Source organism: Wenyingzhuangia gilva, assembly GCF_030519655.1.
In the GTDB taxonomy this organism is placed as follows: Bacteria; Bacteroidota; Bacteroidia; order Flavobacteriales; family Flavobacteriaceae; genus Wenyingzhuangia; species Wenyingzhuangia gilva.
The window spans coordinates 1-57,671 of sequence record NZ_JAUMIT010000008.1 but is presented as its reverse complement, the minus strand read 5'-3'; the positions used below and the strand labels follow the sequence as shown (position 1 = coordinate 57,671).

Annotated in this window: 53 protein-coding genes and 1 riboswitch (1 of these 54 running past the window's edge); of the genes, 35 read left to right on the top strand and 18 right to left on the bottom strand. The window is 31.9% G+C overall.

Annotation, left to right across the window (positions count from 1 at the left end; genetic code table 11):
- Positions 1 to 727, bottom strand: partial view of a DMT family transporter gene (locus QVZ41_RS13400; protein ID WP_302885143.1) — the 5' portion only. 185 nt of this gene lie to the left of the window's left edge; 727 of the gene's 912 nt are visible here — the first part of the coding sequence; its start codon is at positions 725 to 727; its stop codon lies off the left edge, out of view.
- Between the two features lie 51 nt (positions 728 to 778).
- On the opposite strand from QVZ41_RS13400, the gene QVZ41_RS13395 reads away from it, so the two are divergent.
- The 8 genes from QVZ41_RS13395 (at position 779) to queA (ending at position 7,161) form a co-directional block, all read left to right on the top strand.
- Positions 779 to 1,705 carry a C40 family peptidase gene (locus QVZ41_RS13395; RefSeq protein ID WP_302885142.1) on the top strand — a complete coding sequence of 309 codons (927 nt, stop codon included), beginning with the start codon at positions 779 to 781 and terminating at the stop codon, positions 1,703 to 1,705.
- A 44-nt stretch (positions 1,706 to 1,749) separates the two neighbouring features.
- Positions 1,750 to 2,778, top strand: a complete 1,029-nt coding sequence (locus tag QVZ41_RS13390; RefSeq protein ID WP_302885141.1) for a glycosyltransferase family 9 protein — start codon at positions 1,750 to 1,752, stop codon at positions 2,776 to 2,778.
- 83 nt (positions 2,779 to 2,861) lie between these two features.
- Complete coding sequence (locus QVZ41_RS13385; RefSeq protein ID WP_073118450.1) at positions 2,862 to 3,224, top strand: DUF3127 domain-containing protein; 363 nt, start codon at positions 2,862 to 2,864, stop codon at positions 3,222 to 3,224.
- 82 nt (positions 3,225 to 3,306) lie between these two features.
- Positions 3,307 to 3,954 (top strand): leucyl/phenylalanyl-tRNA--protein transferase, encoded by a 648-nt coding sequence (gene aat / locus QVZ41_RS13380; RefSeq protein WP_302885140.1) that lies wholly within the window; start codon positions 3,307 to 3,309, stop codon positions 3,952 to 3,954.
- A gap of 95 nt (positions 3,955 to 4,049) precedes the next feature.
- Positions 4,050 to 4,376 (top strand): nucleotide pyrophosphohydrolase, encoded by a 327-nt coding sequence (locus QVZ41_RS13375; protein WP_302885139.1) that lies wholly within the window; start codon positions 4,050 to 4,052, stop codon positions 4,374 to 4,376.
- A complete protein-coding gene (locus tag QVZ41_RS13370) occupies positions 4,376 to 4,636 on the top strand; it encodes a hypothetical protein (protein WP_302885138.1) in 261 nt (86 codons plus the stop codon). Before QVZ41_RS13375 ends, QVZ41_RS13370 begins: the two co-directional genes overlap by 1 nt.
- Positions 4,636 to 5,865, top strand: a complete 1,230-nt coding sequence (locus QVZ41_RS13365) for a 3-phosphoshikimate 1-carboxyvinyltransferase (RefSeq protein ID WP_302885137.1) — start codon at positions 4,636 to 4,638, stop codon at positions 5,863 to 5,865. The genes QVZ41_RS13370 and QVZ41_RS13365 overlap by 1 nt, the downstream gene beginning before the upstream one ends.
- Positions 5,866 to 6,111: 246 nt before the next feature.
- Complete coding sequence (gene queA, locus QVZ41_RS13360; RefSeq protein WP_302885136.1) at positions 6,112 to 7,161, top strand: tRNA preQ1(34) S-adenosylmethionine ribosyltransferase-isomerase QueA; 1,050 nt, start codon at positions 6,112 to 6,114, stop codon at positions 7,159 to 7,161.
- Positions 7,162 to 7,249: 88 nt separating this feature from the next.
- Here the strand turns inward: queA and QVZ41_RS13355 are convergent, their stop codons facing one another.
- Positions 7,250 to 10,531 (bottom strand): collagen-binding domain-containing protein, encoded by a 3,282-nt coding sequence (locus QVZ41_RS13355; protein ID WP_302885135.1) that lies wholly within the window; start codon positions 10,529 to 10,531, stop codon positions 7,250 to 7,252.
- Between the two features lie 254 nt (positions 10,532 to 10,785).
- Here QVZ41_RS13355 and rlmN point away from each other — a divergent pair, with 254 nt between their 5' ends.
- The 9 genes from rlmN to QVZ41_RS13310 all read left to right on the top strand — a co-directional run bounded on the left by rlmN (position 10,786) and on the right by QVZ41_RS13310 (position 19,658).
- Positions 10,786 to 11,820, top strand: a complete 1,035-nt coding sequence (rlmN, locus tag QVZ41_RS13350; RefSeq protein WP_302885134.1) for a dual-specificity RNA methyltransferase RlmN — start codon at positions 10,786 to 10,788, stop codon at positions 11,818 to 11,820.
- Positions 11,821 to 11,914: 94 nt separating this feature from the next.
- Positions 11,915 to 12,012, top strand: a riboswitch (TPP riboswitch).
- Positions 12,013 to 12,113: 101 nt separating this feature from the next.
- Positions 12,114 to 12,317, top strand: a complete 204-nt coding sequence (thiS, locus tag QVZ41_RS13345) for a sulfur carrier protein ThiS (protein WP_302885133.1) — start codon at positions 12,114 to 12,116, stop codon at positions 12,315 to 12,317.
- A 95-nt stretch (positions 12,318 to 12,412) separates the two neighbouring features.
- On the top strand, positions 12,413 to 14,275 hold the full coding sequence (gene thiC / locus QVZ41_RS13340; RefSeq protein WP_302885132.1) for a phosphomethylpyrimidine synthase ThiC: 1,863 nt from the start codon (positions 12,413 to 12,415) through the stop codon (positions 14,273 to 14,275).
- 176 nt (positions 14,276 to 14,451) lie between these two features.
- Positions 14,452 to 15,042, top strand: a complete 591-nt coding sequence (locus QVZ41_RS13335; protein WP_302885131.1) for a thiamine phosphate synthase — start codon at positions 14,452 to 14,454, stop codon at positions 15,040 to 15,042.
- Positions 15,043 to 15,146: 104 nt separating this feature from the next.
- Complete coding sequence (locus tag QVZ41_RS13330; protein ID WP_302885130.1) at positions 15,147 to 15,917, top strand: hydroxymethylpyrimidine/phosphomethylpyrimidine kinase; 771 nt, start codon at positions 15,147 to 15,149, stop codon at positions 15,915 to 15,917.
- 1 nt (position 15,918) lies between these two features.
- Positions 15,919 to 16,569, top strand: coding sequence for a thiamine phosphate synthase (gene thiE / locus QVZ41_RS13325; RefSeq protein WP_302885129.1), 651 nt, complete (start codon positions 15,919 to 15,921; stop codon positions 16,567 to 16,569).
- Between the two features lie 9 nt (positions 16,570 to 16,578).
- Positions 16,579 to 17,349, top strand: a complete 771-nt coding sequence (locus QVZ41_RS13320) for a thiazole synthase (protein ID WP_302885128.1) — start codon at positions 16,579 to 16,581, stop codon at positions 17,347 to 17,349.
- Positions 17,350 to 17,421: 72 nt separating this feature from the next.
- The gene (gene thiH, locus QVZ41_RS13315; protein WP_302885127.1) at positions 17,422 to 18,534 is read left to right on the top strand and encodes a 2-iminoacetate synthase ThiH; all 1,113 of its coding nucleotides are present in this window, start codon (positions 17,422 to 17,424) and stop codon (positions 18,532 to 18,534) included.
- Positions 18,535 to 18,611: 77 nt separating this feature from the next.
- Positions 18,612 to 19,658 (top strand): ThiF family adenylyltransferase, encoded by a 1,047-nt coding sequence (locus QVZ41_RS13310; protein WP_302885126.1) that lies wholly within the window; start codon positions 18,612 to 18,614, stop codon positions 19,656 to 19,658.
- 8 nt (positions 19,659 to 19,666) lie between these two features.
- Here QVZ41_RS13310 and QVZ41_RS13305 read toward each other — a convergent pair whose 3' ends face one another.
- The 7 genes from QVZ41_RS13305 to QVZ41_RS13275 all read right to left on the bottom strand — a co-directional run bounded on the left by QVZ41_RS13305 (position 19,667) and on the right by QVZ41_RS13275 (position 28,739).
- The gene (locus QVZ41_RS13305) at positions 19,667 to 20,152 is read right to left on the bottom strand and encodes a hypothetical protein (protein ID WP_302885125.1); all 486 of its coding nucleotides are present in this window, start codon (positions 20,150 to 20,152) and stop codon (positions 19,667 to 19,669) included.
- A 142-nt stretch (positions 20,153 to 20,294) separates the two neighbouring features.
- A complete protein-coding gene (locus QVZ41_RS13300) occupies positions 20,295 to 20,807 on the bottom strand; it encodes a hypothetical protein (RefSeq protein WP_302885124.1) in 513 nt (170 codons plus the stop codon).
- 50 nt (positions 20,808 to 20,857) lie between these two features.
- On the bottom strand, positions 20,858 to 24,196 hold the full coding sequence (gatB/aspS, locus tag QVZ41_RS13295) for a bifunctional amidotransferase subunit GatB/aspartate--tRNA ligase AspS (RefSeq protein ID WP_302885123.1): 3,339 nt from the start codon (positions 24,194 to 24,196) through the stop codon (positions 20,858 to 20,860).
- On the bottom strand, positions 24,196 to 25,596 hold the full coding sequence (locus tag QVZ41_RS13290) for an amidase (protein ID WP_302885122.1): 1,401 nt from the start codon (positions 25,594 to 25,596) through the stop codon (positions 24,196 to 24,198). The genes gatB/aspS and QVZ41_RS13290 overlap by 1 nt, the downstream gene beginning before the upstream one ends.
- The gene (locus tag QVZ41_RS13285; RefSeq protein ID WP_302885121.1) at positions 25,597 to 25,863 is read right to left on the bottom strand and encodes a hypothetical protein; all 267 of its coding nucleotides are present in this window, start codon (positions 25,861 to 25,863) and stop codon (positions 25,597 to 25,599) included. It lies immediately after the preceding gene.
- A gap of 158 nt (positions 25,864 to 26,021) precedes the next feature.
- Positions 26,022 to 27,269 carry a porin gene (locus QVZ41_RS13280; RefSeq protein ID WP_302885120.1) on the bottom strand — a complete coding sequence of 416 codons (1,248 nt, stop codon included), beginning with the start codon at positions 27,267 to 27,269 and terminating at the stop codon, positions 26,022 to 26,024.
- An 18-nt stretch (positions 27,270 to 27,287) separates the two neighbouring features.
- Positions 27,288 to 28,739 carry an SLC13 family permease gene (locus QVZ41_RS13275; RefSeq protein ID WP_302885119.1) on the bottom strand — a complete coding sequence of 484 codons (1,452 nt, stop codon included), beginning with the start codon at positions 28,737 to 28,739 and terminating at the stop codon, positions 27,288 to 27,290.
- A 494-nt stretch (positions 28,740 to 29,233) separates the two neighbouring features.
- Here QVZ41_RS13275 and gyrB point away from each other — a divergent pair, with 494 nt between their 5' ends.
- The 4 genes from gyrB (at position 29,234) to QVZ41_RS13255 (ending at position 34,000) form a co-directional block, all read left to right on the top strand.
- Positions 29,234 to 31,174 carry a DNA topoisomerase (ATP-hydrolyzing) subunit B gene (gene gyrB, locus QVZ41_RS13270; protein WP_302885118.1) on the top strand — a complete coding sequence of 647 codons (1,941 nt, stop codon included), beginning with the start codon at positions 29,234 to 29,236 and terminating at the stop codon, positions 31,172 to 31,174.
- A gap of 131 nt (positions 31,175 to 31,305) precedes the next feature.
- Entirely contained in the window at positions 31,306 to 32,331 is a 1,026-nt protein-coding gene (locus QVZ41_RS13265) for a DUF6588 family protein (RefSeq protein ID WP_302885117.1), read from the top strand.
- Positions 32,332 to 32,436: 105 nt separating this feature from the next.
- The gene (locus QVZ41_RS13260; protein ID WP_302885116.1) at positions 32,437 to 32,904 is read left to right on the top strand and encodes a DUF2059 domain-containing protein; all 468 of its coding nucleotides are present in this window, start codon (positions 32,437 to 32,439) and stop codon (positions 32,902 to 32,904) included.
- A 169-nt stretch (positions 32,905 to 33,073) separates the two neighbouring features.
- The gene (locus QVZ41_RS13255) at positions 33,074 to 34,000 is read left to right on the top strand and encodes a malate dehydrogenase (RefSeq protein ID WP_302885115.1); all 927 of its coding nucleotides are present in this window, start codon (positions 33,074 to 33,076) and stop codon (positions 33,998 to 34,000) included.
- A gap of 56 nt (positions 34,001 to 34,056) precedes the next feature.
- Here the strand turns inward: QVZ41_RS13255 and QVZ41_RS13250 are convergent, their stop codons facing one another.
- The 3 genes from QVZ41_RS13250 to trkA are packed head-to-tail and all read right to left on the bottom strand — an operon-like array spanning position 34,057 to position 37,095.
- On the bottom strand, positions 34,057 to 34,233 hold the full coding sequence (locus tag QVZ41_RS13250; RefSeq protein WP_302885114.1) for a zinc ribbon domain-containing protein: 177 nt from the start codon (positions 34,231 to 34,233) through the stop codon (positions 34,057 to 34,059).
- Between the two features lie 12 nt (positions 34,234 to 34,245).
- Positions 34,246 to 35,745: a TrkH family potassium uptake protein gene (locus QVZ41_RS13245; RefSeq protein ID WP_302885113.1), complete on the bottom strand. Its 1,500-nt coding sequence runs from the start codon at positions 35,743 to 35,745 to the stop codon at positions 34,246 to 34,248.
- 3 nt (positions 35,746 to 35,748) lie between these two features.
- Positions 35,749 to 37,095 carry a Trk system potassium transporter TrkA gene (trkA, locus tag QVZ41_RS13240; RefSeq protein WP_302885112.1) on the bottom strand — a complete coding sequence of 449 codons (1,347 nt, stop codon included), beginning with the start codon at positions 37,093 to 37,095 and terminating at the stop codon, positions 35,749 to 35,751.
- 64 nt (positions 37,096 to 37,159) lie between these two features.
- Between trkA and radC the strand changes: the two genes are divergently transcribed.
- Genes radC through QVZ41_RS13225 form a run of 3 tightly spaced genes read left to right on the top strand, consistent with a single transcriptional unit; the run spans position 37,160 to position 40,039 of the window.
- Positions 37,160 to 37,858, top strand: coding sequence for a RadC family protein (radC, locus tag QVZ41_RS13235; RefSeq protein ID WP_302885111.1), 699 nt, complete (start codon positions 37,160 to 37,162; stop codon positions 37,856 to 37,858).
- A 4-nt stretch (positions 37,859 to 37,862) separates the two neighbouring features.
- Positions 37,863 to 39,179, top strand: a complete 1,317-nt coding sequence (locus QVZ41_RS13230) for a polysaccharide deacetylase family protein (RefSeq protein ID WP_302885110.1) — start codon at positions 37,863 to 37,865, stop codon at positions 39,177 to 39,179.
- Positions 39,176 to 40,039, top strand: coding sequence for a hypothetical protein (locus QVZ41_RS13225; protein WP_302885109.1), 864 nt, complete (start codon positions 39,176 to 39,178; stop codon positions 40,037 to 40,039). The genes QVZ41_RS13230 and QVZ41_RS13225 overlap by 4 nt, the downstream gene beginning before the upstream one ends.
- Here the strand turns inward: QVZ41_RS13225 and QVZ41_RS13220 are convergent, their stop codons facing one another.
- From QVZ41_RS13220 to QVZ41_RS13210, 3 genes are read right to left on the bottom strand one after another with little or no spacing between them, the layout of a single operon-like run.
- Positions 40,040 to 41,227, bottom strand: a complete 1,188-nt coding sequence (locus QVZ41_RS13220) for a lipopolysaccharide biosynthesis protein (protein ID WP_302885108.1) — start codon at positions 41,225 to 41,227, stop codon at positions 40,040 to 40,042. It abuts the gene before it with no gap.
- Positions 41,224 to 42,357, bottom strand: coding sequence for a glycosyltransferase (locus QVZ41_RS13215; protein ID WP_302885107.1), 1,134 nt, complete (start codon positions 42,355 to 42,357; stop codon positions 41,224 to 41,226). The genes QVZ41_RS13220 and QVZ41_RS13215 overlap by 4 nt, the downstream gene beginning before the upstream one ends.
- Positions 42,358 to 42,360: 3 nt before the next feature.
- A complete protein-coding gene (locus QVZ41_RS13210; protein WP_302885106.1) occupies positions 42,361 to 43,638 on the bottom strand; it encodes a replication-associated recombination protein A in 1,278 nt (425 codons plus the stop codon).
- A 79-nt stretch (positions 43,639 to 43,717) separates the two neighbouring features.
- On the opposite strand from QVZ41_RS13210, the gene QVZ41_RS13205 reads away from it, so the two are divergent.
- Entirely contained in the window at positions 43,718 to 44,143 is a 426-nt protein-coding gene (locus tag QVZ41_RS13205; protein ID WP_302885105.1) for an OsmC family protein, read from the top strand.
- 125 nt (positions 44,144 to 44,268) lie between these two features.
- Here the strand turns inward: QVZ41_RS13205 and QVZ41_RS13200 are convergent, their stop codons facing one another.
- From QVZ41_RS13200 to QVZ41_RS13190, 3 genes are all read right to left on the bottom strand, one after another.
- A complete protein-coding gene (locus tag QVZ41_RS13200; protein ID WP_302885104.1) occupies positions 44,269 to 44,850 on the bottom strand; it encodes a phosphatase PAP2 family protein in 582 nt (193 codons plus the stop codon).
- Positions 44,850 to 45,122: a Sec-independent protein translocase subunit TatA/TatB gene (locus QVZ41_RS13195; RefSeq protein ID WP_302885103.1), complete on the bottom strand. Its 273-nt coding sequence runs from the start codon at positions 45,120 to 45,122 to the stop codon at positions 44,850 to 44,852. Before QVZ41_RS13195 ends, QVZ41_RS13200 begins: the two co-directional genes overlap by 1 nt.
- Before the next feature lie 113 nt (positions 45,123 to 45,235).
- The gene (locus tag QVZ41_RS13190; RefSeq protein WP_302885102.1) at positions 45,236 to 46,399 is read right to left on the bottom strand and encodes a 2-isopropylmalate synthase; all 1,164 of its coding nucleotides are present in this window, start codon (positions 46,397 to 46,399) and stop codon (positions 45,236 to 45,238) included.
- Positions 46,400 to 46,609: 210 nt separating this feature from the next.
- Between QVZ41_RS13190 and QVZ41_RS13185 the strand changes: the two genes are divergently transcribed.
- The 10 genes from QVZ41_RS13185 (at position 46,610) to QVZ41_RS13140 (ending at position 57,610) form a co-directional block, all read left to right on the top strand.
- Positions 46,610 to 48,157: a hypothetical protein gene (locus QVZ41_RS13185; RefSeq protein ID WP_302885101.1), complete on the top strand. Its 1,548-nt coding sequence runs from the start codon at positions 46,610 to 46,612 to the stop codon at positions 48,155 to 48,157.
- Positions 48,154 to 48,939: a tRNA pseudouridine synthase A gene (locus tag QVZ41_RS13180; RefSeq protein ID WP_302885100.1), complete on the top strand. Its 786-nt coding sequence runs from the start codon at positions 48,154 to 48,156 to the stop codon at positions 48,937 to 48,939. Before QVZ41_RS13185 ends, QVZ41_RS13180 begins: the two co-directional genes overlap by 4 nt.
- A 144-nt stretch (positions 48,940 to 49,083) precedes the next feature.
- Positions 49,084 to 50,235, top strand: a complete 1,152-nt coding sequence (gene nhaA, locus QVZ41_RS13175; RefSeq protein WP_302885099.1) for a Na+/H+ antiporter NhaA — start codon at positions 49,084 to 49,086, stop codon at positions 50,233 to 50,235.
- A gap of 140 nt (positions 50,236 to 50,375) precedes the next feature.
- Complete coding sequence (gene rpsO, locus QVZ41_RS13170; protein ID WP_302885098.1) at positions 50,376 to 50,645, top strand: 30S ribosomal protein S15; 270 nt, start codon at positions 50,376 to 50,378, stop codon at positions 50,643 to 50,645.
- A 207-nt stretch (positions 50,646 to 50,852) separates the two neighbouring features.
- Positions 50,853 to 53,084, top strand: a complete 2,232-nt coding sequence (locus tag QVZ41_RS13165) for a polyribonucleotide nucleotidyltransferase (protein WP_302885097.1) — start codon at positions 50,853 to 50,855, stop codon at positions 53,082 to 53,084.
- Positions 53,085 to 53,208: 124 nt separating this feature from the next.
- Entirely contained in the window at positions 53,209 to 54,969 is a 1,761-nt protein-coding gene (locus QVZ41_RS13160) for a MutS-related protein (RefSeq protein WP_302885096.1), read from the top strand.
- Between the two features lie 154 nt (positions 54,970 to 55,123).
- Positions 55,124 to 55,720 carry a hypothetical protein gene (locus QVZ41_RS13155; RefSeq protein ID WP_302885095.1) on the top strand — a complete coding sequence of 199 codons (597 nt, stop codon included), beginning with the start codon at positions 55,124 to 55,126 and terminating at the stop codon, positions 55,718 to 55,720.
- Between the two features lie 40 nt (positions 55,721 to 55,760).
- On the top strand, positions 55,761 to 56,345 hold the full coding sequence (locus QVZ41_RS13150; protein ID WP_302885094.1) for a hypothetical protein: 585 nt from the start codon (positions 55,761 to 55,763) through the stop codon (positions 56,343 to 56,345).
- Positions 56,346 to 56,392: 47 nt separating this feature from the next.
- Entirely contained in the window at positions 56,393 to 56,977 is a 585-nt protein-coding gene (locus QVZ41_RS13145) for a hypothetical protein (RefSeq protein ID WP_302883459.1), read from the top strand.
- A 48-nt stretch (positions 56,978 to 57,025) separates the two neighbouring features.
- Positions 57,026 to 57,610, top strand: a complete 585-nt coding sequence (locus tag QVZ41_RS13140; protein ID WP_302883458.1) for a hypothetical protein — start codon at positions 57,026 to 57,028, stop codon at positions 57,608 to 57,610.
- Positions 57,611 to 57,671 lie beyond the last annotated feature (61 nt).

Genomic DNA, 57,671 nt, shown 5'->3' with positions numbered 1-57,671 from the left:
ATTGTTTTAATCCATAAAGATTAAATAAGAAATTACAGTAAGTTGCAAACACCACTACATATGCAATTATTAAATAAATATTTAAAGGTATATTTTGCCACTCCACCATCAACACTTCCTTAAAAACAAAAGGAGTCATAAACAACAAACCAAAAGTATACAGCCATTTTACAAAAGTAATAGGATGATATTTTTCAATCATTTTTTTTGCTAAAATTAAGTACAATGCATAGCCTGATGCATTTACAAACACCAATAAATTTCCCAATGGAATATTTACTGCATTCTCTGCCACTTTTTTATCAGCAGTAGTTAACAAAAAAGCCCCCAACAACCCAATAATAATTCCTAAACCACGTTTTAACTCTAATTTTTCTTTTAAAATAATTAAGGAAAATACAAACACCAAAATAGGTGTGGTTACCATAATAACAGATGCATTAATAGGAGTTGTTAAACTAATACCTTTAAAAAAAGACAAAATATTAATAACAATGGCAATTACAGAAAGCAATGCTACTTTTGGAAAATCTTTTTTTTCTAATTCTGATGATTTTATCATAAATGATGTAATCCAAAACAATATAGTAGCCGCAAAAATTCTTACCCAAACCAAAGCATAAGGGCTTAAGTAATTTGGCATTACCCTTTTTACCAACGTGTAATTAATTCCGTAAAAAATAGCGGTACTAAAGACAGCTAATAGGGCTAGATTTCTTTTACTCATTACATCATTTTTTATCTATCAAATATCCGTAGAATATCTATTTTAGCAGTCATGAAAAAAAATAATTTATCCTTTTTTTTAGGGCCTACATTTTTACTCTTATTCTCTTGTGATTCTATTTATTACATCCAAGGAAAAAAAGGGATTCATGAGGAAACAAAAAATGTAACCTCTGAGGTAGGTGCCATATATAAGAATGAAAAAATTGCAGATAAAATTATTCAAACAGCCTTAAAATATAAAGGTGTAAACTATAGACCAGGAGGTACAGACATCTACGGTATGGATTGTTCTGGTTTTGTGCTCACTACTTTTAAAGAAAACAACATCATTCTTCCTAGAAGTTCTTTTCAACAATCTAAAGTAGGCAAACAAATTAGCTTTGAAAACCTATCCAAAGGAGATCTCATCTTTTTTAGAACCATGGGGCTAAATAGAGTAAGTCATGTTGGAATTGTGGTTGATAGAACCATGGATGATGTTCAGTTTATTCATTCCTCTTCTGAAGGTGTGATCATCTCTTCTGTCTCAGAAAAATATTGGAAAAAAGCTTATGTGAGTGGTACTAGAATTATTGAAGAATCTACTAATATTAAGTTTTTTGACAAAAATGCTGTTTTGGCTCCTATTGTATTTAATGATAGTATTTTAAACAATGAGCAAAATGCTGTTAAACCAGAAATCACATACATTGTAAAAAAAGGCGATAACCTTTACAATATTGCCCAACATTACAACAAAACAGTTTCAGAAATTAAAACAACCAATCAATTAACTTCTGACAAACTTAAAGTAGGAATGGTGTTAAAAATAGCGACTAAAATTATAGATGATATTCCATTATCTTACATTGTAAAAAGAGGAGATTCTTTATCCCTAATTGCTAAAAACCACAACACCACGGTGAATAGTATTAAAGAAATCAACAATTTAACTTCTGACAAAATTGACGTCGGAATGACCTTACTGATTTTATAAAAAAATTAATTTACTATCTTCCACCAAAAGTTACCTTTTACGCTATGGATCAAAAACATATTTTAGTCATTAGGATGTCTGCCATGGGAGATGTTGCTATGACGGTACCCGTGATTAAAACCCTAATTGCTCAACACCCAAATATTAAAATTACTCTAGTTTCTAAAGGATTTTTAAAACCTCTTTTTGATGATATTGAACAAGTAACTTTTTTTACAGCCGATGTAAAAGGAAAACACCGAGGATTTAAAGGAATTTACAAACTTTACAAAGAATTAAAGTCCTTAAATTTTGATGCAGTAGCAGATTTACACAATGTATTACGTTCTAAACTTTTAAGAACTTTATTTAAACTAGACGGAACCAAAGTAGCATTTATCAACAAAGGTAGAGCAGAAAAAAAAGCTTTAACTTCTTTAAAAAATAAAGTTTTCAAACCTTTAACCAGTACCCATCAACGATATGCAGATGTTTTTGCGTTATTAGGTTATTCTGTAGATTTAGAAAAACCATCGTTAAAAAACAAAGAGATTCTAACAGATGATTTAAAAGCTTTATTCAATTATCAACCCGATGAGAAAATAATTGGAATTGCTCCTTTTGCAGCTCATGAAGGAAAAAAATATCCTATAGAACAGATGGAAGAAGTGATTGAGAATTTGAGCAAACAACATAAAATTTTATTATTTGGTGGTGGACAAGAAGAAATTGAAGCTTTAAACAACATCACCCAAAAATACAGCAACACTTTTTCTGTGGCCGGAAAAATAAAATTAAAACAAGAACTTGCCATTATTAGCAACTTATCTTTGATGATAAGCATGGATAGTGGTAACGGACATTTTTCTGCTTTGTACGGAGTACCAACCATTACCATTTGGGGAGCTACACATCCTTATGCAGGATTTGCTCCTTTTCATCAAGAAGAAAATTGTATCACAGCAGACAGAACAAAATTTCCTTTACTACCAACATCCGTTTATGGAAACAAAATAATTCCTGGCTACGAAGATGTAATGAAAACCATCACTCCTAAATCCATCATTTATAAAGTTTTATCAACAATTATTTAGATTTGTTAATAAGTTTAAACAGTTTCTATTCTAGTTTCTTAACAATCTATTTATTTTTGATTTTCAATAAATAAATGAAGAACATGCAAGTATCAGGAAAAATTAAATTAATTAACGACACGCAAACATTTGGAGCTAGCGGATTTAGAAAAAGAGAAGTAGTTATTACTACCGATGAACAGTATCCACAAATGTTAATGATTGAGTTTGTACAGGATAAAGTAGATATTTTAGATGCTTACAAAGTAGGACAAGATGTAACTATTTCTATTAACCTTAGAGGTCGCGAGTGGATCAACCCACAAGGAGAAGCGAAATACTTTAACTCTATTACAGGTTGGAGAATTGAAGCGACTGCACCAGCTGCTCAAGGAGGAGAAGCACCTGCAACTTTTGAAACGACTTCTATTGCTCAAAATGAAGAACCAGACGATTTACCTTTCTAAGAAAATCATCTCAACAATATTTAAAACGCTTTCAATAAAATTGAAAGCGTTTTTGTATTAAACCTATTTGAAATGTAACCAAATGTATTTATTAGACCAAAATTCTATAGAATTTCCACATCCTAATCTTGCGAACGAAGATGATATTCTTGCCATTGGCGGAGATTTATCTACAAAGCGTTTATTGGTCGCTTACCAAAAAGGAATTTTCCCTTGGTATTGCGATGGAGAACCAATAATTTGGTACAGTCCGGCATGGCGAATGGTTTTAGACCCTAGACATTACAAACCATCAAAAAGTTTAAAACAAATCATCAAAAAAAATATTTTTACGGTTACTTTTAATCAGCATTTTAAAGAAGTAATTCACAACTGTAAAACCATTAATAGATATGATGGCTTAGGTACTTGGATTACCGATGACATGCAACAAGCTTATATTAATCTTCACGAATTGGGGATTGCAAAATCAGTAGAGGTTTGGCATAACAACGAATTAGTTGGTGGTTTGTACGGCATAGATCAACAACATGTTTTTTGTGGGGAAAGCATGTTTAGCAAAGTAAGTAACGCCTCTAAAATTGCTTTTGCTTGGTTAAATAATTATTTAGTTGAAAACAACTATGATCTGTTAGATTGCCAAGTACATAATGAGCATTTAGAAAGTTTAGGAGCCTACGAAATTCCAAGACAAGAATTTTTAGATATTTTAACAAAAAAGAAGCTTTAACACTTTCCAACTTTTATCTTTTTAACTTGATGAACAAACCCTTATCTTTGAGCCGTTTTAACCCCAAAGGGTCATCTTAAATTAAACCATCAAAAATGGATATTAAAAACGCACAACTTGATGTTGACAAATGGATAAAAGAACATGGAGTTCGTTATTTTAACGAACTAACCAACATGGCTCAATTAACTGAAGAAGTTGGAGAAGTTGCCAGAATTATTGCTCGTCGTTACGGAGAACAATCAGAAAAAGAAAGTGATAAAAACAAAGATTTAGGAGAAGAATTATCTGATGTTTTATTTGTGCTTTTGTGTTTGGCAAATCAAACGGGAGTAGATTTACAAGCTGCTTTTGATGCCAAATTAGATTTAAAAACAAAACGTGATCACGATCGTCATCATAACAATAAAAAACTACAATAATGGCCAATCAAAAAGTAAAAAAAATAGCAAGTACACCTTTGTGGAAATTAGCTATTAGATTCATGATTTCTTTCGGATTTATTTTAGCCATTGTTTTTACAGCAGCAGAATTGTTTAAAAACGGAAACTTAAATGCTATTTCAGAAAGTTTTGAAGATGATACTTGGATTCCTTTTGTAGCAACAAGAGTTGCAATTATTATTGGTTATGGATTTGTAATGGCTTTTTTAACTAAAAGTAAGGCTAAAAATATTATATAATGGCACATGCAGATATAGGAACAAAATTCCTTAAAAAATATAATGGAACGGTAAACGATGCTTTTCAAATTACCGGTTCTAAAAGTGAAAGTAATCGTTTGTTAATTTTACAAGCCTTATACCCAAGTATCAACATTAGTAATTTATCTAATTCTGATGACACTAATTTGATGCAAAACGCATTAAAATCAAAAGAAAAAGAAATCAACATTGGACACGCAGGAACTAGCATGCGTTTTTTAACCAGCTATTTTGCAGTAAAACCAAACTCAGAAATTATTTTAACAGGATCTGCAAGAATGCAAGAACGTCCTATTAAAATTTTAGTAGATGCTTTGCGTTCTTTGGGAGCAAATATTGAATATGTTAAAAATGATGGATTTCCTCCTTTAAAAATTACAGGAACTACTTTAACAGCTAACAAAGTTAAAATTGATGGTAGTGTAAGTAGTCAATACATTTCATCTTTATTATTGATTGCTCCTACTCTACCTGATGGACTAACCATCGAATTTGAAGGAAAAATTACTTCTATCCCTTATATTCAAATGACTTTAAGTTTACTGAATGATTTAGGGGTATCTACCAATTTTGAAGGACAATTTATTACGGTTCAACCAACTCAAACAATTAAAAATACAGAGTTTACAGTTGAGTCTGATTGGAGTTCTGCTTCTTATTCTTACGGATTGGTTGCGTTATCAGAAAACGGAAAACTTGACATTTCATCATATAAAGAAAACAGTTTACAGGGAGATTCTGTATTACAAGAAATTTATAAAGAATTTGGAGTAAATACCAGTTTTAAAGGACATACCATCACTTTAGAAAAAGTTAAAAACTTCACTTTACCAAAACGTGTTGAATTTGATTTGGTACAAGCTCCAGACATTGCTCAAACCATTGCCGTAACTGCTTTTGGATTGGGAGTAGAGTGTCACATGACAGGTTTACATACTTTAAAAATTAAAGAAACCGATAGAATTATTGCGCTGTACAACGAGTTATCAAAACTTGGAGCCACTATTGAATATACAGATGAAACTTTAACAGTAAAAGCTTTTAACGGAACCATAAATAGTGACGTACACATTTCCACTTATAACGATCACCGAATGGCCATGGCTTTTGCTCCATTATTATTAAAAACAAACATTAATATTGATGATGCGGGAGTCGTTTCTAAATCTTATCCTAGTTTTTGGGATGATTTTGAAATATTTCAGTAACTAAAAGTACCAAAGTACTGAGTATTCAGTCTATAGTTTTATAAACGCTCATAAATTCAATGAATTTATGAGCGTTTTGTTTAAAAATAAAAAATTTAAAAACAGCTATAGCACCATATAAACACTCGTTCTCAGTACTTAATACTCGTTGCTCTTTACTGTAAAATAAAAAATAAACCTCAATATGCTTGACAACGCCTATCTCAGGATTGTATATTTGCAGCCTTATCTAAAAACAACATATACATGAAGTTATCTGCATTTCATTTTGATTTACCTGATGAACTTATCGCTAAGTATCCAGCGGAGTACAGAGATGAATCTCGTTTAATGGTCTTGAACAGAAAAGAACAAACCATAGAACACAAACAATTTAAAGATGTTATTGACTACTTTGATGATGGTGATTTGATGATTTTAAACAACACCAAAGTTTTTCCAGCTCGTATGTACGGGAACAAAGAAAAAACTGGTGCTAGAATTGAAGTTTTCTTATTACGTGAATTAAATGCTGAAAACCGTTTATGGGATGTTTTGGTAGATCCTGCTCGTAAAATTAGAATTGGGAACAAATTATTTTTTGGTGAAGATGACTCATTAGTAGCAGAAGTAATTGACAACACCACTTCTAGAGGACGTACTTTACGTTTTTTATATGATGGGTCTTACGAAGAATTCAGACAAAAATTAGAAGATTTAGGAGAAACACCAATCCCTAAACATTTAGAAAGAGATGTTGAAGAACAAGATGCTGAGCGTTTCCAAACTATTTACGCAAAAGAAGAAGGTGCTGTTGCAGCTCCAACGGCTGGATTGCATTTTTCTAAACATTTAATGAAACGTTTAGAAATTAAAGGAGTAGATTTTTCTGAAATCACTTTACATATTGGTTTAGGAACTTTTAATCCTGTTGAAGTTGAAGATTTATCTAAACACAAAATGGATTCTGAACAAATGATGGTTTCAGAAAAAACTTGTGAAGAAGTAAATAATGCTATCGATAAAAAACGCAGAGTTTGTGCTGTAGGTACTACTGTAATGCGTGCTATTGAATCTACTGTTTCATCAAATGGAAGATTAAATCCTTATGATGGATGGACCAATAAATTTATTTTCCCTCCTTACGATTTTAGCATTGCCAATGCAATGATTACCAACTTTCACCCTTCTAAATCAACCTTAATGATGCAGGTAGCCGCTTTTGCTGGTTATGATTTCTTAATGAAAGCTTATAAAGAAGCGATTAAAGAAGGATACAAATTTAGTACTTACGGAGATGCAATGTTGATTATCTAATCAACTTAATAAGAACATAAAAAAGGGTTCAAAATAATTAATATTTTGAACCCTTTTTTTTATGTTTTGTACTATCTAAAATTATTTACTAATATATCAATACTTTTTCTACTCTTACTTCTCCTGTCTTTGTGTCTATTGTTTTAACAAAATAGATACCCTCTAGATTTTCGTTTTTTTCAACATCTCCTGATGATTTATATATTTTAAAATCAACTTCTTTTGACAAAACAATTTTTTTATTTTCAACAACAATTTTAGATTTAGAGGTTACTTCTTCACAGTCACTAGCACTAAATACACCTGAATTTTCTACAAACGTAGTCCACTCAGAAACACTAAACATTACGTCATCTACTTTTACACAGTTTAGCCTTGGATTATTTAAAATTCTAAACTCATCATCTGGTACTCGACTATTAAACTCATTCTTAAACTTAACTTTTTCTAATAAGTTATCACTTAAATTTAACTTCAACAAACACTTATTTTTATCTAAATCTAGAGTACCTTCTAAAAAATTATATTGTAAATGTAAAACGACTAGGTTTAAAGCCTTACTAACATCTATACTTCTTAATCTATTTGACTTTGCATATAATTCTGTCAACTTTTTCTTTTCACCTAAAATCAACTCTTCTAACACATTCCCTTTTACTTCAATCAAGATTAAATCTTCGTTTTCTGTAAGATCTAAAGTGATAAGATTGTTTTCTCTTAAAACTAACTTAGTCAACAATAAATTAGATTTTAAATCGATACTTGTAATTGCGTTTTTACCCGCATACAATTCTTCTAACAACCCTAAGTTTGTTAGGTCTAGTGACGACAATTTATTATTTGATACATCTAAAACTCTTATTAAAGTGTTTTTAGAAAGATCAATTGTTGAAAATGCATTTCCTGAAGCATGAAACTCTTCTAAAGATGTAAATAGCTCAATCCCGGTTACATACTTAATTCCTTTATCAGTAATATCTAACTTCTTAAGGTTTTTTATTTCTGAAGTAGGATGAATTACACCATCAACTTTATCATCTAAACCAATAGATACTAAATACTCTTCTAGTGTATTAAACACTACTGGAGCATCTCTAGTGATTAAACAATCTGTTGTTAATGTTAAATTATTATTACAAAGGCTAATAACTTCTAATTTTCTATGGTTATCTAAGTTTAAAACTCCTGATAAATTATTATCATTTAAATACAGCTCTACTAAATTCAACACACCTGATACATCAATTTTTGTTAAATTATTGTATTGTGCATACAAGTACTTTAAATTAATATTAGTTCCTAGTTTTAAGGTTGTTAACAAACCTGCATTATACTGAACTTCTAGTAAAGTTAACAATGTATTAGCGCTAACATCTAAGTTTGAAATTTTATTATATTTTAAAACAAGATGTGTCAACATAGCATTGTTATTTATATCAATACTAGTTAATTCATTAGCTGCTGCATGTAATTCTTTTAACTTTAATAAGGTTGAAACATCTATATCAGATAAGTGATTATCATTAACACTTAAAATCTCTAAATTTATATTTTTCGTTAAATCAATATTTGTTAGCTCATTACCATTAAGATATAAAGTTCTTAAACCAGTTAAATACTCTATACCGCTTAAATCTCTCATATTCATATTAGACAAATCTAAATTTTCAATAAGAGCCAATTCGGTAGTAGGTTTAATAACTCCATCTACCACATCATCATATCCTTTACGAACTAAGTAAGATTCAAACGTTTTATAAAGTCCTTTACAGTCTTCACTTACGCAGTCACTTACATCTGTGTCTGTATCACAGACATCTCCAATCCCATCATTATCAGCATCTTCCTGATTTGGATTTGGTGTATTCACGCAGTTGTCTACTGAATCTGGAACTCCGTCATTATCAGTATCTTTTTCAGATGTTCCACTACAGTCTAAGACCTTCTCAAATTCTGCAACAGTAAATGAAGCTATCTGAGTATAATTATTCCCTGCTTTTGCTAAAAAATCTTGATCTTGAAGAGCAGACAAAGTATATGTCATGGTAAAAGAACCTTTTTTTCCACCACCAATTCCGTTTACATTATCTAATTTAAATCCGTCAAAAGGATCATTATTTCCTAAAGACAACTCAATGTTTCCTGAAACACTGCCTGAAACTGAATTCCAAATAACATCAGAGAAAGTATTAGAATTATTTACTTCAACTGAGAAATGACTTAATTCTTTACAACTTGGCCCTGAACAACCATCATGAGAAACTTCTATTTGTATTGTGTAAGTTCCGTTACTATTATGAGTTACTTTGTTTATTCTAGTAGAAAAACCCCCTCCGTTTTCTTTATATGCTGTTTTGCAACTATCATCACCATCACCTCCTGATGCTGGAACTTCTTCCTTTACAATTTTGTTTTCAAACAAGTGATGATGTAATTCACCGTTGCTCATGATAAATGATTTCACAATAACTTGTCCATCAATATTTGATGATGAATTTTTAGTGAAATCAGCCTTAGGAGCAAAAATTGTCCCTTTAACTGTTCTTCCGTTATTTGTAAACTCTAATGAAGTTGTGTTGTAAAAATTAAATAGAATAAAATCTCCTTCTTGATCTCCAATACCATTGAAATTAAACATTTCTGTACTAAAAGATCCTAAAGCATCAACATTTACAACTACGGGCTTAGTGCTTGAAGGTTTCCCTCCTTCAAACTGTAATGCTTGCAAACTATTAAGAACGTCACCTGTAGTATTGATAACATTCACTCCGTCTTGAAGAGTAACCTTACCAGTACCGTGTGCAATATTTATAGTTCCTGTTGCTGTCATTTGTGAAAGTTGAACAGCATGAGACTCAAACTTTGAAAAAGCATCATCAAAATCAATCAATCCACCTCTGTGAACAGAAGAAGCTGATTGCTTTACATTAAGAATAATTTTAGGATTAGTGTCTATATTTGTACTACTTTTATTTATTCTTGTATTGATTTTTTGAGAAGGATTATTAGGCATTATGTCATGAATAAATATTCCACTATCATTACCTATTTTTAAAAAAGTATTGCTGTTAATATTAATATCACCACCAACAGTACCAAAAAGAACTTTACCATCAACATAAAGCCCCACCTGGGTAGCTTCTCCATTAGCTCCATCTACATATCCTCCACTTATATTGTGTGCAAAACTATAATTGTTATTGAAAATTACATCTCCTCCTATGGCTCCTGTTCCTTCACAATGTCCGCCATTTAAAACAGCATCTCCTTTCACAAACAAATCAAAGCCTTGAGCTAGTGATGTAGGGCTAACTTGACTAAACCCTATTTGAATTATAAACACACTAAAAAACAAAAAAAGGTTATTCATAGTAATTTTAATCATGATATTTTTAATCATTTTAATTCGACATCAAAAGTATATTATAAACAAACAATAAAATAACAATTATCATTTTTTTAAACACCCAATATATATTTATTAACATTTGTTATCACCAAAAACCATAAAACTAAATTACAAATACTTATATCTTACTATTTAAACTTTTATTAAGCACATTAAAATCTATATTGCACAAGGATTTTAATAAATTTGCAGCGTAACTTTTCAGAAAACAAAATATGTCTAAAAAAGATATCAGAGCACTTACCAAGGATCAATTAAGAGACTTTTTTGTTTCTCAAGGAGATAAAGCCTTTAGAGGAAATCAGGTTTACGAATGGTTATGGAGTAAATCTGCTCACAATTTTGAAGACATGACCAATCTTTCTAAACAAACTAGAGAGCAATTAGAAGAAAATTTTGTCATTAACCATATTAAGGTAGACAACATGCAACGCAGTAAAGACGGTACTGTAAAAAATGCTGTAAAACTTCACGATGGCTTAGTGGTAGAATCTGTATTAATTCCTACTGACTCTAGAACCACCGCTTGTGTATCTAGTCAAGTAGGTTGTAGTTTAGATTGTGAATTTTGTGCTACAGCTCGTTTAAAAAGAATGAGAAACTTAAATGCTGATGAAATTTACGATCAAGTGGCAGCCATCAATCAAGAAAGTTTGCATTACTATAATCATAAGCTTTCCAATATTGTGTATATGGGAATGGGGGAACCATTGATGAACTACAACAATGTAATGAAATCCATCGAAATGATTACTAGTGAAGAAGGTTTAGGAATGTCTCCAAAACGAATCACAGTTTCTACTTCTGGATTACCCAAAATGATTAAAAAACTAGCCGATGATGAAGTAAAATTTAACTTAGCCGTTTCTTTGCATTCTGCCATTGAAGAGACTAGAAATAAAATCATGCCTTTTTCTAAAAACTTTCCGTTAACAGACTTACGAGAATCTTTAGAGTATTGGTACGCAAAAACACAAAGTAGAATTACCTATGAATATGTAGTTTGGCGAGATATAAATGACAAACAGGAAGATATCAATGCTTTGATAAAATTCTGTTCTTACGTTCCTTGTAAAGTAAATTTAATAGAATATAATCCTATTGATGACGGAAAGTATCAACAAGCGAGCAATAAAGCTATTGATGACTATGTTTACTCTTTAGAAAAAAACGGAATTGTAGTGAACGTTCGTAGATCTAGAGGAAAAGACATTGATGCTGCTTGTGGACAGTTGGCGAATAAAAGCTAATTTTAAATCCTGTTAAAACTCACAAATCACTAACATTCGTTTATTTACAATACTATAAATTGTGTTGTGAAAATATTTTTATACATTCGCATTAGATAAACTTTGGGGGTGTCTTTTTACAAAAAAGACTGAGAGTTACCCTTTGAACCTGAATAAGTTAGAACTTACGTAGGGAAAAGTGAGGTCACAGACCTCTTTTGTTATTATTGTAGCAACGCAATTCTTCGCGTACTATCTTAATCAAGTTTAAGCAGAATCCTTCTGCAAAGGTTATCGCCCAAATATTTTGAACAATGATAACCATAAAAGTAAACAATCAATTCAAAGAAATTTCAGAAAACAGTTCTGTTGCTCATTTGTTACATCAATTAGCGCAACCCGAACATGGAATTGCTGTGGCCATTAATCAAAAAATCATCACTAAATCTAATTGGGAAAGTCAATTTCTAAACCAAGGAGACGATGTTTTAATTATACAAGCTACACAGGGAGGGTAAACTCAATTAGCAATCAATCAATTACGAATTAACAATTATACGTAGCTACGATAAGTCCTTATACTTTCTACCTACTACCAAATACCACAATAAAAATGAAAAACAAAGACACTGCACCAAAAGAAGGACAAATTACAAGAAAACCTTTTCCAAATTCTAAAAAGATTTACGTGCCAGGAAAAATCCATCCACAAATTAAAGTGGCAATGCGTGAAATTTCTTTAGCGGACACAACAGATTCGATGACCAAAAAGAAAACACCAAACGAGCCAGTTACTGTGTATGATACTTCTGGACCTTATACAGATCCTAACAAAGAAATAAACGTACATAACGGAATTGAAAGAATTAGAGAACAGTGGATTTTAGATCGTGGAGATGTAGAAGAACTAGACTCTTTTACTTCTAAATATTGTAACGAGCGTTTAAACGATAAAAGTTTAGACCATATGCGTTTTGATTTAAAACACAAACCAAAACGTGCTAAAAAAGGGAAAAATGTAACTCAGTTACACTACGCTAAACAAGGAATTATTACTCCAGAAATGGAATACATCGCCATTCGTGAAAACCAACGAATTGACGAAATGACCGAAATTAGAAAACAACACAAAGGAGAACATTTTGGAGCAGCCATTCCAGAAAAAATTACGGCTGAATTTGTTCGTGAAGAAGTGGCTAGAGGTCGTGCTGTAATTCCTTCAAACATCAACCACCCAGAAGCAGAACCTATGATTTTAGGTAGAAATTTCTTAGTAAAAATAAACGCAAACATTGGAAACTCTGCTACTACATCGTCTATAGAAGAAGAAGTAGAGAAAGCTGTATGGGCTTGTCGTTGGGGAGCAGACAATATTATGGATTTATCTACCGGACAAAACATTCATGAAACTCGTGAATGGATTATCCGTAACTCTCCAGTGCCTGTGGGTACCGTACCCATTTATCAAGCCTTAGAAAAAGTAAACGGAGTAGCTGAAGACCTAACATGGGAAATTTTCCGTGATACCCTAATTGAGCAAGCAGAACAAGGGGTAGATTATTTTACCATTCACGCAGGAGTTTTATTGCGCTACGTACCTATGACAGCTAATCGTGTTACAGGAATTGTATCTCGTGGAGGATCTATTATGGCAAAATGGTGTTTGGCACATCATAAAGAAAGTTTCTTGTACACGCATTTTGAAGAAATTTGTGAAATCTTAAAACAATACGATGTTGCTTTTTCTTTAGGAGATGGTTTACGTCCGGGTTCTGTAGCCGATGCCAATGATGAAGCTCAGTTTGCTGAATTAGAAACTTTAGGAGAATTAACTCAAATTGCTCGTAAGCACGAAGTACAATGTTTTATTGAAGGACCAGGTCACGTACCAATGCACATGATTAAAGAAAATATGGAGAAACAAATTGAAGTTTGTGATGAAGCTCCATTCTACACACTAGGACCTTTAACTACTGATATTGCTCCAGGTTACGATCACATTACATCAGGTATTGGTGCCGCTATGATTGGTTGGTACGGATGTGCAATGTTGTGTTACGTAACTCCAAAAGAACACTTAGGATTGCCTAACAAAGAAGATGTTCGTGTAGGAGTGGTTACTTATAAATTAGCGGCTCATGCTGCCGATTTGGCCAAAGGACACCCAGGGGCACAACACAGAGATAATGCATTGAGTATGGCTCGTTTTGAATTCCGCTGGGAAGATCAGTTTAATTTAGGGTTAGACCCAGAACGCGCGTTGGAATATCATGATGAAACTTTGCCTGCAGATGGTGCAAAAGTGGCACATTTTTGTTCTATGTGTGGACCAAAATTCTGTTCTATGAAAATTTCTCAAGAAGTACGTGATTTTGCTGCCGAGAATGATATTGACGAAAACAATGAAGTATTCCAAAAAGGAATGGAAGAAAAATCTCAAGAATTTAAAGAAAAAGGATCAGAGGTTTACCTTTAAAATAATTAGGAAGTTCCCCCGAACAAGTTTCGGGGTCGGGCTTTCGGCACTCGCTTTTTAAAACTACAATCTCGACCCCGCTCGATCACCGTTTTAAAAGAGCTCAAACAAAGCCTCAATCCCTAACTCATTCAAATGATTTCAAGTAATTTTGATGGACAACAAAACACATGCAAATGATAATTTTAATAGCTCCAGAAAATGATATTCCTAACGAAATTGAAATATTACATCAGTTATTTCAACAAGGATTGGAATATTATCATTTAAGAAAACCTGATAAGAATTACCATGGACATTGTGAGTATTTAAATCAAATTGATAAACAATATCACAACCGAATTGTAGTCCATTATTTTCATGAATTGGTGAATGAATACAACCTAAAAGGAGTTCATTTTCAAGAACAAAAAAGAAAAGATCATTTAGACACTCCTACCGATTATTTTGTAAAACTGAATAATATGTATGGAAAAACTATTAGTAGTTCTTTTCACGAACCTGAGGAGCTTAAAAACTGTACTTTTGAATTTGATTATCATTTATTAAGTCCAGTATTTTCTTCTATCTCTAAACAAGGATATAAAGGAAGAGGGTTTGATGTAAACCATATTGACAAAACCATTATCGGAATGGGAGGAGTGACTCCTGATAATTTAGAAAACTTTACCAAATTAGGTTTTAAAGGAGTGGGTGTTCTAGGAGGAATTTGGAATAGTGAAAACCCAGTAGAGGCTTTTAAAAAAATGAATAGTCACTTCGAGTGATTTTGAGGAACGAAAAATAGTATCGAGAAGAAATTTCCCAAAACTAGTTCTCGGTACATTTCAATTCGCCCACTCATTAAAACACTTGAACAGACAAAAAGCAAATGAAAGAATATAAATACATTTTAACAATTGCCGGCCACGATCCCTCAGGAGGTGCTGGAATTACTTCAGATATTAAAACATTTGAAGCACATGGTTTTTATGGCCTGTCCGTTTGTACAGCTATTACCATTCAGAACGACATCGATTTTAAAGATTGTATATGGACAGATCCTAAAGTAATTCTTTCGCAAATTGAAACTTTATTCGAACGTTTTGAAATTTCTATCGTTAAAATCGGAATCATCCAATCTTGGGCAACACTGTTGCTTATTTTAAACAAATTACACGCCCTGAATTCAGAGGTTAAAATTGTATTAGATCCAATAATAAAAGCCACTGCTGGTTTTGATTTTCACTCACAAGAGAGTCAAGATTTACTGGATGAAATTTGGGAAAAATGTTACATTATCACTCCAAATTATAATGAAATTCAACTTCTCTATCCACACCTAGATATTGAAGAAACATTAGAGCATATTGCTAGTAAAACAAACATCTATTTAAAAGGGGGGCACAGAACAGATAAAAAAGGCTGGGATGAATTGTATCATAGCGGAATTGTAATGGTAAATATTCCTCCAAATGCAACTAAAATTTCAGAAAAACACGGAAGCGGTTGTGTACTATCTTCGTCTCTAGCTTGTAATATTGCATCAGAATTAGATTTAGAAGACACTTGTAAAGCTGCTAAATATTACACAGAACAATTTTTAAATAGTAACGAGTCTCTTTTAGGCACGCATACCAAAATTCACAAAGAAGAAATATAGCATGACCATCAATAAACTACATTATATATCACAAGGAGCAAGTCCAAAAGAGCATTTAGAAAATATTCAAAATGCTTGTCAGTCTGGTGCTGAATTGGTGCAATTACGCTTAAAAAATCTATCCGATAAAAAGATTTTAAAAACAGCTTTAGAAGCTAGAGAAATTACCAATCATTTTCAAACTCGTTTGATTATAAACGATCATTATAAAATTGCGAAAGAAGTAAAAGCAGATGGTGTACACTTAGGAAAATCGGATACTTGCCCAACTGAAGCAAGGAAATATTTATACACTTGGCAAATTATTGGAGGAACCGCAAATACACTTGAAGATTGCAAAACCTTAATTAACAAAGAAATTGATTATATCGGTTTAGGACCTTTTAGATTCACTACTACCAAAGAAAATTTAAGTCCTGTTTTAGGCTTAGATGGATATTCTTTAATTATTCAGGAATTAAAAACCGAAACACCCATTATTGCCATTGGTGGTATCACAGAAAATGACATCCCTGAACTTTTAAAAACAGGGATCTCTGGTATTGCCATGTCAGGAGAAATTACTCGTGATTTTAATAAAATTAGAACTTTCAACAAACTTTTACAAGCAGGTAATAGTGAAGAACAAAAATACGATATCAACAACATTTAAGAAATCAAAATGAACGATATACTCAATATAGCAGGCAAAAAATTCAACTCAAGACTTTTTACCGGAACAGGAAAATTTAGCTCAAACAAATTAATGTCTGAAGCTATTTTAGCATCAGAAAGCGAACTAGTAACTGTTGCTCTAAAAAGAGTTGATGTAGAGAATGAACAAGATAAAATGTTACAAAGCATAACCAAACCTCATGTAAATCTACTTCCCAACACCTCTGGAGTTAGAAATGCAAAAGAAGCCGTTTTTGCTGCGCAATTGGCTCGAGAAGCTTTGGGAACCAATTGGATTAAATTAGAAATTCATCCAGATCCTAAATATTTATTACCCGATCCTATTGAAACGTTAAAAGCTACCGAAGAATTAGTAAAACTAGGCTTTATAGTCATGCCATACATTCACGCTGATCCTGTATTATGTAAAAGACTAGAAGATGTAGGGGCACAATGCGTAATGCCTTTAGGAGCTCCCATAGGAACCAATAAAGGAATTAAAACCGTTGATTTTCTAGAAATTATTATAGAACAAAGTAATGTTCCTGTTATTGTTGATGCTGGAATTGGAAGCCCATCACACGCAGCTTATGCTATGGAATTAGGTGCTGATGCTGTGTTGGTAAATACTGCCATTGCAGTTTCTCAAAATCCAGTTCAAATGGCAATTGCTTTTAAAATGGCTGTGGAAGCGGGTAGAATGGCATATAACGCAAAATTAGCCAGCATAAAAAAACATGCAGAAGCGAGTAGTCCTTTAACCAGTTTTTTGAACTAGAATTTAGAACCAAGAATATAGAAACTAGGTTTTAACAAAACCCTAACTTCTATATTCTACATTCTTAGAAACATGAACAAAACATTTCAAAACCTATTCGACACCTACAACTGGGATGATACTTTAGCAAGCATCAATGCAAAAACTGCTCAAGATGTTGAATATGCTTTATCCAAAACCAAAAGAGATTTAGAGGATTTTAAAGCCTTCATATCACCTGCTGCAGCTCCCTATTTAGAACAAATGGCTCATTTGAGTAAGATGACTACCAAAAAACGTTTTGGAAATACCATTCAGATGTATGTACCGATGTATTTGTCTAACGAATGTCAAAACATTTGTACCTATTGTGGATTTAGTATGACTAATAAAATTCCTCGTAGAACTTTAACAGATGATGAAATTCTAAAAGAAGTTGCTTTTTTAAAAGCCAAAGGATATGATCATATTTTGTTGGTGACTGGAGAAGCAAATAAAACTGTTGGAGTTCCTTACATCAAACATGCAATTGAGTTGATTAGAGATCAATTTGCTAATATCAGTATGGAAGTGCAACCATTAGACCAACATGAATACGAAGAATTAATTGAAGCCAACTTATACGCAGTTTTAGTATATCAAGAAACTTATCATAGAGACGAATATAAAAAACATCATCCAAAAGGAAAAAAGTCTAATTTTGACTACAGATTGGATACTGCTGACAGGTTAGGTAAAGCAGGAGTTCATAAAATTGGAATTGGTGCTTTATTTGGGTTAGAAGACTGGAGAGCTGATAGCTTTTTTACTGCTTTACATCTTAAATATTTACAAAAAACCTATTGGAAAACAAAATACTCCATCTCTTTCCCTAGATTGAGACCTCACTCAGGAGGTTTGGAACCAAAAGTAGAAATGACTGACAAAAACTTGGTACAAACCATTTGTGCTTTTAGATTGTTAGATGAAGATGTAGAGCTATCCATGAGTACACGTGAGAGTGAGGTTTTTAGAAACAATATTGTACATTTAGGAATCACTTCTTTAAGTGCAGAATCTAAAACAAATCCGGGTGGATATGTAGTAGAACCTCAATCTTTGGAACAGTTTGAAATTTCTGATGAACGCTCTACAGAACTCATTGCTGAAATGTTAAAACAAAGTGGATTAGAACCTGTTTGGAAAGATTGGGAAGCGTTTAATTAGTATTAAGTATTAAGTAATGAGTACTAAGAACAGTAGCTACTCAATACTTTGTACTTTGTACTCAATACTTTGTACTTGTGAAACTAAACAACAACGAAAAAATATTATACAGCCGTCATTTATTATTAAATGAAATTGGATTAGAGGGACAAGAAAAAATAAAATCAGCTAACGTTTTAGTGATTGGAGCTGGAGGATTGGGCTGTCCTATTATTCAATATTTAACCGCTGCAGGAGTAGGAACCATTGGTATTGTTGATGGAGACACTGTGGATGTTACCAATCTACAACGTCAAATATTATTTACCGTTGATGACATTGGAAAATCCAAAGCTAGAGCGGCCGCGAATAGGATGAAACAATTAAATCCTTATGTGAAATTTAATATTTACGATTTCTTTTTAAGTAAGGATAATGCGATCGACTTATTTTATCAATATGATATTATTGTAGACGGTTCCGATAATTTTCAAACGAGATATCTCTGTAACGATGCTTCAGTAATAAGCAACAAACCTTTGGTTTTTGGATCTATCTTTAAGTTTGAGGGCCAAGTTTCCGTATTTAACTACAACAACGGTCCAACTTATAGATGTTTGTATCCTACTCCCCCAAAACAAGGTTCCGTTCCTTCTTGTTCAGAAATTGGCGTATTAGGAATTTTACCAGGAATTATAGGTAGCTACCAAGCCAATGAAGTCATCAAAATCATTTGTGATACTGGAGAAGTATTATCAGGAAAATTATTAACAATCAATACGCTCAACAATCAAAATTTTGTTTTAAGCTTTGAAAAAAATGAAGACATTAAAATTACTGAATTAATTGACTACGATTTCTTTTGTGGTATTGAAACGCTAGAAAATGAGATTGATTTTTCAGGACTTAATGATGATTCGTATGAACTGATTGACATCAGAACTTCTTTAGAAAGAGAAATCAAAAACATAGGCGGAAAACATATCCCTGAATCTGAAATCAGAAGTAATCCAGCTCTTTTAAATTCTTCTAAAAAAATCGTGCTGTATTGTGAAACAGGAAACAGAAGTAAACAATTAATTAAAGATTTAAGCTTAAAAATATATTCGTTAAAAGGAGGAATAAAAAAGGTATCACTTAAGTGATGCCTTTTTTATATTTCTGATAAGGGAGTAAACCCTCCTATTCTCTTTTTTTGATGAATTTTATCTTTAGGCAAAAACAATGATAATTTTTCAACTATTTCTAACTTAGCTTTATCATCAAAATGATTAGCATATAGATTTTTATTTCCCGAATCATCCACATATTCAATAAAAATTGGATAATAAATACTTGTCGTACCGAACTTCCTTGAAAATGGCTTTAAAGTATTTTTTCTAACTTTAGGAGTCCCTCCAGTTCTAATTCTAACCACATTTTGATTACAATCTATAGAAATATCATGATATAAAACTTTAGACTTATAATCTTCTGTTAAAAAATAACCGCTATATTCCTCAAAAACATCTGTCAAAACAATTTTTTCAACCTGTTCCCACGAAATTATAAGAGGTTTTTGGTCAGACAGAATTGCTAAAATTCCTTCTTCATTAAATAACACATATTTTCTCTTAGATACAAATGAAAATAAACTCATAACTCAAATAAATTTATATATAATATTATTTGAATTATATACGTTAAAAAATAAGCTATGGTTTTATTTTTATTATATATACCGTATTTATAATGTGTTAATTGATATTCATAAAAAAAGCATCACAAATGTGATGCTTTTTTTATATTTCTGATAAGGGAGTAAACCCTTCAACTTTATTTTTTTGATGAATTTTATCTTTGGCTAAAAACGATGATAATTTTTTGACTGTTTCTAACTTCGCTCCGTCATCATAGTGGTTGGCATATAATTTTTTATTTCCCAAATCATCAACATATTCAATAAAAATTGGATAATAAATACTCGTCGTACCAAACTTCCTTGAGAATGGTCTTGACGTATTTTTTCTAACTTTTGGAGTTCCTCCTGTTCGAATTCTCACTACGTTTTGATTACAATCTATAGAAATATCATCATATAAAGCTTTAGACTTATAATCTTCTGTTAAAAAATAACCACTATACTCCTCAAAAGTATCAAGCAAAATTATTTTTTTTATGACACTCCACTTAATTACAACCTCTTTACCATCAGATAAAGTAGCAAACACACCACTTTTATCAAAAGATAAATTTTTCTTTTTTCTTAATTTAGCAAACAACTTCTTCATTCTGCAAATATATGCATTATTCATGTTTTATCATCACTTTAGTTATAAACCTGTGAAAAAACACAATAATTAATTTATTTTTTAGAAATAACCCTCACATTCATTTCCTCTACTTTTTTAGTAGACAAAGGAGATGGTGATCCAAACAATAAATCTTCGGAACTTCCTGTTTTAGGGAAAGCCATTACTTCACGAATAGAAGCTTTTTTCTCTAAAATCATCATCAATCTGTCAACTCCCCAAGCAATTCCTCCATGTGGCGGTGCTCCATAATGGAATGCTTCATACATCGTGCCAACACTTTTTAACATTTCCTCTTTATTATAACCCATGTTTTTATAGGTTGCTTCTAAAATTTCTGGTTTGTGAGCACGTACAGATCCTCCTCCAATTTCATAACCATTTAAAATCAGATCATATTGCTGAGCAATAATGGTTCCTATTTCATCTTCGTTCCCATTTATGTGTTTTTCCAAATCATAAATAGCAGGCATAGAAAATGGATTATGAGTAAATGTCCAACGGCCTTCCTCTGTTTTTTCAAACATTGGAAAATCAACTACCCATGCAGGCTTTAAATCTTTAGGGTTGATTAATTTCAACATCGCTCCCAATTCCTGACGAACAGCATCTAAAGCTTTATTAGCCGTAGCGTAATCCGCTGCAGAGAAATAAACAATGTCTCCAACTTGTGCATTGGTTACATTGATAATATTTTGAGCTATTTCCTCACCTAAGAACTTAATAATAGGTGATTGTAAATCATTTTCATTGACGATAATATAAGCCAAACCACCCAATCCGTGTTGTTGCGCAGTAGCGGTTAACTTTTCAATTTGCCCTTTAGACATACGTTTACCTCCTTGTTCTTCTGCAGAAACTTTGATACACTTTACAATTCCACCGTCATCAATTGGTTTAGAGAATACTTGAAAAGTAGTTCCTTTTACAATTTCTGTAATGTCTTGCATTTGTAATCCAAAACGTAAATCTGGTCTATCACAACCATATTTATCCATGGCATCTTTATAAGTAATGACTTCAAAAGGATGTAAAATCCATTTGTTTCCATAAATTTTCTTGACAATGGTATTGAACATATTTGTGTTCAAATCGATGATTTGTTGCATAGAAGCATAAGCCATCTCAATATCCAATTGTGTAAATTCTGGTTGACGGTCTCCACGAGAATCCTCATCACGGAAACAACGAGCAATTTGAAAATACTTTTCAAAACCACCTACCATCAACATTTGTTTGAACTGTTGTGGTGCTTGTGGCAACGTATAAAAGCTACCTGGTTCTTTACGAGAAGGCACAATAAATTCTCTGGCTCCTTCATCAGTTCCAGCCGTTAGAATTGGTGTTTCTACTTCTAAAAACTCTTGCTCATCTAACATATCTCGGAGTAATTTAATTACTCTATGACGGTTGATGACTGCTTTGCGAACTTCTTGATTTCTATGATCTAAGAATTTGTATTTAAAACGGGTTGCCTCGTTTGTTTTGGTTGCTTTTTTAATTTCAAAAGGCAAGGTTTTAGATAAATTTAAAGTCTCCAATTCAGAAGCTTCCAATTCTATTTTACCTGTTTTTAAACCAGCATTATAATCATCTTCATTACGTTGAACAATTTTACCTGTAACCGTAATGACTGATTCTGGTTTTAACCTTACCAATTCACTTAAGTTAGGGAATGATTCTCTACTTAAACGAACCTGAATAATTTCATAAGAAGAATCACGTAAATCAATAAAAATTAATTCCCCGTGATCACGAACTGAATTTACCCATCCAGCCAAAGTTACTGTTTGATTGATGGTATCTTCAGAAATTTGAGGAATGATATGCGTTCTATATTCTTCTTTTATGATGATAGGAATTGTTGGTAATACCTCCTCTTCTTTAGTCTTTAGCACTAAGTTCTCGGTATTTACTTCCTCTCCATCAGTCTTTGTACTTTGCTCTTGTGACTTTGTACCATCTAGCGAAGCTAAAATCATTTCACGAACTACATTTCCAGGAGCTCCTTTTCCGATTTTTGCAATTACTTTTCCTACTAAAACTCCAGCTTTCCCTTTGTTTCCAGCTTTGATATCATTCGCAATAGCTTCGTTTTCTGAAATAGCAGCATTTACAGCTTCTTGAATTTTCTCTGTAGAAATAGTATTATCAGCAAAGTATTTTTTGTAGTCAAAACTAGCATCTGCTAATAAAGATTCAATGGCTTTTTGAACCAATACTACGGTTACCTCAGCATTTTTAAACGCTTTAAAGATGGCAACTAAATCATCAATATTATGAATTTTGTCGTAGTCCTCTGCTTTTAAGTTATTGGCTAATGTTTTGGCCACAAAAGCAACATCACCTACCTCAGCAATTAATTTCATCACTGTTTTAGAACGCAATGCATCAGCCGTAAAAAACTTAGCATCTTGTGGTAAAACACCTCCATCTATTAAAGTAGTTTCTACTGCATAAGGTAAAACACTACTATCCACCGTAATTCCATCAACTGTTTGTTTGATGGCTACAAAAGGTAAATCTGGTTCAGAAATGTAACGATAATCTGCATCGTATTCTTTCTTACGCATTACTTTGGTTTGCTTTAAAGCTTCATCCCATAAAACTGTAGTTTGGTCTGGTCTGAATTCTTTGTGCTCTAAAAAGTAATTTAATTGCTTTTCTATTTCTTCTTTTAAAGCCTCTACCATAAACTTAAACGAGTTTAAGTTTTTGATCTCGGTACGAGGATTTAAAACATCCGTTCCCTTAAGTCTTAAAGACACAGAAACATCTGATTTGAATTGTCCTTTTTCTAAATTCGCTTCAGAAACCCCTAAGTTTTGAACAATACGTTGAACGTATTGCGCATAAGTAGAAGCATCTTCTATATTACGAATACAAGGTTTGGTTACAATTTCTATTAACGGAACTCCCGCTTTATTAAAGTCTACCAAAGAAATATTTTTCTCATGCACCAATTTAGCAGCATCTTCTTCCACATGCACTTGCTCTATTTGTACCGTAAATTGAGAACCATCATTACGATAACACGCTACTTCTCCATCGGGAATGATAGGATTGTGAAACTGTGTGATCTGAATATTTTTAGGGTTGTCTGGATATTCGTAATGTTTACGATCCCAAGACGTTATTTCGTTAGAAAATGTAGAGTTAATGGCTTTACCAAAATAAATTGCTTTGGTAATTGCCTCTTTATTAATTGCTGGCAACACTCCCATTTGACCTGTACATACAGGACAAATATTTACGTTTGCTTGCTCACTCTCTTCATTTGCACAAGAACAGAACAATTTCGATTTGGTATTTAATCGAACGTGTGTTTCTAAACCAATTACTAATTCTATTCCGTTTTCTTCTATTAAAGAATTTAGTCTATCTAATTCCATTACTTCACTTGGTTTAAGAAGTTTGCAAACTGTAAAATTGTTTGTTCTTTGTTTTTAGCTCCTGTTACTTGTATTCCCGTTTCAGTTCCAAAAGGACAAGTTAAGGTTGGTAATTGTCCTAAGCTGAATCCGACTGTATAAGCATCCGACAAATACATGGCATGTGGATTGCTTAATACTTCTCCAATTTTAGGAACAGGCCCTGGTGTTACAGGTGATAAAATGATATCTACTTTATTAAAATCAGCTTCAAAAGCTTCTTCTATCTGAGTTCTTAACTGTTGTCCTTTTAAATAAATCGCATCAGAAAACCCTTGTGACAATACTTGGTTTCCTCCTACAATTCTACGTTTTGTTTCCTCTGTAAAGTTTTCAGAACGGGTTACCATGTAAGTTTCTTTCAAGTTTTTATCTTCAATTCGATTTCCGTAATTGGTACCATCTAATCTCGATAAGTTTGATGCCGTTTCAGCCATCGCCAAGGTATAGTAAGTGGAAACCAAAGTATCTGCATCAAAAAAGTCTAATTCTTGAACTTCATACCCTGCTGCTTTTATTTTTTCAATGGTTGCTAAAAAGTCTGCTTTTACTTTTGAGTCAATAGCATCGTTTTCAATAAAGTTTTTAAAATATCCAATTTTAACTCCTTCTGGTTTTGATGCAACAATTGCATTATTTATTTCTTCTGATGAAATGGTCGTTTGATCTTTTGGATCTTTTCCACTCATTACATTCATCACAATGGCTACATCTTCAATAGATTTTGCCAAAGGTCCAACGGTATCCGTTGACGAAGCATACGCCATCAAACCATAACGAGATACACGTCCATAAGTTGGTTTTAATCCATAAATTTTATTGTAACCTGCTGGTTGACGGATAGAACCTCCTGTATCTCCACCTATAGAAAACACAGTATAATCTGCTGCTACGTTTACTGCAGAACCTCCAGAGGAACCTCCTGCAACCAAACTTGTGTCAATAGCATTTTTTACACTTCCAAAAACGGTATTTTCAGAAGACGAACCATGACCAAAACTATCGCAATTTTCTTTTGCCATAGGAATGGCTCCAGCATCTAACAATTTTTGAATGGCAGTTGCCGTATAAGCTGATTTATAATTTTTTAATAGGTCTGAACTTGCAGAAGTATAAGTTCCTTGAACCATATATACATCTTTTATTCCAAACGGAATTCCTTCTAACAATCCTATTTCTTCTCCATTGGCAATTTTAGCATCTACTTTTGCAGCAGCTTCTAAAGCCAAATCTTCTAAAACAGTGTTAACCGAATTGTATTTATTTTCTTTTAGTAACGCTAATTTTTCTTTGACTAATTCAGTACAAGTAAACTCTTTTGCGACTAATTGATTGTGTATTTTTTGAATTTGAGACTCCATCTAACCTTCAATTACTTTAGACACCACTAAATATCCATCTTTCTCTTTTGGAAAGTTTTCTCTAATGATTTGTTTGGTGATTTCTGAACTATTTTCCACAACGTCTGCTCGTAAATCATCTATAGACACGGCATTCTTTGTATTTTGATTTGATGAATTGGAATTGATTTCCGCATTTTTAATTACATCAAACAACTTATCCACCGCCTCAGAAGACTTTGCTCCTTTGATACTAGACAGGATGTCTACAGGCATTATTTTACTCATTTCTTCTATATTTTAAGTCAGACTTCAAGTTTGCGAAATTACAAAAGTTTTTGCGGAGTAAGAAGGTTTAAAAGTCTAAAGTTTAACACTAAAAAAGACAGCCAAATTCCCTATCAGAAACTTGGCTGCCTTAACGAACAACTAATAAAAAAACATCATTATCTAATGGATATTTGGTACTGTAACACCAACATCCCTTTATAATCTTTTTGTTTTAAACTTATTTTATCAAAAATAGGTCTGTATTGAAACCCTAAACTTAATTTATTACTATGTCCATTCCCCGATAAAAACATATTTAAAGTGGCATCATACAAAACCATTTTATCGTTTAGCCCATCCCAATCAGAATATTGGATAGACATATTGGGTTGAAACACAACAGACTGATTCACAATTTTTGTTTGTGAAAAAGCATATCCAAATTGAGTATACAGGGTATTACCAGTTCCCATTAAAGGGAACGCAACTCCGGCTCCATTAAAATCAGTTCCACCACTAAACAAAGCTCCATTAGCTCCTAAGTTTCTAATATAATTCTTTCCAAATCCATAATGAGAATACCCTAAATAAGCTGTAATTCCTTGATCACCATTAATGGGTAAACTAAAAAAGGAATCAACTGACCAATGTTTGACATCATACAGATTTGTGGTTGATAAAGAAGTATCTCCATCACTCATTGCCTTTTTTTGATACTCAAACCCACCTCCAATATTCCATACTTTTTTTGAATTGATATAAGTTCCTGTTTGATAGGACGATTTATTTGATTCGTTTTCCCAAAATTGATACTTTACATAAGAAGAAATTTTAGCTCTTGGTCTATTGTTTGCAAAATCTACTTTTCCTGAATTTGGAATACTTGAAACAACAATAGGATTACTTATAATCAATCGATAATCAATTTTACCAACTTGTCCTTTAAACCATACTCCTAAATTACGAGCCAAATCATCATTTTTATTTACTGTGTTTAATGTAAACAAAGGAGAATCTAGACCCATTAATGTTTTACTAGAACGCAAGGCCCATCTGTTTAAACCTATCCACCCTGACTTACCAAGCCCTACTTCTATAGCTTTATCAAACTTATACTCAACATATAAGTCTAAAACATTTAAAGGAAAATTTTTATTCACTTCATTAAAGTTGTTTCCTCCAAACATAGCTGCTGCATAAATTTTAGGAGTAATTTGAGAAGACACCGGTATTCTTAATCTTCGAATAGAAACATCCGTATAAGAATTGGTAGTTTCTCCATTTATTTTTGTCCCCTCATTTAAATCAGAATATCTAGTCCAAATTTGAGCCGTAAGACTCCAATTAACTTTTGGTTTTTCCTGAGAAAACCCGTTTGTACTGAGTAAAATCAATACAAGAAATATTTTTATATAATTTTTCATTTTTTCTGTTTCTCGCCACTAAATCAATCCAAACATTTGAAATCCTAATATAATAAGTACTACTACTGCAGGCCCTAACAAACCAGCAATTAAACCACCAAACCTAAACTCTTTCTGTTCTATTAAACCTGTACTAAATGCGATGGCATTTGGGGGTGTAGAAATAGGAAAAAATAAAGCAGTAGAAGCGCTAAACCCAATAACCAATGGCAATATAATTGGATTATCCGCAGCCAAAATAATAGCAATAGGTATTAAAATTGTGGTTGTTGCAGTATTACTCATAAAGTTTGACAAAATCACTGTTATTAAAGAAAACACAACAATTAATACAACAAAATTTAAATTATATTGATTAATTAATCCTACATAATATTCTGCCAATCCTGTTTCTTTAATAGCCAATCCTAAAGACAAACCTCCAGCCACTAACATTAAAGTATCCCATGGTAATTTTCTTACATCTTCTGAGTTTACGATTCTAAACATGGTCAGTAACATAATTGGTAACATTGATACTGTAGCTGCAGAAATTCCGTGAATTTTACCTGTTAGCCACAATAACATGGTAACCCCCAGAACTCCTAAAACAAATTTCTTTTTCATCATAAAAATTTTCTCTGTAGACCCTTCTTCTGGTTCTCCTTCACTTAAAAAACCTAAATCTATGGTAGAAACTTTTGGAATGAATTTACTAATCAACACAGACCAAAAGATAAGAACTAAAATAATAGCTGCAGGAAACCCAATCATCATCCATTCTAAAAAACCGAATTTAATTCCATGTTGTAACAAACCATCAACCGCAACAGCATTTGGTGGAGAACCTATAATAGTTCCCATTCCCCCTAAGGAAGCCGCTGCCGGAATTCCTATCAACAAAGCTTTTGTAATTTTAGCATCCTTTGGTAAAGTCTTTAAAAAAGGTAATACTGCAGCAATCATCATTGCCGTAGTAGCCGTATTACTCATGATCATTGAAAACAATGCAGTAACCAGCATAATCCCTAAAAGCACATATCTTGGTTTTGCTCCAAACCTTTTAATAGTGAGTTTAAATATTGTTTTATCAAGCCCTACTTTCTGCATGGCTTCTGCCATAAAAAACCCTCCCAACATTAACCATATTACAGAGTTAGACCAAGTTTGCACATACTTCTGAACGATTTTGTTCGAAGTAGTAGGATCTATATCATGATAATGTTTTCCGAGTGCAAAAACTAGAAACCCGAAAATAAAGAGTCCAACCGTAAATGGCGGAATGGCTTCTGTTACCCACAAACAAACCGACAAAATTAAAAGGAATAAGACATATATTTGTGGTGTGTCTAATTCTGGAGATTGTAAAAAATAAGTCCCTCCAAAAGCTAAAATAATGCTAATTAAGAAGTTAATAATTCTTCCTTGAAAATTAACCATGTGTTGTATTCTAGAATATTTCCTTATTGAGGCTGATCTTGAGTCTGACATTTTAAATAGTTTTTATAGATTCGTTTTTAGTGTATACTTAAATTTACTTTAGAACCTTATTTTGACCTACCATAAAATTATTTTTTCCGAAAACGTTTTAAGTGCTTTTTTAAGGCAATTACCCTTATAAACCCCTTGATTACATGACCATTATCATAGTTTTAAGCATTGATTTTCATTAAAAAATCATAGATTTTTCACAAATCAAAAAAGCAAGATTCTAGCAAGGAGTTTTTCGACGAAAAAAATCAGTAAAAATCAAAAATTTGACATTTTAAAAAAACAAAATAAGTTCATAGAAGGACTATACTTTTTTCTGCTAAAAAAAAACAAGATGATTTTATAAAAACTTAAAATAAAGCCCTTTTTAAGCGATTTAAGCGATTTTTATTTTTTAAAGGTTTACCACATTTTTTCGTCAATTTTGTCATACATCTATCTTATTTGTTATATTTGATAGCATTGGAATTTAAAAAACAATAACACATTATATAATGAGTAATATAGAAGACAAACAACAGTATTCTGCCGATAGTATCCAAGCCCTTGAGGGAATGGAGCACGTTAGAATGCGTCCATCGATGTATATCGGAGATGTTGGTGTAAGAGGTTTACATCACTTGGTTTATGAGGTTATTGACAACTCTATTGATGAAGCATTAGCAGGTCATTGTAACAATATCGAAGTTTATATTAACGAAAACAACTCAATCACTGTTAGTGATGATGGGCGTGGTATTCCTGTTGATATGCACAAAAAAGAAGGAGTTTCGGCTTTAGAAGTTGTAATGACTAAAATTGGTGCGGGAGGTAAGTTTGACAAAGATTCATATAAAGTATCTGGAGGATTACACGGTGTTGGAGTTTCTTGTGTTAACGCATTGTCTGATCATTTAAAAGCAACTGTTTTTAGAAATGGACAAATTTATGAGCAAGAATACTCAAGAGGTAAAGCTTTATATCCTGTAAGATTAATTGGAGATACCGATAAAAGAGGTACTGAAGTAACTTTTACCCCTGATAAAACTATTTTTACACAAACAACCGTATACAATTACGATACGTTAGCAGCTCGTTTACGTGAGTTATCATACCTTAATAAAGGAATTGTGATTCACTTAACTGATAAAAGAAATAAAGATGATGAAGGAAACGACATCACCGAGACTTTTACTAGCACAGAAGGACTATCTGAATTTGTAAGATATTTAGACGGTACACGCGAGCAATTAACAGCTGGTGTAATTGCTATGGAAGGTGAAAAAAATGGAATTCCTGTAGAGGTTGCCATGGTTTACAACACATCTTATGCAGAAAATTTACATTCTTATGTAAACAACATTAACACACACGAAGGAGGAACACACCTGTCTGGTTTCCGTAGAGGATTGACCACTACTCTAAAAAAGTATGCAGATGCTTCTGGAATGCTATCAAAATTAAAATTTGATATTGCTGGAGATGATTTCCGAGAGGGATTAACAGCTATTGTATCGGTAAAAGTTCAAGAACCACAATTTGAAGGACAAACCAAAACCAAATTAGGAAACCGTGAAGTTTCTGCAGCTGTAAGTCAAGCAGTATCAGAAATGCTAACCGATTACTTAGAAGAACATCCAGAAGATGCTAAAGTTATTGTACAGAAAGTAATTTTAGCTGCACAAGCCCGTCACGCAGCAACAAAAGCTCGTGAAATGGTACAACGTAAAACCGTTATGTCTATTGGTGGTTTGCCTGGTAAATTATCAGACTGTTCTGAAACAGATCCAGAAAAATGTGAAATTTTCTTAGTTGAGGGAGATTCTGCAGGGGGAACAGCAAAACAAGGTCGTGATCGTGAATTTCAAGCTATTTTACCGTTAAGAGGAAAAATCTTAAATGTAGAAAAAGCCATGACTCATAGAGTTTTTGAAAATGAGGAAATCAAGAATATGTTTACAGCTTTAGGAGTTACCATTGGTACCGAAGAAGATAGTAAAGCCTTAAATTTATCAAAAGTTCGTTATCACAAAGTGGTGATTATGTGTGATGCCGATGTGGATGGTTCTCATATTGCTACTTTAATTTTAACTTTCTTCTTTAGATATATGAGAGAAATGGTTGAGCAAGGGTATATTTACATTGCCACACCACCTTTATACTTAGTTAAAAAAGGAGCGAAAAAAGAATATGCATGGTCTGATGATCAACGTGATATGATCAATTTAAAATTTGGAGGTTCTGCAACTATTCAACGATACAAAGGTTTGGGAGAGATGAATGCAGAACAATTATGGGACACTACTATGAATCCTGAATTTAGAACTTTACGTAAAGTTGTGATTGATAGCGAAGTTGAAGCAGATAGAGTTTTCTCTATGTTAATGGGTGATGAAGTGCCACCACGTAGAGATTTTATTGAAAAGAATGCAAAATATGCAAATATTGATGTGTAACAAACAACACTAATAACATAAAATTAAAGGAGATGAATTTATATTTATCTCCTTTTTTATTGCTTTAATATTTACAAAAAACATATACTAGTATTTTTGTACATTCGTATACAATATAAAAAACTATACTTATGAAAAAAATTGTCTTAATAATTGCTTTATCAGCAGGAATGTTTACTGCCAAGGCACAAGAAATTGAACAATTCTTAGCAGCAGGTAAAGATGCTGGAACTTTAATGCAGTCCTATTTAACTCCTGCTTTTGAAGGAACTATTTACAACCTAAACAATGGTTGGTACAGAACCGCAAAACCTCACAGATTACTAGGGTTTGACATTACTATAAATACCTCTCTCTCTACTGTTCCTAGCTCAGGTAAAAACTTCACTTTTAACAATTCTGATTACACAAACATCCGATTAAAAAATGGAACAAGTTCAGAGTTACCAACTGCTTTTGGAGGAGATACTAATGAGGTATTGGTTGCTACTAGAACCATTTCAAATGGAGGAGTAAGCTATGATGCCGAATATGAGTTTAATGCTTTAAACGGAATTGGTGGAGAAATTGGTTTTGACCAAGTGCCAATGGCCATGGTTCAAGCAGGAATCGGTTTACCTTTTAAAACCGATGTAACTTTTAGATTTGTACCTAAAGTTGGTAGTGATTCTTTTAAAACTGATTTATTTGGAGTAGGAATTAAACACAACATTTTACAATATTTCCCAATAGCAAAAAGGATTCCATTGGTTGATGTTTCGGTATTTGGAGGATATACAAGAATGAATGCTCATTATTTCCCTGGTGAAAACCAAAATATAGATTTTCAAGTAACTAGTTTAACTGCTCAATTATTAGGATCTGTAGATTTAAAAATTGTAAACTTTTACGTTGGACTAGGATACTCTGGAGGAAATGCCAAATTAGATGTTGAAGGCGATTATGAAGTTACTTATACCTATGACAATGGTATTGTATCAGGAAGTCAAACTGAAACTCTAGATCCAGAAGACTTACCTCATTTAAAATATGATGTTAGTGGGTTTAAAACAACCGCTGGTATGAGCATCAATTTAGCTTTTTTTAAAATATATGGAGATTATACAATACAAGAATATAACTCTATAAATGCTGGTATAGCCTTTAGCTTTAGATAATCATAAAAACAATAATATTTTAAAAAAGCGCACTGTGTCATCACACAGTGCGCTTTTTTATTTTATTTAATTACTTTTAACAACAAACAATAAAACTATATGAAAATGAAAAAGATTTTTAGCCTATTAATGTTTTTAACATTAACCGTAAACGCACAAGCTCCCAAAGAAAAAGTTTTAGAACTTATTGATGTGATGCAAGCAGACAAAATGATCAGTCAAATGATGGATCAAATGATTCCTATGATGCAACAACAAATGAAGTCTAGCCTAAAAACAGAAGAACAAGAACAGAAAATAGAAAAAGTAAACACAATTGTTTTAGAAGAGGCAAAAAATTTCACTAACAATATCGTTAATGGTGCTATGGTGGATATTTATGCAAAATACTTTAGTGAAAACGATATCAATTACATGATTGGATTTTACAAAAGTGAAACAGGTAAAAAACTCTTAAAACTCACCCCAACCATTAGTAAAGAACTTATGGAAAAGATGATGCAAGATGAAATGTCTACATTTCAACAAAAAATAAAGGAAAGAATTGCCGAACTAGAAAAAATTGCTGAATAATTCTGTTTTTAAGAAGTCAAAAAAATGAGAACACTAATCTCCCCAAAACATTAGCTTCTAGCAATTTATTTCTCTTTTTAAGTTATTAGTGATTAAAATCATGTTGAGAATCAATACAAATCCTTATTTTTAGGTATCATAAAGAATAATCACATAAAAAACATATAAAATGAAAGTAACTGTAGTTGGAGCAGGTGCCGTTGGTGCATCTTGCGCAGAATACATCGCTATTAAAAATTTTGCATCAGAAGTTGTTATTGTAGACATTAAAGAAAACTTTGCCGAAGGGAAAGCCATGGACTTAATGCAAACTGCTTCATTAAATGATTTTGACACTAAAATTATAGGATCAACAAATGATTACTCTAAATCTGCTGGGTCAGATGTTGCAGTGATTACCTCTGGAATTCCAAGAAAGCCGGGAATGACAAGAGAAGAATTAATTGGAATTAACGCTGGAATTGTAAAACAGGTTTCTGAAAACTTGATTAAACACTCTCCTAACGTTATTATTATTGTGGTTTCTAACCCAATGGATACTATGACCTACTTAGCTCATAAAGCTACTGGTTTACCAAAAAATAAAATTATTGGAATGGGTGGAGCTTTAGATTCTGGACGATTTAAATATCGTTTGGCTGAAGCTTTAGAAGCTCCTTTATCTGATGTTGATGGAATGGTTATTGGAGGGCACTCAGATACCGGTATGATTCCTTTAACTCGTTACGCTACTCGTAACTCTATTCCTGTAACACAATTTTTATCTGATGAAAAATTAGAAGAAGTAGCACAAGCAACCATGGTGGGTGGAGCTACTTTAACTAAAATGTTAGGAACTTCTGCATGGTATGCTCCTGGAGCTGCTGTATCTGCAATGGTTCAAGCCATTGCTACCGATTCTAAAAAAATATTCCCTTGTTCTGCTTACTTAGAAGGAGAGTACGGACAATCTGATATTTGTATTGGAGTACCTTGTGTATTAGGAGCCAATGGTATTGAAAAGATTGTTGATATTGATTTAAACGAAGCTGAAGCTACAAAATTTGCTGCTTCTGCAGATGCGGTGAGAAAAACAAATGGATTGTTAGAGGTATAATTTATCCCTAACACAATAAACCTAAAAAGCCCAACAAATTGTTGGGCTTTTTAGGTTTATTGATCAATAGGATTGGCTTCAAATAACAAAAGTTCTTCTCCCTCCCATGCTGTTTTTATTTCAATAGGATTGCAACACACTTCGCAATCTTGAATATAAGTTTCATTTACAGAAAACTCTAAAACCATACTGATATTTTCCCAACAATAGGGACAAGTAAAAAAATGTTCCATCTATTTTAATTTCTAGTTACTCTTCCAAAAATAAGGCGTTAATACAATCAATACTGTAAACAGCTCTAAACGACCTATCAACATTAGAAAAGAACAAAACAATTTAGCCATATCAGAAAGATGCGCATAATTATTTACAGGTCCTAATTTACCCAAACCTGGACCAATATTTCCCAAACAAGATGCTGCTGCTCCTATGGCAGTGTTAAAATCTAATCCAAACAACGTTAATACAATGGTACTGAGAATAAAAATTAGCATATAAATAACAAAGAATGAAAGTATATTAAAAATAATCACTCTAGAGACCCTGCCACCATTATACCTTACAGAAATTACAGCTCTTGGGTGTAATTGTTTTTTTAATTCTAAAATAGCATTTTTTATCATTATTACGTGTCTAACCACCTTTACACCACCACTAGTTGACCCCGCAGACCCTCCTATAAAAAACAAAGAAAAAACCAAAGCAGTTGCTAAAGAATTCCACATGGTATAATCTGCTGTTACAAAACCTGTAGTAGTTAAAACACTTACCACCTGAAAAGCTGCATGCCTAAAAGAACTTTCTAGTTTACCAAAAATCATTGGATGATGAACACTTGTAACTAATGATGGATCTTGAAAATACATAATTAACCCCGTAATAGTTAGCGTTACCAATACGATTAAGACAAAATAATATCGGAATTCTTCATTTTTAAAAATTTTTAAAGTCTTTCCTTTTAAAGCATAGTAACTCAATACAAAATTGGCTCCTGCCACAAACATAAAAGCAATAATAATGTACTGAATAAACGGATTGTCATTCCAATAAGCAACACTATCATTCTTCGTAGAAAACCCACCTGTACTTAAAGTTGCCATAGCATGATTGATAGCATCAAACCAGTTCATTCCCGCTAATTTTAACAGTAAAAATTCTGAAATGGTTAAACTAAAATAAATCAACCATAAACGTTTGGCTGTTTGAGTAATTCTAGGATGTAATTTATCTGTAGAGGGCCCAGGTGCTTCGGCCACAAAAAGTTGCATTCCACCAATTCCTAACAAAGGTAAAATTGCTACGGTAAGTACAATAATTCCCATTCCGCCGATCCAATGCGTTGCACTTCTCCAAAAAAGCACCCCTTTAGAAACGCTTTCTATATCTGTTAAAATAGAAGCTCCTGTGGTTGAATAACCTGAAATGGTTTCAAAAACAGCATTTGGAAATGAGGTAATGGTTCCTGTCATTAAATAAGGCAATGTACCCGTTAAAGTCAACATCAACCAACCCAATGTTACAATTAAATATCCTTCTCTTTTTTGAATGTCTTTATTAGCATTTCTATTAAAAAACCACAATACAAATCCAAATAAAATGGTAATAATTCCCGCTGATAAAATTCCGTAACTAGCCTCCTCATGATAATACCAACTAAAAGGCTCTGAAAGCAGCATAAAAAAACCATTCATCATGGAAGTCAAACCTAAAAAACTTAGAATGATTTTATAATTTAATCCTCTCATCGCTTAATTGTTAAAGAACTTTTCTACTTGCGGAATGGCATCTGGTAAACAAAACACCAACGCTTTATCTCCTGGCTGAATGATAAAATCTCCAAAAGTCATTAAAGCTTTTCCTCCCCTAACAACCCCTCCAAGAACCATATTTTCAGGCAAGTTTAAATCTTTTATTTTATGCTCTGTAATTTTGGTATTTCTCCTTACAAAAAACTCTAACACCTCTGCATCTACGTTATGTAAATTCGCCAAAGCCAAGACTCTACCTTTACGAACATGTCTAAAAATAACACTTGCAGCCAATATTTTTTTATTGATTAACGTATCTACTCCAATGGTTTGAGAAATATCCATATAATTCATGTTTGCCACCAAAGCAATGGTTTTTTTAACCCCTCTCGATTTGGCCACCAAACTAGTCATAATATTAGTTTCAGAATTTCCTGTAACCGCAATAAAAGCATCCATATTATTTAAAGATTCCTCTTCAAGCAGTTCAATATCTCTACCATCACCGTTAATAACCAAAGTGTTTTTTAAATCATCAGACAACTCAAAACACTTTTCTCTATCTTGTTCAATTACTTTTACTCGAAGATTTTTGTGACAAAGTCTACGAGCCATTTTTTGACCAATACGACCTCCACCAAGAATCATGACATCTTTAATTCCGATTTTTTGAGTATCTACCAATATGTGAATTTTATCTAAACTCTCTCTAGGAACCGAAAAATAAACCTGATCATTTGCTTCAAAAAAAGTATCTCCTTTTGGAATAATGATATTTGAGGAGTGTTCTCTTTTTACGGCAATCACTACAAAATCAAAAGGATATTTTAAATTAATTTCTTGTACCGTTAATCCTACAATAGCAGATTCTGAAGTTAATTTTGCTCCTAAAACACTTAACTCTCCTTTTTCAAACTCAAACTTATCGTTAAAAGAAGTTTCTTTAATTAAAACCTCAATTTCTTTAGCTGCTAGTTCTTCAGGAGAAATCATATAATCAATTCCTACATCTGAAAAATTAATTTCTTTAGTCTTTAAATATTCTGTGTTTGATATTCTTGCAATGGTTTTTTTAACCCCTAAAGTTTTTCCAATTCCCGCAATGGTTAAATTGGTATTTTGAGACTCAGTTACCGCTACCAATAAATCAGCATCGCTAATCCCTACTTCTTTTAAAACAGCAATAGAAGCAGCATCTCCTTTTTTGGTAAAAACATCAATATGTGTATTTAAGTGATTTAATCTTTGTGTGTTTTGATCGATCACATAAATATCATGAGACTCCATTGATAGCAACTTTGCCAAATGATAGCCGATTTCCCCTGCACCAGCAATAATGATTTTCATAGTTTAATTTAGTTTGCTACAAATATATTATATTTAGTTAGCATCTGTTAATAAATGTAAAGCTATGAAAAACAGTACTAAATCTTTAACAATTAAGGAATGGAATGAGGAAGATAGACCTCGGGAAAAATTAATTTTAAAAGGAGTAAATTCTCTCTCTAATGCTGAATTAATTGCCATTTTAATTGGGTCTGGAAACAGAAATGAATCAGCTGTAGAGCTGTCCAAAAAAATACTAAATCACTTTAGCAACAATTTAAATCAACTAGCCAAAGCAGGCATTAACGAATTACAATCTTTTAACGGCATTGGTGAGGCAAAAGCGATTAGTATTGTTACGGCCTTAGAACTTGGAAAACGAAGACGTTTGGCCGAAGCTTTATCTATTCCTAAAATTACTTGTAGTAAAGATGCTTATGAGATTTTTCAACCTATTATTGGAGACATTCATCATGAAGAATTTTGGATTTTACACCTTAACAACAATAATAAAGTAATAGAAAAACAAATGATTAGCAAGGGTGGAATTACAGGAACTTTGGTAGATGTAAGAATTGTTTTTAAAAAGAGTTTAGAACTATTATCTACCGCTATGATTTTGGGGCACAACCACCCATCTGGCAAACTTGAACCTAGTGTGGCAGACAAACAATTGACTACTAAAATTAAAAATGCAGCCACAACCTTAGATATAAAAGTTCTGGATCATTTAATAGTCACTCAAAAAGCTTATTTTAGCTTTGCAGACGAGGGAATTCTATAATGTTATGGCAGACGAATTATTAATATATACACAAAAAACAACTCCAAGAGTAAGCTATATTTTTAAGCATATTTTTGTGCGTATTCTTAATATTCCTGTAAAATTTACATCTAAAATAGAGGAGTTTGTATCTCATGATAGTTTAAAAATGAGCTATGGGAAATCTCCTTTGGGAGGGGAGTTTTTTATTCAAAGTCATGGTTTATTGTTTGAACAAGGAATTAATGACATTGAAATCAATGTATCTCAATGGGACAGTACTCCTTGTTTTTTTAGCACCGGAAAAAAATCAAATATTCCTTTTGATATTTTTGCAGCAAGCTTTTATTTATTAAGTAGGTACGAAGAATATTTACCTGTTGTGTTAGACGAAACAGATTGTTTTCCTGCCGAAGAAAGCATTGCTTACAAGCATAATTTTTTAGACAAACCCATTATTGATGTTTGGGCTTACAAATTATTAAAAGCTTTAAAAGAGGAATATCCCGAATACGAACACGTATCTAACAAATATCAATATATTTCTACTTTTAGTGTCAATCAAACTTTTTTATATAAAGGAAAAGGAATTATCAGAAACATTGTAAGTGGTGTTTATGATTTATTTACTTTTAAATTATATGCTGTTTGGGTAAGAATTGCCACGTTGTTAACCATTAAAGATGATCCTTATGATACCTTTGATAAAATTATTTATTTACAAAAAAAGTATAATGTTAAAACCATTTTCTTTTTTCTTTTAAGTAATTATACCACTTACGACAACAACATTGCTTATACCAAAAGGAAGTATCATTTACTTATAAAATCTATTGCAGATCATGCTCGAGTAGGATTATTAAGTTCTTACTTTACCATGGAAGATGAAGATAGTTTGATTAAAGAAACTGGTCGATTAGAAAAAATCATCAATACCCCTACAAAGCTTTCTAGGCAGCATCACGGACGAAATAAATTGCCCGATACATATCATAAATTAATAGATTTAGATATTCAGGAAGATTACACCATGGGATACCCAAAACACATGGGGTTTAAAGCAAGCACTTGTACTCCTTTTTATTTTTATGATTTAGATTTTGAAATTCAGACTCCACTAAAAGTGTTTCCTTATGCTTTTAATGATACTGTTTTACGTTTTGAAATGCAACTAAGTCCTAAACAAGCTTTGATGAGAATTAATCATATCGCTAACCTAGTAAAGCAAGTAAACGGAACTTTAATCTCCATTTTTCATAACGACTGTTTGTCTAATTTTGACGAGTGGAAATATTGGGAAGATTTTTACGAAGATGTTTTAAAATGCGTGAAAGATTCATGATTCGTTACCTCCAAAGAAAAGATATTGATATAGATAAATATGATGCTTGTATTCAAAATGCTGTGAATTCAAGAATTTATGCATTAAGCTATTATTTAGATATTGTAGCAGACAACTGGGATGCGCTTATTTTAGACAACTACAAAGCAGTAATGCCATTACCATGGAGAAGTAAATACTTTATTAAATACATTTATCCTCCTTGCTGGACACAACAATTAGGTGTTTTTTCAATCCATAATTTTGACTCAACTCTAGTAGAACTTTTTATAAAAGCCATTCCAAAAAAGTTTTTAAAAACTACGATTCAACTCAACAATAATTGTAATTCTGAATTGTTTTCTACCAAAAATAATTTTGTTTTAGGATTGAATCAACCCTATGAAAACCTTTATAAAAACTACAGAAAAGACAGAAAGGACAGACTAAAAAAATTCCTAAAAGTTGGATATAAAATAGAAAAAAACGTATCTATTAATGATTTGATTACAGTCTTTAAAGAAAATTACAAAGAAGAACTAAACATCAACTTATCTGATTATTTAAAACTTGAAAAACTAGCTTTAGAAAAAAGACTAAGCCCTATTATTATTGGCGTTTACAACAAAGATCAAGAGCTGATTTCTGGCTCCTTATTTTTTAAAGATAAAAAACGAATTTACTATGTTTTTTCGGCCAACAATCAACAAGGAAATAAAGCACAAGGAAACACTGCTATTTTAGATTCTATTATACAATCTTATTCAAATACAGATTATATTTTAGATTTTGAAGGCTCCATGCATCCCGGAATTGCTTCTTTTTTTAAAAGTTTTGGGAGTGAGTTAGAAACATACTATTTATATGCTAAAAAGTTTTAATTAGTGCTTTTTATCTGCTAAGTAAAAACCAAACAAAGTTAGAGAAGAACCTAAATATCCTAAAAGCATCGCTGAAACCACTCCTAATATTCCATATTTTGGTGTTAAAAAATAAGCCGCTGAAATCATCAATACAAAACCAACCAAGGACTTTAAATTATTTATCTGATACTTTCCTCTACCAGAAAAATAATGTCCCCAAACATTAGAAACGGCAATCATTAAAACTCCAGGACACAAAATCCATATAATCTCTTGTATGTTAGAGAGGTCTTTTTTTATAATTAAACCTAAAAGATCTTTTGGCACTACTACTAGTAACAAAACAGCTCCTAAAGTCAAAACAAATGATAAACTTGCACTTTTATTTGTGATAATTCTTTGCTTTAATTTGTCTGTGGTGTTTAAAATTTTTGAATACTGATTTACAGTAATACTTCTAGAAATAATCCAAAGAGATTCTGTAACTGAAACCGCTACAGAAAACCATCCAAGTTCTACCGATCCTAACTGATAAAAAACTACATAAAAAAGTAACCTATAATTAAAGAACTGAATAAAAGAACTCAACTCAGTACCTATTCCATACTTAAAAATTTCTTTAGATTCTATTTCAATCTTTCGCACATCATGGTAAATAATTTTAAAAACAAATGTAGTAGAAACAATTAAACTCAACCCCAATGCAATGTAAAGAGCTATTAAAAACACTGTTAGCGATTCAGTTTTAAAAGCATAAAATCCAACCAAAAGCACCAATAATCTAAAAAAAGGATCTAAAACAAAAACAATATTGTATTCCTTTATTTTTTCTTTCCCTATTAGAATCATTTGATTCATCGTAATCAATCCTAACAACAATGATATTGGAAACAAATGTTTTTGTAAATACTCGTTGTGCAAAAAACCTAAAACAACTCCCATCACCAATGAAATAATCAAAACCCATAAAAGTCCTGTTCTTACTAATGGTTTTATGTTGGTTTTAGGAACATGGTATGAAACCGTACTATTTGCCAGCACACTCGTAACCATTGAAATCAGCATTATATCTGTTAAAAAAAGACTTATTTTACCTCTTCCATCAGCCCCTAAAACATTTAAAGTTAAAAAAACAATGGCCATATTCATTACAGCAACTCCTCCTCTAACCACTAAAGTTTGAAATATGTTTTTACTTATTTTCACACATTTATTTTTTTGATAAAATCAAACAATTTTCCCTCTATATGTTCCCATAAATAACCCTCTTCAATTTCTTTTACTGCATCTTTTGAAGTCTGCCTGTAAAAATCTGGTTGCTCTATAAACTTTTGAAGATAAACGCCTATCTCATCAATATCATCAAGAAATAGTAACTTACAAAAATCTGCTTGAACATATCCCTTTTTAATTGCTTTTAGATTACTATACACCACTGGAATTCCACAAGCATTGTAATGAAAAAGTTTAATAGGTAAACATCTTGTATTTTCAAAATCATTATCTCTTAAATCCAAAGCAACGTCAAAACCAGAGATTGCGTTACTAAAACTCTCAAAAGGCACCATATGATTGACCTCAACTTTTAACGCTGAAAATTTTTCTTTTAATGTTTTAAAAAACAACTCATCTTCTTTTGAACAAGCTTTACCAACAAGCACCAATACAACCCTTACTGTAGGATTTTTTATTCTTAAATAATCAGCTACTTCAAAAACCCTCTGCAATCCTTTTTCTTTGCTGAATTTACCTGAATAACCAACTTTAAAAACTCCTTTGGTTAGTGCCTTCCCTTTAAGTGTTACGTACTTTTTTTTCGTATAATATGAGATGATTACTTTAGGTTTTAAAGGAAAAAAAACATCATATAATCGTTTTTTATAATATTCCCCAACAATAAAACCATCCACAAAATACGATGCATATATATTGAAAACAAACAGTATGAATGCTCTTATGACTTTGCTTACAAAAGTCAGATTTATTAAGTTCTTTTTTGATGGATACCATTCTGTAACATCATAAATAATTTTACAAGAATGCTTACCCTTATACTTTTTTGCGGCTAAAATAGGCAAAGGCTCTGCACAAATAACAACCTCTGGTTTTAAAAAAACTAACTGCTGATAAAACCAATTGATTTTATCTTTTTTTGACAGATTAACTCCATCAACAACATATGCGTTTTCTATTTTATTTTTAGGAATTCCGAAAGATGAACAAACACTTACCTCACAACCTTTTTTCTCTAAAGTTTCTTTGATGTGATAATAAATCCGATCATCATTTGCATAATGACTAGAGGTTAAATAAGCAATTTTTATATTGGTTTCCATCACCTACTTTTTTTCATATTTATCCCCCCATCTATCCTTCATTATTTTTCTAAACTCATTTTCACGAGCATTCACTCCTGGATTGTATAACGATAGTGCTTTTAGCTCATCTGGCAAAAATTCTTGCTCTACAAAATTACCAGGATATGCATGTGCATATTTATATTCCTTTCCATAATTCATGTCTTTCATTAGTTTGGTAGGGGCATTTCTTAAATGCAAAGGAACCGGTAAATCTCCTGTTTGTTTAACTACTTGTATGGCTTTGTTGATAGCCTCATAACTGGCATTACTTTTAGCTGAATTCGCCAAATAAATAGCACATTGACTCAATAAAATCCTAGCTTCTGGATATCCAATAATCGTGACCGCCTGAAAAGTATTCGTAGCCATAATCAAAGCTGTTGGATTGGCATTTCCTATATCTTCTGAGGCTGAAATTAACATTCTACGAGCAATGAATTTTACATCTTCACCTCCTTCAACCATTCTTGCCAACCAATATACCGCTCCATTAGGATCAGATCCTCTGATGGATTTTATAAATGCCGAGACAATATCATAATGCTGTTCTCCTGTTTTGTCATATCGTACTACATTTCGTTGTACTTTTTCTAACACCAAATCATTGGTAATAACTACTCCTTCTTCTTCAGAAGCAACAATTAACTCAAAAACATTTAACAATTTTCTAGCATCACCACTAGAAACCTGTAACAAAGCATCAATTTCCTTTAATACTACCTTTTTTTTAGCAATAATTTCATCCTCTTGCATAGCACGTTTTAGCAATGCTTCCATATCACCTTTATCAAAAGGATTTAAAACATACACTTGACAACGGGACAGTAAAGCGGGAATTACTTCAAAACTTGGATTTTCGGTAGTAGCTCCAATCAACGTTACCCAACCTTTTTCTACCGCTGCCAATAATGAATCTTGTTGAGATTTACTAAATCTATGAATCTCATCAATAAACAAAATAGGATTTTTTGTAGTAAACAAACCTCCACTTTGCTTGGCTTTGTCAATCACCTCTCTCACTTCTTTTACTCCTGAGTTAATGGCACTCAATGTAAAAAAAGGTCTTTTAGAAGTTTCTGCAATAATATTAGCCAAAGTAGTTTTTCCTATCCCGGGAGGCCCCCATAAAATTAATGAAGGAATCATTCCCCTGTTGATATGATTGGTGAGCACTCCCGTTTTTCCCACAAGGTGTTGCTGACTGATATAATCTTCTAATGTTTTAGGACGAATACGTTCTGCTAAAGGTTGATTCATAAAGTAAATATACGAGTTGTAAAGTAAATGATGAATTGAATTACTTTGCTTATTTTTGATCTCATAAAAATACAGAAACATGGCAACACAAAAAATATCTTTAAACTGGAAAGAAGGCGTACATTTTGAATCTGAAGGACCTGGAGGAAACGTACTTATTGATGGATCTGAAGAAGTAGGCGGACAAGGAAAAGGATTACGTCCTAAAGCCTTAATGTTATCGGCTTTGGCAGGTTGTTCTGGAATTGACATTGCTTCTTTAGTAAAAAAAATGCGTATTGAAATAGATACTTTTGATATTGATGTAGAAGCTGAATTGACGGAAGAACATCCTAAATTTTACCATAAAGTTTGGGTAAACTTCAACTTTTATGGAGACAACCTGAATGAGAAAAAAATAGAAAAAGCAGTGACTTTATCTGTAGACACTTATTGTGGTGTGATGGAAATGTTTAGACAATTTGCTACTGTGGAAACTAAGATTAATTATTTTCCTAAGAAATAATACCTCTCTCCCGAAGCTTCGGGACTCTCAATGACCTAACTAGTGTTTATCAACTATTGGTATTCGAGCAAAATCGAGAATTTTCAATACAAAAAAAAGGGGAAGCTATTCAGCTTCCCTTTTTGTTATTTCAACAGGTTTGTATCAAACCATTTATTCATTAAATATTTTGCCAATTTTAGATATAAAATAGCTTCTAAAACTCCTAAAACATATCCACATAAAATATCTACAGGATAATGTTTACCCATGTATATTCTACTATAAGCAAACAACAATGGATAGATATAAAATAAAATAGTCCATTTAAATTTGTCTTTAAATAGCAAATACATAAAAGTGGTTACTGCCATGGAAGTGGTTGCATGTCCCGATACAAAACTAAAACTTTTTGAGCATTTTAAACTTCTAATTTGTTCCATCACTCCTACTTGCCAACACGGTCTTGGTCTTTCAAAAGAATGCTTGATGATATTTACCAAAACATCAGACAAACCAGCCATAATGCAAATAAACAAGAACATAAATAATCCTTGTTTCCATGTAAATTTTTTGATCAATAAAAAAAGCCAAAAAAGAAAAAGAGGAAGCCAATTTAACGGCTTGGTTATTTGTAACCAAAAAACATCATATGGTTCACTACCAAAATGATTTAGGTATATCAATAATTGTTCGTCAGCATGAATAATAGTCTCTATAAAACCCATTATTTCATTCGTTTTATAGGCCCTGTAAAGTCATCAATACTAGATTTTACATCATCAACCGCATCTTTTACATCTTTGGTTACATCTAAATCTAATCCATTTTTTGTAGCAGAAGTATTGATTTCTCTTTTGATATCATTCGTAGCATTTTTAACCTGATTAATTCCTTTAGCCAATCCTCTTGCTATTTCAGGAATTTTATCTGCACCAAAAAGCATTACTACAAGTAGTAAGATGATAAAAACTTCTGGACCTCCAATAAATAAAAACATATAGTTCAAATTTTATGTTACAAAGATAGTAGGAATAAATGACTTTTTATGGTTTTATGACCCCACAAAAAAAGGTCTCAAAATGAGACCTTTTTAAATAACTAACTTTGCAATTAGCTTAATTTTATTTGATTTTGTTCCATTAAAATATGGATATCTTCATCAATTACTTCTTTTTTAGTATCTGCATAATCTAAAAATTTAGGGTACACAGCATCTAATTCTAACTTGGTTAATTCGTAACCAACATTTTTAGCTCTATAAGCCAATGCTGCTCTACCACTACGTGCTGTTAACACAATAGCAGATTCTGTAACTCCTACATCAGCAGGATCCATAATTTCATAAGTTTCTCTATTCTTAATGACTCCATCTTGATGAATTCCAGATGAGTGAGCAAAAGCATTAGAACCTACCACAGCTTTGTTTGCTTGTACAAACATCCCCATGTGTTCTTGTACCATTTGAGAAGTACTATATAATAATTTTGTATTTACATTGGTATCTAAATCCAAGTATGGATGTTGCTTCATAATCATCACTACTTCTTCTAATGATGTATTTCCTGCTCTTTCTCCAATACCATTAATAGTACACTCTATTTGACGAGCTCCATTAATTGCACCTTCAATTGAATTTGCGGTAGCCAAACCTAAATCGTTATGACAATGACAAGATAATACTGCCTTTTCAATTCCCTTAACGTTCTCTTTTAAATATTTAATTTTAGCTCCGTATTCGTGTGGCAAACAATAACCAGTGGTATCTGGAATATTTAACACCGTTGCTCCTGCTTTAATAACAGCCTCGCAAACTCTTGCTAAATATTCATTATCAGTACGTCCTGCATCTTCTGCATAAAACTCAACATCTTCTACAAAAGTTTTAGCAAACTTAACTGCTGCAACTGCTCTTTCAATAATAGCATCTCTGTTAGAATTGAACTTGAATTTGATATGAGAATCAGAAGTACCAATTCCCGTATGAATTCTTGGTCTAACTGCATGCTTTAAAGCTTCTGCAGCAACTTTGATGTCATTTTCTACAGAACGAGTCAATCCACAGACTGTTGCGTTTTTTACCAATCTAGCAATCGCATCCACAGATTTAAAGTCACCTGGACTTGAAACTGGAAAACCTGCCTCAATGATATCTACCCCTAATAAATCTAAACGCTCTGCAATAATTAGTTTTTGCTCTGTATTTAGTTTACATCCTGGAACTTGCTCTCCATCTCTAAGAGTAGTATCAAAAATCTGTACGTGATCCTTAGCCATTTTAGTTATCTTTTTTACTTTAAGCAAACAAAAATAAGGTTCTAGTAAGGCGGGCAAAACCCTTATTAAATTATCTTTCCCTTAGCCAAAATACACAATAAACCACAAACCTCAACAATTACAAGGGAATACAAACAATAAGTTTACGACACCCAACGTTAAAAATCTGAATATTTTTGTATTTTTGATATAAATTTGGCAATCCTAAACATGAAAAAAGAAAAGAAAAAAGATCCTCTATTTTCACTAATTAAATCTTTAAGCAAATCTGAAAAAAGACAGTTTAAATTATATGCAGGTAGATTAGAAGGAAATACCCAATCTAATTTTATGGCATTATTTGTTCTAATGGACAAATTAAATGTTTATGATGAAAAATTAATTCTAGCAAGAACAGGGATTAAAAAACAACAGATTTCTAATACCAAAGCACATTTATACAGACAAATTTTAATTAGCTTAAGATTAAGTCCTATCCATCAAAATAGCATTACGCAAATTAGAGAGCAAATAGATTTTGCCACTATTTTATACACCAAAGGGCTGTATAAACAAAGTTTGCGTTTGTTAGACAAAACCAAATGTGTTGCTGTAGCTAAAGAACAATATAATTTAGCGTATGAAATTATTGAATTAGAAAAAGTAATCGAATCTCAATACATCACTCGTAGTATGAGTGACCGTGCGGATACTCTGGCTATTGAAGCAAAAAATATCAACCAAAAAAACATGGTTACTAGCAAACTATCCAACCTTGCTTTACAATTGTATAGTTGGTTTTTAAAACATGGATATGCCAGAAATGATGATGATACTCACACCGTAGAGAAATATTACAAAGACAGAATTCCTAAATATAATTTCTCTGAGTTAGGCTTTACTAGTAAAATGTATTTGTATCAAGCCAATTTATGGCAAGGATTTATTACACAAGATTTTTTATCGTGTTACCGAAATTCTCAGAAATTAGTACAGCTTTTTCATGATTTGCCAGACATGAAAAAATTGCATCCTGTATTTTATTTAAAAGCGGTGAATTATTTATTGGAATCTTTATTCTATTTACAAAAGAAAGATAAGTTTAAAGAAATTCTAGATGAACTAACCAAAGAGATCAACGAGGAAAAAATATTCTCATCCGAAAACACCCAAAACCTTTGTTTTTTATATTTATATCAACATAAAATCAACTCCTTTTATTTAACAGGTGATTTTAACAAAGGAACTGATTTTGTTAAAGATGTGTTGATTGAATTAAACAAAACAGATAAAAAAATTGATGCACACCATGTCATGTTATTTTATTACAAAATAGCCTGTATGTATTTTGGTGCAGGAGATTATGAGCATTGTATTTTCTATTTGAACAAAATTATTAAGAACAAAGATTTAAAAATGCGTGAAGATTTACTTTGCTACACACGTGTATTAAATTTGGTTGCTCATTACGAATCTGGAGATGATGAATACATTGAAGAATTAATTAAATCTACTTATAAGTTCTTGTTAAAAATGAACAACTTGTACGAGGTGCAAAGAAAGATGATTAAGTTCTTAAGAAACCTAAGCAACTTATATCCACATGAATTAAGAAAAGCTTTTAAAGAATTATATGAAGAACTAAAAGTTTATGAAGATCATCCTTATGAAAAACGTTCTTTCTTATACCTAGATATTCTATCATGGTTGGAATCTAACATCAAAGGAGTTCCCGTAGAAGATATTGTAAAACAAAAAATACTAAAAGCGAAACATTGAAATACATAGACGACTATTATTATTTAATTCAACTACAATATTTAGGGTTTAGGTTTCATGGTTGGCAAAAACAACCAGAAGTAAAAACGGTTCAAGAATATCTAGAAAAAACCTTGCGTTTTATTTTTAAGCATCAAAATTTTAAAACCCTTGGAGGAAGTAGAACAGATGCAATGGTTTCTGCCAATGATGCTTATTGTCACGTCATCACTAAAGAATTTTACGACACCAAATGGCTAACAAAAGAGCTCAATAAAAATTTACCTAGAGACATCAACATCATTAGCATAAAACAAGTAGATGCTTCTTTTGATATGATTGGAGCCATTAAAATTAAAGAATATCATTATTTATTCTCGCATGGCGAAAGAAATCATCCTTTTGCCGCTCATATGATGGTGGGAAAAACAAACACTTTAGATATTGATATCATGCAGCAAGGAGCAAAGTTGTTTGAAGGAAAGCACAATTTTAAAAAATACACCAAAAAAACTAGTAAAAAAACCATCTATGAACGAGAGGTTTTTAGTTCAGAGATTGTTAAGAATAATTTATACACTGCTAATTTTTTTCCCAAAGAAAGTTACATTTATAAAGTTATAGGACCTGGGTTTATGCATTATCAAATTAGAATGATGATGGGAAGTTTGTTTTTACTGGGAAGTGGAAAAATGGATTTAACAACACTAGAAAAAACATTAAGTGATTGGAATGATGATTTAATTCTTAAAGAAATTGCTCCAGCTAGCGGATTAATTTTACATCAGAACACCTTAAAATAAATTTAATTAGTAATAACACCATTTTACCCTCCGTAATAACACCTATTTTCACTAAACATCAGTAATTTAAGTAGTTTACTCATATTTCCTTTAGTACATTTGAGCCTTTATAGAACAAAAAAACGTACCCCCAAGGAACATCAAATGAGAATAACCAAACTTTACAAAGATTTTTTTAACAGTGAAAAAACAAGCGGACTTATATTAATTGTCTGCACCATTTTATCTTTAACTATTGCCAACTCAAACTCAGGAACAAATTATAATGATTTCTGGCAAATTCAATTTGCGGGTCACAGCATTGTACACTGGATTAACGATGGGTTAATGAGTATTTTCTTTTTACTAATAGGATTAGAATTAGAAAGAGAAATATACCACGGAGAACTTTCTAACATCAAAGATGCACTATTGCCTATTTTTGCTGCTTTAGGGGGAATTATCATTCCTGCTGGAATTTTTATGTATTTTAACATCGGTACAAATACACAATCTGGAGCAGGAATTCCAATGGCAACAGATATTGCCTTTGCTTTAGGGATATTATCTTTACTAGGAAATAAAGTACCTACCTCTTTAAAAATATTTTTAACTGCCTTGGCTGTGATTGATGATTTAGGAGCTATTTTAATCATCGCTACTTTTTACACCAAAACCATCTTTTGGATGAATTTACTCATCGCATTAGGAATTTTTGGAACACTCTTAATTTTAAACAAATTAAAAGTAAAAATTCTAACCATCTATTTAATTGGCGGAGTCGCAATGTGGTATTTTATGCTTAATTCTGGAGTACACGCAACTATTACAGGAGTTTTATTAGCTTTTGCCATTCCATATAGAGACGGAAGGGAGAATTCAGCATCTTACAGACTACAACACTTTTTACACAAGCCAGTAGCTTTTATTATACTTCCTATTTTTGCTTTGGCAAATACTGCCATTATATTAAGTGGAGATATCGGTGAAACTCTATCTCAAAACTACAGTATTGGTATCGCCTTAGGACTTATTATAGGTAAACCACTAGGAATTTTTCTTTTAACTTTTATTGCTGTATCCATAGGTTTCTGTAAACTTCCAGAAGATTTAAGCTGGAAATCAATTATAGGTGTTGGTTTTTTAGGAGGAATAGGATTTACTATGTCTATTTTTATCACTCTTCTTGCTTTTGATAATGATGACATTATTAACAAAGCCAAATTTGTGATTCTGTTATCATCTTTAATTGCTGGCTTAATTGGCTTTATCAGTTTAAAACTATTCTTAAGAAAAGAATATCTAGACACCGAATAACTCACAAACAATTAATTAACAGCTTGTTACTTTTTTAATCTTTTTAAAATTTAATATATTTCATAAAAATAAAACTTGTATATTTGCAGCCGATTACCAAAGAGGTAATCCGCATAATAATCATTTACAAAAATATTAGCATGTATTTATCAGCAGAAAAAAAAGCGGAAATTTTCGCTAAACACGGAAAGTCAGCAACTGACACAGGTTCTACAGAAGGACAAATTGCATTATTCACATACAGAATTGCACATTTAACCGATCACTTAAAAGCCAATAAGAAAGACTACAACACTCAACGTTCATTAGTAAAGTTGGTTGGTAAACGTAGAGCTTTATTAAATTACTTAACTAAGGTAGATATCTTACGTTACCGTGCAATTATCGCAGAATTAGGATTAAGAAAATAATTCAAGATATAAAAAGAGGCTTAATCGCCTCTTTTTTTTTACATTAGACACTTCGCTGAAATTCATTTCAGTGTTACATAAAATAAGAGGTCAGAACAGAGCTTCTGAGTCCATTGTTAACAAAAAACCCTACAACAACACAACATTTTTGTTACACAATAACCGTTGGAATTTCTTATTTAATCCAACATTTAAAACATTTTATTTATGATACCTAAGGTATTTAAAGAAGTTATCGAATTAGGAGACGGAAGAACCGTATCTATCGAAACTGGAAAATTAGCAAAACAAGCTCATGGTAGCGTTGTGGTGCAAATGGGTAAAGCTATGTTACTATGTACTGTAGTTTCTAACTACAAACAATCTGACGTAGACTTTTTACCACTAACAGTAGACTACAGAGAAAAGTTTGCTGCAGCAGGAAAATATCCTGGAGGTTTCTTTAAAAGAGAAGCTAGACCAAGTGATGACGAAGTATTAACCATGCGTTTAATTGACCGTGTATTACGTCCATTATTCCCTAAAGATTATCATGCAGAAACTCAGGTAATGATTCAATTAATGTCTCATGATCCAGAAGTAATGCCAGATGCTTTGGCTGGTTTAGGTGCATCTGCGGCTATTCAATTGTCTGACATCCCTTTTGAAACTCCAATTTCAGAAGCTCGTGTAGGTAGAATTAACGGAGAATTCGTAATCAACCCAACCAGAGCTCAATTAGCTGAATCTGACATCGATATGATGATTGGAGCTTCTGCTGATTCTGTAATGATGGTAGAAGGTGAAATGGATGAGATTTCTGAAGAAGAAATGGCTGATGCAATTAAATTTGCTCACGAAGCAATTAAATTACAATGTGCTGCTCAAGTAAAATTAGCAGAAGCTTTTGGAAAAAAAGAAACTCGTGAATACGCTCAAGCAGAAGAAAACGAAGAATTAGCAGCTCGTATTAAAGAATTAACGTACGATAAATGTTATGCTATTGCTTCTAAGGGAACTTCTAAAGTTGAAAGAACGGATGCTTTTGAACAAGTTAAAGAAGAAGTAAAAGCTACTTTTACCGAAGAAGAATTAGCCGAATACGGAGAATTAATTGGAAAATACTTTAACAAATCTCAAAAAGAAGCAGTTCGTGAATTAACATTGGCTGAAGGTTTACGTTTAGATGGTCGTAAGACAACTGAAATTAGACCTATCTGGGGAGAAGTAGATTACTTACCATCAACTCATGGTTCTTCTATTTTTACTCGTGGAGAAACTCAAGCCTTGGCTACAGTTACTTTAGGAACTTCTAGAGATGCAAATATTATAGACTCTCCAACTCACGAAGGAGAAGAAAAATTCTACTTACATTATAACTTCCCTCCATTTTGTACAGGTGAGGCTAGACCTTTAAGAGGTACTTCACGTAGAGAAGTTGGACACGGAAACTTGGCTCAAAGAGCTTTAAAAGGAATTATTCCTGCTGACTGCCCATACACTGTAAGAGTAGTTTCAGAAGTGTTAGAATCTAACGGTTCTTCTTCTATGGCTACTGTATGTGCTGGAACTATGGCCTTAATGGATGCTGGAGTTCAAATTACCAAGCCAGTTTCTGGTATTGCTATGGGATTAATTTCTGATGGTGATCGTTATGCTGTATTATCTGATATTTTAGGTGATGAAGATCATTTAGGAGACATGGATTTTAAAGTTACAGGTACTGCTGATGGTATTACTGCATGTCAGATGGATATCAAAGTTAAAGGATTGTCTTACGAAATTTTAGTGAATGCATTAAAACAAGCTCGTGAGGGACGTTTACATATCTTAGGAAAAATTACAGAAGTAATTGAAACTCCTAATGCAGATGTAAAAGCACATTCTCCTAAAATGATTACTAGAGTAATTCCTAACGATTACATTGGTGCTTTAATTGGACCTGGTGGTAAAAACATTCAAGAGTTACAAAAAACTACAGGATGTACTATTGTTATTAACGAAGACCCTAAGACTACAGAAGGAATTGTTGAAATTTTAGGAACCAACCAAGAAGGAATTGATGCTGTGTTAGCGAATATTGATTCTATGTTGTTTAAACCTGAAGTTGGTGGATCTTACGAGGTAAAAGTAATTAAAATGTTAGATTTTGGAGCGGTAGTAGAATATACGCAAGCACCAGGAAATGAAGTTTTATTACATGTAAGTGAATTGGCCTGGGAACGCACAGAAAACGTTACAGATGTTGTGAATATGGGAGATGTTTTTGAAGTTAAATACTTTGGAAAAGACCCTAAAACACGTAAAGAAAAAGTATCTAGAAAAGCTTTATTACCAAAACCAGAAGGTTTTAAAGAAAGAGCACCTAGAGAAAATAATGATCGTGGTGGACGTGATAACAGAGGTAGAGACAATCGTAGAGACGATAGAAAACCGAGAGAAGAGAAAAAACCTGAATAGTTTTTAAATTCTTTTTATATAAAACTAAAATCCCTTTCAATTCATTTTGAAAGGGATTTTTTTATATTTTAAATATTGTTCATAAAATTCTTTTATGTTTGACCTTAAATTTTAGAAAAGAAAAATGATTGAATATTATCAAAATAACAAATTAAAACATGAAGAGCTATTACAAAAAACTCAATATCAGTTAAACTGGCTAAGTGCTATTCGTTTTATTATTTTTTGTTCAACATTTGTTTCCATTTATTTGTTCTGGAACAACAAAAACACCATCATAGCATGCTCTATGCTTGGAATTATTCTGTTTGCATTTTTTTTAAATAAGTATCTCAATCTTACCCACAAAAAAAAGCTATTACAAAAGTTAATAAACATTAACTGTACTGAAATAGAAATCATAAAGGGCAACTATTTCCATTTAGATAATGGCGAAGAGTTTATAGATCCTACACATTTTTATAGTCATGATATTGATTTGTTTGGAAGCGATTCTTTTTTTCAATTCATCAACCGAACTGCAACTAAAAAAGGGAAATCTAATTTATCAAAATTATTAACAGATAATACTATTGACAGTATCAAACAAAAACAAGAAGCTATTGAAGAGCTGTCAGAAAAATCAGATTGGAGACAACTATTTTCTGCAACAGCAAGCATCATAGAAATAACCACTCCTGTTGATACCATATTAGAATGGATTGAAAAGCACAAAGCTTTATTCTCTAAAAAAACCATCCCAATTTCTAATGTTTTTTCCTTAATAACTTTGGTTCTTGTTATAGGCTCCTATTTTAATTTACTAGACATAAATTATTTATTTGCTTGGTTCTTTTTAGGAGTCATTGTTTCTGGACTTTATGTAAAAAAAGTAAATATCATTCATAAAAAAGCCACAGAAACTACTGCTACTTTTCATCAATATTATAAAATATTAGAGTTGATAGAAAAGGAACAGTTCCATTCTAATCTTCTAAAAAATGAGCAAAAAAAACTTCATCAAAAAAACCAAAAAGCCTCAGATATTTTTAAAGCTTTTGCCAAAATACTTGATGCTTTAGATCAACGTAACAATATTATTATTGCCCTTGTAAGAAATGGTTTGTTTTTGTCAGACATGAAACAAGCCAGCAAAATTGAAACTTGGATTAGCGAATACAAAAACATTACTAGAGAATGGTTTGATCTTATTTCTTTTTTTGATGCACAAAACAGTTTAGCCAATTTTAAATTCAATCATTCCGATTTTGTTTTTCCTGAAATCACAAACATAGAAACCGTTATTAAAGCTACTAATTTAGGACATCCATTAATTCATAAATCTAAAAGAATATCTAATGATTGTTCAATAGACTCACAATCTTTTTTCATCATCACTGGATCTAATATGGCTGGTAAAAGCACCTTTTTAAGAACAGTTGCCTTAAATATCATGATGGCTAATATAGGGTTGCCAATATGTGCTGATACAATGAAATACAAGCCTATTAAATTAATTACAAGTATGAGGACTGCTGATTCTTTAACAGACAACACCTCTTACTTTTTTGCAGAAATAAAACGATTAAAATTTGTGATAGATACTATTAAAAACGAACCTTATTTTATTCTTTTAGATGAAATTTTAAAAGGAACAAATAGTGTTGATAAAGCCAATGGTTCACATCAATTTATTGAAAAATTAATCGACTCAAAAGCAACAGGAATGATTGCGACACATGATATTAGTTTATGTAGTATTGCCAATACACATTCCGAAATTAAAAACTATTACTTTGACTCAGAAATTATTGATAATGAATTGGTCTTTGATTATCAATTAAAAAACGGAATCTGTAAAAACATGAATGCTTCTTTTCTACTCAAGAAAATGGAAATTATTTAAGAGCAGATTATTCTAACTAGTTAAAAAACAAACAACAACGCTCTTTTTATAATAAAAAGTTACTAAGAAATCAGTAAATTGTATTCATTAATCCAATAACACCATCCGCTATGATTGAAAAAAAATTTCTATTATTCCTGTTTTTTTAGGTTTAATGCTTTCCTGCACAGGTGCTACAGCACAAGAAAATAAAAACATAAAGTCTGTTGAAGAAATAATATCTAAATTAAACCCTCTTGATACTATAAATTTATTAGACTTATCTTATAAAAACATTATAGAATTACCCGATTTATCAAAGTTTAAAGTTAGAAAATTAGATATTTCTCATAACAATTTAGACACCTTAATTCTAAAGAATCTTCCAAAGTATTTGGTTAACTTAGATGTTTCACACAATAAATTAAAAAAAGAATATCTTTTTATTAGTCCAAAAAGTGGCTGTCTTGATTACATCAAACAAATCAATCTATCAAATAATGAAATTGAGGTCATCGGTTTTTCTTTTTTAAGATTTATTGAACGTATTAATGTTTCTAATAACAAATTACATACCATTGGTTTATCTGATGAAAAACTTAAGTATTTAGATATTTCAAATAATAAAAAATTAAGTAATATCGTAAATTTTTTTCCAACAGATATAGATACAATCATAAGAGATCATATAGCTAATGATGCTCCTCTTATAACAAACCCCAAACATCATAGATCTTTAAAAAACTATTTTAGAACATATCCAGCAGAATAAGATTTTAAAAAAATATATGAACATAAATAAAATAACTATAATGATTAAGTACCTATTTTTATTCCTGATAACATCCACCATATATTCTCAAGAAAATGATTATTTTACTGAACGTCTTAATCTTATGAATGGAGTTTTTAACATTCCCGAAGGTTATAAGGTTGAAGGTTCTAATATTGAATATACTTGGTGTTGGGACAATAAAGATGAGGGTGGTATTTTTAGAACTCTTTCCAATACAGATGAAAGCATTTTGATAGGTATTATTATTAATTATGTATCTGAAAAAGATTTAGAAGTTGCTCGTCGTTATAACCCAGAGTGGACAGCAGATACTAATTATATTAATCGATTTAAAAACTTGGCAGATACCATCAATTACCCAGTTAGATATTATGCAACCTCTTATGTAAAAGAAAAATTAAATGCAGACAAGGCTGTGGAATATAGTAGAGGATGTACCAGAAGTTATAAAGAAAAATACACCCATAATAAAATAGTGATGATAGGGAAAAAAGATGTTGGATATATTCAAATTGATTTTTTATATACAGATGCTGCTAAAAAAACTATTTATGATGAAATTGATAAAGTTCTTCCAATGTTGGTGAAATTTAAGGAGTAAATATTTTTATTCTAAAAAAATATATGAACCTAAATAAAATAACTACAATGATTAAGTACCTATTTTTATTCCTGATAACATCTACTATATATTCTCAGGAAAATGATTATTTTACTGAACCTCTTAACAAAATGAATGGTGTTTTTAACATTCCCGAAGGTTATAAAATTGAAGATTCTAATATTGAAGATACTTGGTGTTGGGATGGCAAAACTGATAGTGGTATTTTTAAAACTCTTTCTAAGAAGGATGAAAGTATTTTGATAGGAGTAATTATTAGTTGTCCAGATGAAAATACTATAAAAGTAGCAAGAAAGTACGTTCCAGATTGGACCGCTGACACCAATTATATTAATACTTTTAAAAATATGTCAGATACGATCAATTACCCAGTTCGATATTATGCAACCTCTTATGTAAAAGAAAAATTAAATGCAGACAAAGCCGTGGAATATAGCAGAGGATGTACCAGAAGTTATAAAGAAAAATACACACATAATAAAATAGTGATGATTGGTAAAAATGATGTTGGTTTTATTCAAGTAGATTTTTTATATACAGATGCTGCTAAAAAAACTATTTATGATGAAATTGATAGAGTACTTCCAATGTTGGTGAAATTTAAGGAGTAAACATTTTTTATTCTAAAAAAATATATGAACCTAAATAAAATAACTATGATGATTAAGTACCTATTTTTATTCCTGATAACATCTACCATATATTCTCAAGAAAATGATTTTTTTATTGAGAACCTTAATAAAATAAATGGTGTTTTTAACATTCCCGAAGGTTATAAGGTTGAAGATTCTAATATTGAATATACTTGGTGTTGGGATGGCAAAAATGAAAGTGGAATTTTAAAGACTATTTCTAATACGGATGAAAGTATTGTGATAGGTATTAGTGTTACTTATGCAGATGAAAATACGGTAAAAGTAGCAAGAAGTTATAACCCAGAATGGACAATAGACACCAGTTATATTAATACGTTTAAAAACATGCCAGATACCATCAATTACCCAGTTCGTTATTATGCAATTTCTTATGTACAAGAAAAATTAAATGCAGACAAGGCTGTGGAATTTAGTAGAGGATGTACCAGAAGTTATAAAGAAAAATACACCCATAATAAAATAGTGATGATTGGTAAAAATGATGTTGGTTTTTTTCAAGTAGATTTTTTATATACAGATACTGCTGAAAAAACTATTTATGATGAAATTGATAAAGTTCTTCCAATGTTGGTGAAATTTAAGGAGTAAATATTTTTATTCTAAAAAAATATATGAACCTAAATAAAATAACTACAATGATTAAGTACCT

What these genes read in the sequence shown, in the direction of transcription:
- QVZ41_RS13280 (WP_302885120.1), bottom strand. Translation starts at nt 27,269, where the DNA reads ATGAAAAATTATATAAAAATATTTCTTGTATTGATTTTACTCAGTACA.
- QVZ41_RS13385 (WP_073118450.1), top strand. Translation starts at nt 2,862, where the DNA reads ATGCAAGTATCAGGAAAAATTAAATTAATTAACGACACGCAAACATTT.
- QVZ41_RS13365 (WP_302885137.1), top strand. Translation starts at nt 4,636, where the DNA reads ATGGCACATGCAGATATAGGAACAAAATTCCTTAAAAAATATAATGGA.
- QVZ41_RS13375 (WP_302885139.1), top strand. Translation starts at nt 4,050, where the DNA reads ATGGATATTAAAAACGCACAACTTGATGTTGACAAATGGATAAAAGAA.
- QVZ41_RS13230 (WP_302885110.1), top strand. Translation starts at nt 37,863, where the DNA reads ATGGCAGACGAATTATTAATATATACACAAAAAACAACTCCAAGAGTA.
- QVZ41_RS13210 (WP_302885106.1), bottom strand. Translation starts at nt 43,638, where the DNA reads ATGAATCAACCTTTAGCAGAACGTATTCGTCCTAAAACATTAGAAGAT.
- QVZ41_RS13195 (WP_302885103.1), bottom strand. Translation starts at nt 45,122, where the DNA reads ATGTTTTTATTTATTGGAGGTCCAGAAGTTTTTATCATCTTACTACTT.
- QVZ41_RS13215 (WP_302885107.1), bottom strand. Translation starts at nt 42,357, where the DNA reads ATGGAAACCAATATAAAAATTGCTTATTTAACCTCTAGTCATTATGCA.
- rpsO (WP_302885098.1), top strand. Translation starts at nt 50,376, where the DNA reads ATGTATTTATCAGCAGAAAAAAAAGCGGAAATTTTCGCTAAACACGGA.
- QVZ41_RS13145 (WP_302883459.1), top strand. Translation starts at nt 56,393, where the DNA reads ATGATTAAGTACCTATTTTTATTCCTGATAACATCTACTATATATTCT.
- QVZ41_RS13330 (WP_302885130.1), top strand. Translation starts at nt 15,147, where the DNA reads ATGAAAGAATATAAATACATTTTAACAATTGCCGGCCACGATCCCTCA.
- QVZ41_RS13300 (WP_302885124.1), bottom strand. Translation starts at nt 20,807, where the DNA reads ATGAATAATGCATATATTTGCAGAATGAAGAAGTTGTTTGCTAAATTA.
- QVZ41_RS13155 (WP_302885095.1), top strand. Translation starts at nt 55,124, where the DNA reads ATGCTTTCCTGCACAGGTGCTACAGCACAAGAAAATAAAAACATAAAG.
- QVZ41_RS13190 (WP_302885102.1), bottom strand. Translation starts at nt 46,399, where the DNA reads ATGGCTAAGGATCACGTACAGATTTTTGATACTACTCTTAGAGATGGA.
- QVZ41_RS13200 (WP_302885104.1), bottom strand. Translation starts at nt 44,850, where the DNA reads ATGGGTTTTATAGAGACTATTATTCATGCTGACGAACAATTATTGATA.
- radC (WP_302885111.1), top strand. Translation starts at nt 37,160, where the DNA reads ATGAAAAACAGTACTAAATCTTTAACAATTAAGGAATGGAATGAGGAA.
- QVZ41_RS13150 (WP_302885094.1), top strand. Translation starts at nt 55,761, where the DNA reads ATGATTAAGTACCTATTTTTATTCCTGATAACATCCACCATATATTCT.
- QVZ41_RS13390 (WP_302885141.1), top strand. Translation starts at nt 1,750, where the DNA reads ATGGATCAAAAACATATTTTAGTCATTAGGATGTCTGCCATGGGAGAT.
- QVZ41_RS13290 (WP_302885122.1), bottom strand. Translation starts at nt 25,596, where the DNA reads ATGGAGTCTCAAATTCAAAAAATACACAATCAATTAGTCGCAAAAGAG.
- gyrB (WP_302885118.1), top strand. Translation starts at nt 29,234, where the DNA reads ATGAGTAATATAGAAGACAAACAACAGTATTCTGCCGATAGTATCCAA.
- QVZ41_RS13320 (WP_302885128.1), top strand. Translation starts at nt 16,579, where the DNA reads ATGAACGATATACTCAATATAGCAGGCAAAAAATTCAACTCAAGACTT.
- QVZ41_RS13255 (WP_302885115.1), top strand. Translation starts at nt 33,074, where the DNA reads ATGAAAGTAACTGTAGTTGGAGCAGGTGCCGTTGGTGCATCTTGCGCA.
- QVZ41_RS13245 (WP_302885113.1), bottom strand. Translation starts at nt 35,745, where the DNA reads ATGAGAGGATTAAATTATAAAATCATTCTAAGTTTTTTAGGTTTGACT.
- QVZ41_RS13250 (WP_302885114.1), bottom strand. Translation starts at nt 34,233, where the DNA reads ATGGAACATTTTTTTACTTGTCCCTATTGTTGGGAAAATATCAGTATG.
- thiS (WP_302885133.1), top strand. Translation starts at nt 12,114, where the DNA reads ATGATAACCATAAAAGTAAACAATCAATTCAAAGAAATTTCAGAAAAC.
- nhaA (WP_302885099.1), top strand. Translation starts at nt 49,084, where the DNA reads ATGAGAATAACCAAACTTTACAAAGATTTTTTTAACAGTGAAAAAACA.
- gatB/aspS (WP_302885123.1), bottom strand. Translation starts at nt 24,196, where the DNA reads ATGGAATTAGATAGACTAAATTCTTTAATAGAAGAAAACGGAATAGAA.
- rlmN (WP_302885134.1), top strand. Translation starts at nt 10,786, where the DNA reads ATGTCTAAAAAAGATATCAGAGCACTTACCAAGGATCAATTAAGAGAC.
- QVZ41_RS13160 (WP_302885096.1), top strand. Translation starts at nt 53,209, where the DNA reads ATGATTGAATATTATCAAAATAACAAATTAAAACATGAAGAGCTATTA.
- thiE (WP_302885129.1), top strand. Translation starts at nt 15,919, where the DNA reads ATGACCATCAATAAACTACATTATATATCACAAGGAGCAAGTCCAAAA.
- aat (WP_302885140.1), top strand. Translation starts at nt 3,307, where the DNA reads ATGTATTTATTAGACCAAAATTCTATAGAATTTCCACATCCTAATCTT.
- QVZ41_RS13285 (WP_302885121.1), bottom strand. Translation starts at nt 25,863, where the DNA reads ATGAGTAAAATAATGCCTGTAGACATCCTGTCTAGTATCAAAGGAGCA.
- queA (WP_302885136.1), top strand. Translation starts at nt 6,112, where the DNA reads ATGAAGTTATCTGCATTTCATTTTGATTTACCTGATGAACTTATCGCT.
- QVZ41_RS13395 (WP_302885142.1), top strand. Translation starts at nt 779, where the DNA reads ATGAAAAAAAATAATTTATCCTTTTTTTTAGGGCCTACATTTTTACTC.
- thiC (WP_302885132.1), top strand. Translation starts at nt 12,413, where the DNA reads ATGAAAAACAAAGACACTGCACCAAAAGAAGGACAAATTACAAGAAAA.
- QVZ41_RS13205 (WP_302885105.1), top strand. Translation starts at nt 43,718, where the DNA reads ATGGCAACACAAAAAATATCTTTAAACTGGAAAGAAGGCGTACATTTT.
- trkA (WP_302885112.1), bottom strand. Translation starts at nt 37,095, where the DNA reads ATGAAAATCATTATTGCTGGTGCAGGGGAAATCGGCTATCATTTGGCA.
- QVZ41_RS13225 (WP_302885109.1), top strand. Translation starts at nt 39,176, where the DNA reads ATGATTCGTTACCTCCAAAGAAAAGATATTGATATAGATAAATATGAT.
- QVZ41_RS13260 (WP_302885116.1), top strand. Translation starts at nt 32,437, where the DNA reads ATGAAAAAGATTTTTAGCCTATTAATGTTTTTAACATTAACCGTAAAC.
- QVZ41_RS13305 (WP_302885125.1), bottom strand. Translation starts at nt 20,152, where the DNA reads ATGAGTTTATTTTCATTTGTATCTAAGAGAAAATATGTGTTATTTAAT.
- QVZ41_RS13265 (WP_302885117.1), top strand. Translation starts at nt 31,306, where the DNA reads ATGAAAAAAATTGTCTTAATAATTGCTTTATCAGCAGGAATGTTTACT.
- QVZ41_RS13355 (WP_302885135.1), bottom strand. Translation starts at nt 10,531, where the DNA reads ATGAATAACCTTTTTTTGTTTTTTAGTGTGTTTATAATTCAAATAGGG.
- thiH (WP_302885127.1), top strand. Translation starts at nt 17,422, where the DNA reads ATGAACAAAACATTTCAAAACCTATTCGACACCTACAACTGGGATGAT.
- QVZ41_RS13185 (WP_302885101.1), top strand. Translation starts at nt 46,610, where the DNA reads ATGAAAAAAGAAAAGAAAAAAGATCCTCTATTTTCACTAATTAAATCT.
- QVZ41_RS13275 (WP_302885119.1), bottom strand. Translation starts at nt 28,739, where the DNA reads ATGTCAGACTCAAGATCAGCCTCAATAAGGAAATATTCTAGAATACAA.
- QVZ41_RS13165 (WP_302885097.1), top strand. Translation starts at nt 50,853, where the DNA reads ATGATACCTAAGGTATTTAAAGAAGTTATCGAATTAGGAGACGGAAGA.
- QVZ41_RS13370 (WP_302885138.1), top strand. Translation starts at nt 4,376, where the DNA reads ATGGCCAATCAAAAAGTAAAAAAAATAGCAAGTACACCTTTGTGGAAA.
- QVZ41_RS13140 (WP_302883458.1), top strand. Translation starts at nt 57,026, where the DNA reads ATGATTAAGTACCTATTTTTATTCCTGATAACATCTACCATATATTCT.
- QVZ41_RS13335 (WP_302885131.1), top strand. Translation starts at nt 14,452, where the DNA reads ATGATAATTTTAATAGCTCCAGAAAATGATATTCCTAACGAAATTGAA.